This window comes from Imperialibacter sp., from assembly GCF_040222815.1.
GTDB lineage: Bacteria > Bacteroidota > Bacteroidia > Cytophagales > Cyclobacteriaceae > Imperialibacter.
This window is the reverse complement of the sequence record NZ_JAVKCH010000022.1, coordinates 1-57,671: the sequence shown is the minus strand read 5'-3', so window position 1 is coordinate 57,671 and position 57,671 is coordinate 1. Positions and strand designations below refer to the sequence as shown.

The following is a 57,671-nucleotide window of genomic DNA, read 5'->3' as shown; positions in this document are numbered from 1 at the left end:
TTTGTGCCAACGAAGAAAAACCTGATGATGAATTTCTGGGCACACTGGTGGCGCCAGCCAGGCGTGCGCTACAGGGAAAAGGCATCACTACAGTGCAAGAGCTCGCCACGCACACAGAAGCAGAAATAATGCGGCTCCACGGCATGGGACCCTCCACCCTGCCGAAGTTGCAACAAGCCCTTGCATCTGCCGGGCTGTCTTTCAAACCCTGATGATACAATGAACATACCTTTCCAAACCATAGACTGGGCTTCAGTGCCCAAAACCGAGCATCCTGGTGAAACCGGCACCTCCTTTTGGCAAACACTCCAATTTCCAGGATTGAGGGTACGCATCGTAGAATACGGCGCTGGCTACCTCGCAGACCATTGGTGTCAGAAAGGGCATATTGTTTACTGCATTGAGGGGGAGTTTATCACCGAGATGGAGGACGGAAGCACCTTTAAATTGGGGAAAAACATGAGCTATGTGGTATCCGACGAACTAAGCTCTCATCGGTCTGTATCAGAAAAGGGCGTGAAGCTACTGATTGTAGATGGCGATTTCCTGAAAACTGAAAGTCTTTCCTAACTTCCCGAAAATAATTTCTACTACGTGTCCAATTGATCGATACTCATTTGATATGAGGGTATAAATCAATTATCTGAAACACTAAAAGATGACTATTATGGATGAGTATGTATTGATCATGAGGCATGAAGACGGAGCCAAAGTAGCCTCGGCCGAGCAAATGCAGGAGTGGATGAAGCAAACCATGGACTGGATCGGTGGCATTGCGGCGCAAAACAAATTCGTGAGTGGCACCGGACTTCCCTTCGACAACGCACGAGTGGTAAATTCAAAAAAGGTCGTAACCAACGGGCCCTTCGGCGACATCAAAGAAACCATCGGTGGCTTTATAACGGTTAGGGCAGAGTCAGTTGAGGAAGCCGTGAAATTTGCCAAAGGATGCCCTGTGCTGCAAGGCGAGGGAAATACGATGGAAGTAAGACGAATTGCCAAAAACGACGGGGTTCATTAGTTCGTCGTGCCACCAGCTAGGGCTGTGGGCACGACTGTGGTGCCCACAGCCTTAGCTGGTGGCACCACATAGTAGATACACCATGCTCTACACTCCACTTATTGATCAATGACCCACCAGGAGCTAATTCCCCACCTGTTTCGGACTGAGTTCAGCAAAATCACCGCTGTGCTTTGCAGGCGCTTCGGAGTCGGCCATATCGAAGTGGCCGAAGACATTGCCAGCGAAACGTTCATGCTGGCCATTGAAACCTGGACTTACAACAAGATTCCTGAAAATCCCACCGCCTGGTTGTATGCAGTGGCCAAAAACAAAGCAAAAAACCACCTCACCCGTCAGCATATTTTCACGGATAAGGTCAAGCCTAATTTGACACCCCAGGAGGTGACAACAGCAGAAATCGATATCGACCTATCGGAGCAAAACATTGCCGACAGCCAGCTGCAAATGTTGTTCGCTATCTGCCATCCGGCTATTCCCCTGGAGTCACAAATTGGTTTGGCGCTCCGAATCCTTTGTGGGTTTGGCATCGATGAAATCGCCAATGCCTTTTTAACCAGTAAAGAAACCACCAACAAGCGGTTGTTCAGGGCAAGGGAGAAGCTGAGAATAGAGAAGATACCGATAGCATTCCCCGGAGAAAACGAGATCAACAACCGGATAGATGCAGTACTCACCACTTTGTATCTCCTGTTTAATGAGGGCTACTACTCGGAAAGCAAGGAAGCTGTGGTGCAGGAAGAGCTCTGCCAGGAAGCGATGAGGCTCTGTCGATTGCTCATAGCAAACCCTCGAACCAATACACCGCCCGTCAATGCACTGATGGCGCTCATGTGTTTCCACGCCTCCAGACTAAAGGCCCGGAAAGGGCAAAATGGAGAGCTGGTATTATATGACAATCAGGACGAAACACTTTGGAACCAGGAGCTGATCACCAGCGGCGCTATCTATCTGAAAGAAGCTTCCCAAGGAACCCGGATTTCTAAATACCATTTTGAAGCAAGCATTGCCTACTGGCATACAATCAAAGAAGACACAAAAGAGAAGTGGGGAAATATCCTTCAGTTGTACAACCAGCTAATGCAACTGGAATACTCGCCCATAGCGGCATTGAACAGAACCTACGCCCTGGCCAAAGCCAATGGGAAGGAGGCAGCGATCATTGAAGCAGAGAAACTGAAACTAACCGACAACCACTTCTACTTCGTATTGCTTGGAGAGCTTTATAAAGGAATCGATCATACGAAAGCGAAGTCTCACCTGGAGCAGGCACTTGCTTTGGCAAAAACATCGACTGATAAGCGAACGATTCAGAGGAGTATCGACTTACTCTAGTAACTGGCCATTTACTGAGAGCACCACCGTACATTTTTTGTACATATTTGAACAAAAACCGCATCTCTCAACCTGATCAATCTGCTCTCATGTGGCTTATTCATACATTCTTTTGCATGGCACGTCATTTGTCGTAAAAGGCTCTTTACCTACTATTTGCCATAATGATTAAGAACTTTCTCCTTATTTCTGTAAGGAACATTTTGCGCAATAAGGGTGCGGCTTACCTGAACATTCTGGGGCTAACACTTGGCATGGCGGCCTGTATTTTTCTTTTTAATTATATCCAGTCACACCTCTTCTATGACCGGCTTCCCCAAGCCCAAAGCGTCTTTCGAGTTGAAACCACTACGTCTACAAGAGGCGAGATTACAGTCAGAGATGCCTTCACCGCTCCGGTTGTCGGGCCTCGTTTGGCAAATAACCACGGCGAAATAGCTGGATATGCCCGGTTGCTTCCCTTTTCTGAGTACGGCAGTGCCTTCTTCAAATACCAAAAACATGATTCCCTTGCCCTCAGTGTATTTGTTGAAAAGGCCCACTACGCCGACCGCTCCATACTGGATGTACTTTCACTGACGCTGCTCCAGGGCAATTGGGATTCAGCGCTCGCAGCCCCCAACACCTTGCTGCTCTCGGCCACACTGGCAAAAAGAATCTTTCCCCAACAAATGGAAAACAACATTTCTATTGTCGGCCAGGAGTTTGTTTCGGCTGCGGCGGGGTTTTTCGAACAAACGTATGTTATAGGAGGTGTATTCGACGACAGGCCTGAGAAAACCCACCTCAAATTTGATCTACTGGCCTCTTTAAGCTCTCCGGCCGCCGGCATGGACAATCCCGGCATGCAGCAATCGGAGGTGGTTTATACTTACATTCTCGTGTCGCCAGATTTTGATGTTTCATCTATTGAAAAAGCGGCCACTTCCCGGGTGTCTTCCGCAGAAATGGAAACTTACGAAAAAGGGATTTTCCTCCGCCCGATTGAGGACATTCATCTGTCAACAGAAATCTCCAATGAGCCCGAAGACGGCATCAGTCCCACCTTACTCGTCTTTCTGGCCGTGATTGCGGTCATCATCGTTGTGCTTGCCTGCACCAACTATGTCAACAACGCCATCATCAATAGCATAGAAAGAGCCAAAGAAATCGGCGTAAGAAAGCTTCTTGGTATCACACCCACACAACTCACCCTCACCTTTGTGGGTGAGGCATTACTCACTAACACCCTTGCAGGGCTGCTCAGCATCTTTTTCTTTCTATTTGGCACTAAGCTGATTGTGATGTATACCAACATCAGCTACCCGCCAATGGGATATTCCAACATGGCAGTGTTTGTTCTCTTTCTTATTCTGCTTATCCTGGTGAGCACCCTGTTATCCAGCGCCTATCCGGCCTTTCACTTGTCGTCACTCAATCCAATCGACTCTCTCAGAGGCAAGACTAGCGTGATCAACTCAGGCAACCTTAGCAAAGGAAGCAGCATTATCCGCTCCCTGCTGATCTTCCAGCTAACCTCCTCTATCATCTTCCTTTCGGCCGTTTATATTGTCTATCTGCAGCTGGATTATATAGAAAGAAGCGGTGGCACCTCACGTGAGATCAAAATGAGTGGCGTGTTTCCCGGCCTGCCAGGCGCCAATGCGGAGTTCACCAACCAGGTCGACCGTTTTATACTTCACAACAGAGGCGAGGGCATCAGGGGCATACATATTTCAAATCTCTACCAGGGCAAAATCAAAACAATGCAGGCCATTTCGGGCCTGGCGCCGGTAGAAAAACAAGAAGACGGTATTTATGCAAAGCTCTTTCCCGGCCTAAAAGACACCACCTTTAATTTATATGTGATTGACCATCAGTACTGGAAAGACTCCTCATCAGTTTTCCGGGCTGGGCGTAACTTCAGAAATATGGGTGACGACTTCAACTCTTTGGTGGTGAATGAATCTGCCGTCAAAGCACTAGGCTTCGGCGACCCGGAAATGGCAATAGGGCAAACCATTGACTCCCGGGGTGGCTACCATATGGTAGTGGGCGTGGTCAAAAACCAACAGGCTACTGCACCTCCCTCAATTTACGTTACAGGCTTCCGACACAGAACGTACATGGATTTTGTCTTGTTCTACCAGCCCAACCAAAGTGAGAACATATCAACCTTCTTGCAGGAAATGAAATTTCAAATCGGGGCATATTTTCCCAATTTCTTCTTCCTGAGCAGGGGCTTTGAAAACCGATTGGCGCTGGAGGAAGGCATGCTGAAAATGTTCTTCTTTTTCGCCATTATCGCTATAGTCATCGCTAATATGGGCATGTTTGGGCTGGCTTCTTATGTGACACAGAAACGAACAAAGGAAATTGGTATCAGAAAAATTCTTGGTGCTCCCACCCACAACATTATGCTGCTTCTGCTCTACGATTTTCTGAAACTTGTTCTCATCGCCTACCTCATTTCCAATCCCATCGTATGGTTCAGTGCCAAAGCGTGGCTGGACGACTATCCTTTCAGGATCGGGCTCGACCCCACGCTAATTCTCTTCCCCGTTCTGTTTATTCTTTTTATTTCCACGCTGGTCATTGCTGAGAAATGCTGGCAAACGGCGATAAAGAGTCCTCTGGACTCCCTGGATGCTAATTAAACTGTTGCCCTTGCCACAAATAATGCCGTCTCACACATCAAATCCGCCTAAATTATAACAGAAAGGCCATTTCTCTCGTTAACTATAATACAGCCTGACCATTTTAATGAATTATTTGTAACAAAACCGTAAAATTATGAACTCTGGAAAAGTATTAGCAGCTGTATTGATTAGTGCATCAGTCGGAGCCGTTTTGGGTGTTTTATTTGCCCCGGGAAAAGGAGCAGCCACTCGAAAGAAAATCACTAAAAAAGGGGATAAGTATTTCGACGAAGTTGAAACCAGGTTCAACAAACTCATTGATAATGTCTCTTCCAAAATAGAATCAGTTGGGAAAGACGCCATGGCGTTGGCAAAGAATGGGGCCTCCAAAATAGAAGACGCTAAGCTGGTCGGCAAGAACAGCTAAGTCAAGATCATAAACCATGAATTCAGCTTCCCGAAAGTTACCAACAGCGGCAAAACTTTCGGGAAGTTTTGTTTTGGAAGGTTCCAAGCTTTCACATTCATTAATTGTCGCTACTGCCGACATAGCCCTACCCTGGCATTACTAATCCTGGCCGTTCACAGCACCGCCCTTCCAACGTTCCACTTTTTTTCCTTAATTGACTTCCGAACGTCCATTTTACTCTTCTATTTCCAACATTAAACTCCTCGTCTATGACCAAAAGATTACTATTACTTTTCGCCTGTGCTACAATGCTAAATGCCCAGGCACAAAAAATCAGTGCAAGTAAAACCGCCGCCATCAAAGACATTGAGGGCCGCACCTCAGAGCTCACCACCATCAGCGACAAAATATGGGCGGCAGAGGAAATCGCCTTTCAGGAAACGATATCCGCCGACCTGCTGGCCAACTATGCGGAAGCCAACGGCTTCACAGTCGAGCGTGGAGTAGCCGGCATTCCCACAGCATTTATTGCTACCTACGGCAGCGGCAGCCCTGTTATTGGCATCCTTGGTGAATTCGATGCACTGCCAGGACTTTCGCAAAATACCGTACCCTATAAAAGCCCTTTGCATGACGGCAAGCCAGGCCATGGCTGTGGGCACAACTTGTTTGGCACCGCCAGCCTCGGAGCCGCCGTTGCGGTAAAGGATTTGATGGCGCAAGGCAAGCTCAAAGGCACCATCAAATTTTTTGGCACCCCCGCAGAAGAGAAATTTTTCGGTAAGATATGGATGGCCAAGGCTGGCCTTTTCGATGACCTCGACGCCTGCCTCGACTGGCACCCGGGTGCCGAAACCCAAACCGCTGTACAGAGCGGACTGGCTCTGGTCGACTTTACTGTTGAATTCTTTGGTCAGGCTGCTCACGCTTCCGGCGATCCCTGGAATGGCCGCAGTGCTTCGGATGCTCTGGAACTGTATGCCCACGGTATCAACGCCTACAGAGAGCACATCAAGCCGACAGTGCGGATCCATTACCACATTCAGGACGGTGGCCAGGTGGTGAACGTGGTACCTGACTACTCACGCATTTGGGTGCGGGTGCGTGACGACAAAAGGGAAGGAATGAACGAAGTATACCAACGGGTAAGGGCCATGGCTGAGGGTGCAGCTATTCTGGCCAATGTTGATTACAAGATCAACCTGGTGTCGGGTATTTACGAAGTGCTTGTCAACCGAAGTGGTGGGTCAGTTATTCAAAAGAACCTTGAGTTGCTGGGCCCGATCACATACACAGCTGAAGAGACAGACTATGCCAAAAAGATTCAGGAGGCTACAGGAAAGCCACAAATTGGACTGAATAGCAAAATAGAGCCCATGGAGGAAACCCTCGAACACCCAGGTGGCGGATCTACCGATGTAGGTGACGTAAGCTGGGTGGTGCCTGTTGCCCGCCTCACCGTAGCCACGGCACCTGACGGCACGCCGTGGCACTCATGGGCTGTGGTGGCTTGCGGCGGAATGTCTATTGGCCACAAAGGAATGATTCATGCAGCCAAGGCCCTTTCTATGTCTGCCATTGACCTGTTTGAAGACCCCAAGAAAGTAGAAGCGATGAAAAAAGAATTCAAAGAAAGAAAAGGCGATCATGTGTACACGCCGATGATCGAGGGGCCTCCGCCAATTGGGAAAGAGTAATACAAAAAAGGCTGCCAAAAAAGACGTCATTTCGACCGTGAGGGAGAAATCCCCCTGACTTACTGCCAGGTTTGGGAGATTTCTCCCTCCTTTGTCGCTCGAAATGACGTTGCATTCCATTTTTTGAGACATCCATTTTTGTTTGTGCCTTTTGCTCTCATAGGTAAAATCCGTCGTGACATGTTCAAAACATTTGTTTAAATTGTATCAAACAACACTACCTATGAAAACTTCCCTCACTCGCCGGCAAGCACTAAAAGCCGGCACGCTGGCTGCTTCCGCCGCTTTCATCAATATTCCTTCTCTTTTTGCTAAGTCTCCCTCTTACAGTGCCGAGTTCCTTTCGATGACGGATGAAGAAAGGGCATTCTATTATTTCGAGGGGCAAGAAGGCGTAAAAGCCAGGCTTTTTGCCAACGAAAACCCATTTGGCCCATCAGAAAAAGCTATGCAGGCCATTAGAGACTCTCTGAAAGACAGCTACATGTATCCTTTCGACGAAAGAGCAGAACTACAAAGAAAAATCGCTGCGTACGAGGGTGTTTCAGAAGATCATATTTTGCTTGGCGCCGGCTCCACTCAACTGCTAATGGCCGCTGGTGTTGCTTTCGGCATGAAAGGCGGTGAGATCGTGATTTCTCATCCTACTTTCGACAGTCTGCCAAAATACGCAGAAGGTGTGGGGGGCAAGCTGGTGAAGGTTGACGTCGACAGCGGTCTGAAACAACAACTCGGTAAAATGGCAGACGCCGTAAATGCGAAAACATCACTGGTGTACACAGTGAACCCAATGAATCCTACTGGCACCCAGGTATCGGGACAGGAGATGAGGGATTTCTGTAATTCCATTAGCAGCAAAGCTCCTATTTTTGTTGACGAAGCTTATATCGACTATCACCCTGAAGGGCTGAAGGCAAGTACCATCTCCTGCGTGCAGCAAGGCAAGAATGTGATTGTTTGCAAAACCTTCTCCAAGGTGCATGGTTTCGCTGGTTTACGGGTGGGCTATTGTGTAGCCAAACCAGACCTGCTGGCCAAAATGAAACCGTTTTCCACCGGCGGGTTTGACCTATCCAGACCAGCCGTTCTGGCAGCGACAGCTTCTGTGGATGATAAAGCGTTCCTAAGCATGAGTGTCCAGCAAACAGAAGAATCCAAACAGCTCTTGTACAAAGGTCTGAAGGCCGTTGGTGCCAGCGTCATCCCTTCTTTCACCAACTTTGCTATGTTTCCCATTGACATGAATGGCAGCACTTTCCTCAGTCGCATGAAAGAAAAAGGCGTGCTGGTAAGATCCTGGAATTTTAAAAATCAGGACTGGTGTCGGGTGAGCATAGGCCGTAAAGACGAAATGGAAGCTTTCAACAAGGCCCTGGCTCAGGTAGTTTAGCTGAAAATTTGCATATAACTGTGTGGCAGGCAATCTGCCCTGCCACATTCAATCTTTTTTCAGTTTTTTTTAAGTCATTTCAAACGTTTTCGATGACACGTAAAGGCACTTTGCACTATATACGATTTCGTCGGCAGTTGAAAATCACTGGAATTATCGCAATGTTTGCCTCTGTTTTTTTGACTATTGACAAAAGATGCTCCCTAAAATAAACCCCACCACCACTGATGCCTGGAAGAAACTTCAGGCTCACTTTGGTCAGATGGAAACAGTACAGATGAAGGATCTTTTCAAAAAGGATTCTTCCCGTTTCGATAAATTCCATCTAAAGTTCGAAGACCTTCTTTTTGATTTCTCCAAGAACATCATCACCGAAGAAACGCTTAACCTGCTGCTGGAACTTGCAGAACAGGTGAAACTGCAGGATGCCAAGAAGCAGATGTATTCAGGTGAGTGCATCAATGTAACTGAAAGTCGCTCAGTACTTCACGTAGCCCTGCGCAACCGAAGCAATACGCCCATTATTGTTGACGAGCACAACGTGATGGAAGACGTAAATACAGAGCTGGCAAAGATGAAGGCTTTCACGGAAAAACTGCATGCGGGTGAATTGAAAGGGTTTTCTGGCAAGGCTATCAGGCATGTTGTCAATATTGGCATAGGAGGCTCTGACCTGGGGCCATACATGGTCACCGAATCGCTCAAGCCCTATCAGGTAGAGGGCATCGAAAGTCACTACGTGTCGAATGTGGATGGCACTCATTTGCTGCAGACGCTCAAAAAGGTAGATCCGGAAACTACCTTGTTTATTATCGCTTCCAAAACCTTTACCACGCAGGAGACCATGACCAACGCTGAGTCGGCGAGAGATTGGTTGTTGGCCGCTTGTAAAGACGAAAAATATGTACGCAACCACTTCATCGCCCTTTCTACCAACACGGAGAAGGTGGTGCAGTTTGGCATTGCCGAAGAGAACATGTTCAAGTTCTGGGACTGGGTAGGTGGCCGTTATTCGCTTTGGTCAGCCATTGGTATGTCCATTGCCTGTGCCATAGGATTCGACAACTTTATGGAGCTGCACGACGGGGCGCATGCCATGGACAACCACTTCCTGAATGCACCGCACGGCGAAAACCTCCCGACGATACTTGCCTTGGTAGGTGTGTGGTACAATAACTTCTTTGAAGCGGAAAGCCAGGCCATTCTGTGCTACGACCAGTATATGCACCGCTTTGCACAATTCCTACAGCAAGGTGAAATGGAAAGCAACGGCAAGTCGGTAGGCCGTGATGAAAAAGATGTGAACTACGAAACTGGCACCATTGTGTGGGGAGAGCCCGGCACTAACGGCCAGCATGCTTTTTATCAGCTTTACCACCAGGGCACGAAGCTGATTCCTTGCGACTTCATTGCTTCTGCCAATAGCCAAAACCCTCTGGGCGACCATCAGGAAAAGTTACTTTCCAACTTCTTTGCGCAAACAGAGGCTTTGATGATTGGAAAAACCAGAGAAGAGGTCATTGCTGAATTGAAAAAGGCCGGCAAATCGGATGAAGATATTGAAGCGCTGACACCATACAAGATTTTCAGAGGCAACAGGCCTACCAACAGCTTCCTGATGAAGAAGCTAACACCGAGGGCACTGGGATCGCTGATTGCCCTTTATGAGCACAAAATCTTTGTGCAGGGCATTATCTGGAACGTATACAGCTTCGATCAGTGGGGCGTAGAACTGGGTAAGCAGCTGGCCAATCAGATTCTGCCGGAGCTGCTCAACAGCAGCGCTGTTACCAGTCACGACTCGTCCACCAACGGGCTGATCAATGCTTACAAAGGGCTGAAAGAATAGCCATACTCAATTTCGCTATTTTCGGGCAATGTTTGCATTGCAGGGGGTAAGATAAATCCCTAAATTGTCGTTCACTTTTTCATAGCTATGAACAGAATAGACCGGCTTTTTGGGGTAGTTACTTATATCCAATCCAGAAAATACACCTCACTTCAGCAGCTGGCCGAGAAGTTCGACAAAAGCGAACGGACGGTCTTCCGTGACTTGCGGGCAATTTCCGATATGGGCCTGCCTCTGGGCTTTGAACCCAACAAGGGATACTTTATCACCGACGGCTATTTCCTCCCTCCCGTTTCCTTTACCAATGAAGAAGCCAATGCGTTGATACTTATGGCGTCGCTGGCCGATCAGTTTACCGACAAATCCATCATCAGCCACAGCAAAACGGCCGTCGAGAAAGTAAAGGCCGTACTTAAGGGAAGCCAGAAGGAGGGTGTGGATCACCTGCATGAGCAAACCCGGGTGCTTAAGTGGCACCATGACATGCTTGATGCGCAGTATCTAACTATCATTCAAACTGCCATCAGCAACAGGCAAATACTTAAAATGACTTATGAAAACAAAGGACTAGAAACCAGCACCAGAGAGGTGGAGCCGGTGGGTCTTCTGTTTTACCTGTTCGACTGGCACATGATTGCCTGGTGTTGGAAAAGAAACGACTACCGGGACTTTAGGGTGGTGCGGATAAAGAAGCTCGAATGCACAGCTCAACCCTTTAAAAAGCAGGACCACATCAACCTGGATGACTACATAAAAAATCTTCCTGAAAACTTTTCAAATTCGATGACATAGGGTTGTCAGTAGCAGGTATTTCTTTGAATATAAATAGCAAAGAAATGAACCACAGCCTTACCATTAAAAGAACCTACCGCATCCCGAACACTGTTTCAAATGTTTGGCAGTCGCTCGTCTGCCCTGTCATGATCGAGCAGTATGCTCACAATAGTGAAATGTCTAAACTGAGTACGGATGAAGCGGCTGATTCACTCGAAAGATGCGCAACCTTTAGATCCGGAGATATCCTCGAATATGAGCGAGGCGTCAGGGTTAAGTTTTCTACTTTTGATCCAAACGTCGGTCTGGCCAACCTGCCACAGAACTACATTCACGTCACTTATGAGCTGTCCGAGATCGGTAACGAAACTGAACTCACGATCACAATTGAAAACTTCATGGAGGAAAGCGAACGCTTTAAGCACTCTCAGTCAAAGTGGAAGAATATATTGTCTCCAAGAGTTGAGAGCTTGCTGGCCAGTTAACATCACTTTTTTTTAGCCTGGTAATGAAAAACGATAAGCCACCTGGGGCGACACCCTCGACAAAATTGGTGCAGTCATAGCTTCCCGGCAGTTATTATTCACACCAAGGACCATTCCATATCCTCACCCGACCACTGGCGTATTGTAGGCCAATTCATTTCGAGGGAAGCCCTATCTTCGCAAAAACAATATCTTCTCGCTATGCGGTTAATGTCATTTGTCTTGCTTCTACAGTTCTTGCTCCTCAGCACCTTTGTAAGTGCTCAGGACGAGTTCAGAGTAGTTGGCTACTACTCGCTGAACGCCGCCCAGACCGAAGAAGTGAAGAACGTTCCCTTCAAGCAGCTTACGCATGTGAACTTATGGTTCCTTAATCCGGACACGGAAGGCAATTTTGTGAATGATCTACCGGGTTTGGCACCCTTTGTCAAGGCAGCGCATAAATCCGATGTGAAAGTACTCTTTTCCATCGGCGGCGGTAGTCACCAGCCCCAGTACCAGGCATTGCTGGAGGCGGGTCAGCGAAGTAGGTTCATTGAGTCGCTCGTTAATCAAGTGACCAAATATGGGCTGGACGGACTGGATGTTGACCTCGAAAGCGCCAATATAGATGAAAACTATGAAGCGTTCGTGACTGAGTTGGGGCAGGCGCTCAGGGCAAAAAACAAACTGATGACAGCGGCCATTGCCGTGTACTACAAAGACCAGCTTACCGACAAAGCGATTGCGCAGTTTGACTTTGTCAATGTGATGAGCTACGACCGCACTGGCCCCTGGCGGCCGGAGAAACCCGGCCCTCATGCCTTGTATGAGCACGCTGTGGATGACCTCATTTATTTTGGAGAAGATCGCCAGGTGTCAAAAGGTAAAATGACACTTGGTGTTCCGTTTTATGGTTACGGCTATGGCCCGGAGCTAACTTCCAAAGCAATCAGCATGAGCTACGGCAAGATTGTGGAGACCTTCAAAGGCTCAGAGCTGAAAGATGAGTGGACAATGCCTGATGGGAAGATTCTCTATTACAATGGCATCCCCACCATCAAAAAGAAGGTCGCCCTGGCCAAAGAAAAGGCGTCGGGCATCATGATCTGGCAAATCCAGGGCGATGCCAAAGGATCGAAGTCATTGTTGAGAGCGATTAATAGGGCGGCTAAATAGATCACGTACCAGAATTTCAGGATGGGGCTTCACCTAACCCTACAGATATTTCACTCCGCCCGGGCCCTTTCAGGGCTTGGATAAGGTTGCATCAGAGCCCTAATAGACACAGGATACTACTATACACCCCACACCCCCAACTCAATAATTTCTTAACAATTTCTTCAAAATAAAGACGGCGGGCTGGCGGTGCTTTTCTCTAACATTGCTGTTTGTCATTTGTTTTCTCTAACAGCGTAATGAACAACTCACAGCCATTGTTGGCGTTGGTAGTTCCCTGCTACAATGAGCAGGAGGTCATTCTAGAGTCTCTTTCGGCGCTGCGGGCTCTTTTGAAGACTATGATGTCGCAGAAGCAAATTTCGTCAAATAGCTATATTGTTTTGGTAGACGACGGCAGCACCGACAACACTTACAGCCTCCTACAAACCCGGCGAGACAAGAATACCCGCATCATCAAACTGGCCCACAATGTTGGCCATCAAGCAGCCTTGCTGGCTGGCCTGCACTACGTGACCGACAAGGTGGATTGCTGCATCAGCATCGACGCAGATCTTCAGGACGATATAGAGGTGATGCCAGAAATGGTCCGTCATTTCTGCAATGGGAAGCAAATTGTGTATGGGGTACGAAGTAACCGGGACAGCGATACTCTTTTCAAAAAGGGTACCGCCTCACTTTTCTATCAACTGATGCAGCAAATGGGCGTCCCCATTATAGACAATCATGCAGATTTCAGGCTGGTTTCCAACACGGTTCTAAAAGAGTTTAGCAAATACAAAGAGGTCAATCTGTTCTTAAGAGGTGTTTTTCCGCAGATGGGCTACCCTTCCAGTTCCGTTACTTATAGCCGAAAAAAGAGAAATGGAGGAGAGTCAAAATACCCGCTTTGGAAAATGATGAAGCTGGCGGCAAATGGCATCACGTCATTCACCAACTATCCTTTAAAAATCATCACCAATGTTGGGATGATCGTATTTGCTGGCAGCTTACTGGCAGCTTTATGGGTAGTCTACGTGGTCATCGCCGATAAAAACGTTCCTGGTTGGGCTTCAATCACACTCCCCATCTATTTTTTGGGAGGAATACAACTGCTTTCTTTAGGCATCATCGGAGAGTATATCTCAAGAATATACCTTGAAACCAAGCAACGTCCCTTTTACCACATTGAGGAAATTGTAGAGTAACCCAGCTATTCTTTGATCATTACAATGACTTTTGGCGGCTCGAAAAGGTACCTTCCTTCAAATACTTGCTTCATATCTGTCCTTTTCACGGCCCTCCACTCCTTCTCGGCAGAGATTACAATAACTGAACCGTGTTCTCTAATGAAATCATCAAGCTCCTCCTCATTGTGCAGATCGGGAACAATCCGGTGAAGATTGAATACATAAGCGGGATTGATCCGTCGATAGTGCACTATTGGCTTGTTATAGCTTTCGATTAAGGCCAGGCTGTTCGTCACAGGGTTTAGCCGATCCAGCGCAGGCATAGGAAACTGAAAAACAAGCATCAGTAGAACAACAAATGAAGCGGTATAGCTATAGAAGGCGCTAGACATCTTCTTCTGATGTATAAACCAGAGACCGAGCACACCACCCAGGGAAGCAATCACAAATACCAGCGAATAGCCAGGAGACAGCTGCTTGAGCTCTGGCACCTTGTGAAAAGCTATCCATGCCGCAACGGGCAATGCGATGGAAATAATGAGGTAAACAAACGCATTAAGAATTGGTCTAAATCTATGCCAGCTCTTCTCTTCTTCCAGCTTTGCCAGAAAGTATCCCAGCAGAACAGCCACAAACGGCATACATGGTGCTGGGTAGCTTGGTAGCACTGTTTGCGAAAAAAAGAAAAAGCCGATGACTGCTATGAAAACACTGATAGAAAATAGCAGAAACGGCTGTTGCTTCCTTTCCTTCCAGCCAACAAAAAAAGCCTGGGGCAAAAACACCGACAACGGAAGCAGTGCTGCGATCACTATCACGACGCCGTCGAAAGGAAACCCATGATGACCTTCGAAGGTGTTTGTGTACCTGGAAATGTTGTGCGTAATGAAAAAGTACTCAGGCCATTCCCAATTGGTAGCCAGGCCCGTGCCAACATACCACGGAAGGCCAAGAGCCAGCGACAGTACAATACCTTCGAAAGCCCTGAGTGACACAATCCTTTGCCAGCTGAAGTCTCTATTGAGCAACAAAAAAACAACAACAGACAGACCCGGTAAGGCATAGGCAATTGGTCCTTTGGTCACAAACCCGAGACCTATGCAGAGGTAGAACACGTAGAGATATGTGCTCTTGTGAGTTTGGTAGCCATAGAAAAACGACAACATGCCAAGGGTAAGAAGGAACAGCAAATAAGGATCCGGGGCAGCCATGCGAAACTGCCACGACATCTGAAGCGAGGCTGCAAGAATGAGAGCAGCGTAGAAAGCTACTTTTTCATTGAGCAGCTTTTTAACAAACTGAAAAACAACCACCAGCATCAACACGCCGAAAAGAACAGAAAACAACCGGGCTGAAAAAGAATTGATGCCGAATACCTGGTAAGCACCCATCATAAAAACGTACTGGAGCACGGGCTTGTCATGAAACTGGCCGTTAAATCTGGGCACGAAAAAATCACCTGTTTCCAACATTTCAGCCGCACACTGCGCATTCTTGGCTTCGTCGAGAAAGTAAATAGAGGTTCCCCAGAAATTCCAGCCATAGCTCAGCAATCCCGCCATCACAATTACCCAAAGTCTGTTCTTCATAGTGCTAAAGATAGGCTACAGAGCAGCTATGTTGGTGAGGCACAGGCCGGGTTACCAACAAACTTCACAAGAGCTTAACACGCCGATTCTCAAATTAATTTTTTCATATTCTTTTGTTCGTACTCTGGAAACAAACCATGCGGAACTTCGCAGAATGAAGGTTCTTCGAAACACGCTTCTCGTACTCCTGACATTTTTTTTCACGCTGTCTGTCCAGCAATTTTTATTCTGTCCACGATTCAACTTTCAGGAACCCACATCATTTTCTGGCCCCAATATTTACAATCCGTATGCAAAGGCTGACTCATTGCATTGGCAAAAAGCCAATTTGCATGCTCACTCAAATGCCTGGCACGGCTTCACTAATGGTAATGGAACAGCTGAGGATATATGGAAAGCCTATGACTCGCTGGGTTACGCCTTCCATTCCGTGTCAGAGTATCATGCCATCGACAAGATCCAAGCAGGCAGCTCCAACTACATCCCAGCCTATGAGCATGGTTACAATGTAAAAAAAACGCATTATCAAGTACTCGGCGACGAAAAAGTAACGTGGCTCGACTATATCATGCCGCAGACGCTCTGGAACAAGCAATGGCTGCTCAATAAACTATCGCAGAATCCGGAAACGCTGGTTGTTCTCAATCACCCTGCCATCCGCAGCGGTTTCACCACAAGCGACCTCCAATACCTGGAAGGCTATAGGTGTATGGAGGTGCTCAATCCGGCTGCCCAATCGTTCGATCATTGGGATGCCGCTTTGTCGGCAGGCAAACCGGTTTTTATCGTTGGTAACGACGATATACACAACGTTTTCAAAACCTCCAGCCTGGGGCGATTTTGTACTGTGGTGAATGTAGCGGAGGCAACCAAAGACAATTTGTTTACTGCCTTAAGAACTGGTAACAGCTATGGCATGAGTTTGATGAAAATGGAGAATGAAACGCTAGCTCAAAAAGCGCATAGGATTGGAAACGCTCCTCAGTTGATCAGTCTCCAGGTTGTTCATGACACCATCTCTCTTCAAGTGAGTGAAATAGCTGATGAAATTACTTTCATTGGCAAAAATGGCTCTGAATTATCAAAAACATCCGGCAGTTCAGTAGCCAGTTATACCCTGGCACCGGGTGACGAATATGTAAGAGTAGTTGTGAGTTACGCAGACGGCACATCTCTCTACCTCAACCCTGTGTTCCGCTATAGTGATATGCCATTCAAATTATCCGAAACAACCATCAATGCATCAGCCACGTTGCTGTTTCGCTTTTTGGGTGTTGTTCTTTTGACTGGCTGGGCCTATGTCATTTATCTTATCCTCCCCTACCGGCTCACCCGAAGGAGAATGGCTTACTCAGGTTGGGATGGGAACAGCTTCCCATCAGAAGCATACTAGCTGTCTGAAAAAAACCTACACTACAATTCTCATCAGCTCTGGAATAAAAAGGAGCAACCCAAAGCAGTTGCCCCATCCCATTCGGGTACTCCACTAATAGAATCCGGCGAGAAAAGCGGATTTCAACGGCTATATTATATCTATATCATGAGGCAATCAAAAACAATTTATTTGTTTGACAACCAGATTGTTACGCATTTAAAGGGTTAAATATTTCTATATTCGGCAATCACTTTTTTCCCTTTCCTTCCCCTATAGGTAATTTCATAATATTCAACAGCTGTATGGTAAAATACGAGGATTAAATTTCGAAGCTCGCAATCTCAGTCGCTTTACCATTCATCCCTGTACCTACAAACTGATACATTATGATACAACCCTACTCAAACAGCAGAACAATGAAGTTCGAAGGCGACAGCAAAAGCAGCGACCTTCTTATAGGAAATTTTGGCGACGTAGAATTCATAGCCAACGGTCAGTTCGATTTGGCTGGCATGATTTACAATCCAAAGGGCGCCGTCGAATTTGATATAGCAGGCACCGGTGCCGTTTCATTTAACGGCATCTGCCGGAAACTCACAGTAAAAAATGCATCCGGCAACTGTCGCCTGGACTTCAGTAAGCTCAATTGCAAAGAAGTGAAGTTTATTTCGGTAGAAGGAGGCTCTCAGGTAATTATTGGGGCAACCAGATTCATCAGCGAAGCAATTTTAAAAGACGATGCCATTCTCCAGTGTTCAGACAAAACAATATTGATTAACTATACGGTTTCAGATAAATCTCAAATAGAAAGAATGCCGAAATTGGCCAGCTAGGCCGCCAAGCATTTTTCTGTTGCTTCGGCGCAACGACAAATTATATAATATCATTCCACATCATTTCGGGAAAGCACCCGGAAGGTTTGTAGGGTTGACCGGGGGTTTTATGTCTCCGGTCTTTTTTTGTCCTGAAAAAAGCTTAAAATGAGTTAATTTTCTAAAAGAGGAGAAAAACCTTGTCAGGTGCCGACGCTGTTATGGCTTCAACCCCAAAAAAGGCATCTCACTGACCGGGAAATTCAACTATCTTTTATGATGGGTTAACTCAATGAAAAAGTATCTCGCATTTGTATTTTTAATTCCCTATTTCGCTTTCTCACAAGAGGTTGTCCTTTTGAATACCGATAGTATTTTAACAGTACTTGACGAGGAAATTACGAAAAAGGAAACCTACATAGAAAAGAAGTTAGCCACCCTAGATGCATACAAATCCTCACTCAGCACATCAACCAACCTCGAAGACAAATACAGGGCGTGCTGGAACATCGTGGATCAGTATAAGTCGTTCCAGTACGATTCAGCATTTTTCTATTCACTCAAACTCTCTGATCTTGCCTTTCAAATCGGATCTTTTGAATACATTCAAACTGCCCGCATCAAAACAGCTTTTGTGCTGGAATCGGGCGGACTGCTGAAGGAGGCTTCCGACACCCTGGAAGCGGTAGACCTCACCAACGTCCCCGATAGCGTCCGAAGTGAGTTTTACTCCGTCACCACAAGGCTCTATGATTTCATGGCCTACTTCGTAAAGGACTTCTATTACGCCAAAATCTATCAGCAAAGAAGCAGAGACTATTTGAACAGAGAATTAGTGCTTCATTCGCCCTCCTCCCTTCGGTCGCATTTTATTCGCATCCAGATCAGTCAGGCCGAGGGCGACTTCGAAGAGACAGAAAGAGTTTACCTCTCAATGGTCAAAAACTTTAATTTGACTCACCATCAGCTGGCCATGAGGTCGTATGATATGGGAGTTGTCTTTGATGAAAAATTCCCGGAAAAAGCCATCTACTACAAAGCACTCTCAGCCATAAATGATATAAGAGGTGCTGTAAAGGAGAACGTTTCTATGAGGGAGTTGGCAGAAAGCCTTTTCAGGAAGGGTGACTTGCGTCGATCCTCTCTGTTTATCAAACAAGCCCTAGATGATGCCAACTTCTACTCGTCCCGGCTTCGGAAAGTGGAGGTGTCAGACATACTTCCAATTATCGAGGGAAAACAGTACCAGGAGCTGGAAAGCAGAAACACAAGGGTCATCAACTACTCCTACATTATCACCCTATTGGTGATTGTGCTGGGGCTTTTCTTGTTTATCATTTTCAGGCAGCTTAGCAAGCTTCGGGTTTCAAAGCGAAACCTCGATACCGCCAACGAATCACTTTTCAATACCAATCACAAGCTGGAGGAATCCAACAAAATCAAAGAGGCCTATATTGGACAGTTTTTCAACCTGATTTCAGAGCATCTGTTCAAGACAGAGAAGCTCGTAACCTCCATCAATCGAAAACTAAGTCAACGAAAGTTTGACGACCTTTCAGAAATCACGGACAACATTAATTCCTTCAAAGAGCGGGAGCTGCTTTACAAGAACTTCGATGATATGTTTCTCAACCTCTTTCCTGACTTTATAGAGAAGCTCAATGGCTTGCTGAAAAAAGATGAGCAACTAGATTCGAACATGAAATTACTTACGCCTGAAATCCGGATATACGCCCTTTTGAGACTCGGCATCAACGACAATAATCAGATAGCCAGGCTATTGAACTACTCGATCAATACCATTTACACTTACAAAACACGGCTTAAGAACAAGGCTATCGACCCCGAAACTTTTGAAGAATCCATCATTGAGATATAGTATCATCAGCAGAGTAGGCCAGCCTGCTGGCCCTGGCTCTGAATTTTATTACATTTAATATATGAAAACTCGCCACTGCCTGATTCTTGCCCTTATGGGGTTTATTTCCTGCTCAACGCCGCAGCAAACCGACAACAAAGTTTACACAGCCTTTACCGGAGCCACCATTATTGATGGAACTGGCGCTGCGCCTATCCAAAATGGTGTGCTGCTGGTAGCAGATGGTCGCATTGTGGCGATGGGGGCAAAGAATGAGGTGACTTTGCCCGACAACATCACAGTGAATGACCTTTCGGGCAAGACCATCATCCCCGGCCTTATAAATGCACATGGCCACGTTGGCGATGTAAAAGGCATAGAAGGTGGACACTACTCAAGGCAGAATGTGATCGACAACCTGAGCCTTTTTGCCAGATACGGCGTCACCACAGTGGTAAGTCTGGGGGCTGACAAAGAAGAAGCGGTATCGTTAAGAGCAGCCGTAGATACAGCGGCCAGGCAAAGAGCCCGTTTGTACATCGCTGGGGAGGTGATTTCCGGTAATACCCCGGAAGAAGCTGTTGCCGTAGTAGATCAAAATGATGCCATGGGGGTTGACTTTATGAAGATAAGGGTCGACGATAACCTTGGCAGCAGCCCCAAAATGACGGAAGACGTTTATAAGGCAGTGATCAACCGCTCTCATGAGCTGGGCTACAAAATAGCCACTCATATGTACTATCTGGACGACGCCAAAAAACTATTGGCAGCTGGCTCTGACTTCCTCGCCCACAGTGTCCGTGACCTCCCGGTGGACGATGAGCTTACCGGCCTGCTCAAAGAAAAGAAAGTTTGCTACTGCCCTACCCTCACCAGAGAGCTTTCCACTTATGTTTATGAGGACACGGCTTTCTTCTTTTCAGACCCTTTCTTTCAGAAGGAATTTAGTGAGGCCACAGTGCAGCCGCTGCTTGACCCGGCCAGACAAGAGCAGATTAAAAACAGCAAAAGCGCCCAAACCTACAAGCAGCAGCTACCAACTGCCATGGCCAATTTGAAGACGCTTGCTGACAACGGTGTCACCATTGCCTTTGGTACCGACAGTGGCATCCCCACCCGTTTTATGGGCTACTTCGAGCACCTGGAAATGGCTATGATGGCCGATGCCGGAATGAGTCCGATGCAAATCATTGTATCAGCTACCAGCGACGCTGCCAGGTGTCTTGATCTCAAAGATGTCGGCAAAATTGCGTCAGGCTATTGGGCAGACTTTGTGGTGCTGGATGCCAATCCACTAGATGATATTAAAAACAGCAGGAGTATATCTGGCGTTTGGATTGGGGGTGAAAAGGTGAAGTAGTCTTTGATCAATCCTGGCTCGCTGTTTTTTTCAAGTCACGCTCTATTATTCCTACTGCTTGATTATCTTATACACTTCACCATCTACGTTAAAAAAGTAGAGTCCTTGTTTCCATGCGCCAGTGGCAACATCAAAGGTGGATTCAGTGAGTTTTTGCTGTAGGTAAATCCTACCTGAGATATCGTAAATTGTTATTTCCTCTACCGGCTCACCCAGCTCTATATGCAATTTCTCCCTGAATGGGTTGGGTCCATAGCTGGTTTTCTTTTTTGCTTCTGCACCAGACAAATCTATGGCAATATTGGCAGAGGCAACAAGTTCATCGTATATCGAATACTGATAGATTCTGTAGATATTTCTCTCAAGCGCCGGGTTTTTGTGAATGAATTCATAGCTAACCGGTTCATTTTCTTTACCAATCGCAGGAATTGTGTCAAGAACTCCTGTGCTCTCTAAAAAAAGAACGTAGTAACTAACTTGATATTCGTAGCTTGTTTCCCAATTCAAAACCACGTTTTCTTCTATCCTGTCAGCTGAAAAAACCAGTCTTGGGCATTGTTGAAAATGAGCCAATACCTCAGGGCCCGACATATATTCATTGATCTCATCCTTGCTTTTTCTACTCCAGGAGCCGCCACTTATATTGGCTGACATCAGATAACCATCCGTTGGGTCATGTCCCGAACCAAACGCATGTCCAATCTCGTGCACTATAGTGGCGACAGTAGTTGTAAGTGAATTTTGGCGTTCAATTAGCATCATCCCAAGAGATGTCTCGGGCGCAGCAAACAGATGACCTATGTAATTTCCAGTGTTATAGTTGAATTGAGTTATTCCAATTGTGTAATCAAACAAACCAGCTGATATTTCTTTATTTTCCAGCCAGTTTCTTAGGTAGAAATTCACATCGCCGAAACTTTTTACTGAAGGATCGGCCACAGGCGGAAATGGGCTTTCTTCTATAGGCATTACGAGTTGCTTAACTCTGAGGTTGAAGTCAATATCGAAGCTGATGAAGAAAGTTTGTACAATTGAAAAGAGCTCTAAAATCTCAGCTTCTGCTTGTACAAATTGCTGTGTTGTCTTTCCTAAGCCCATATCACTCACGATTTGGAACTCGATCAATTGGCAACTTGTGTAAGCGAGCCGACTTCCAACACTGCCAACTTTGGTTTCCGGATCCCTGTGCAGATCAAAATCACAATTGATGTTGAGGTTTAGATCACTACTGTTGTTAGCAGAAAATTGGTACATGGAAGAATCAAGACGGATCAACTGAAAATACTCTTCCTTTTCAGACCACCTCATTGAGTTTATCTTCCCGTCAATTGTTGTTGCAATAAAACGATCTTGACCATCCGAGCCATAACCTTCCCACAAATGGACGCTACTAGGAATCAAGCCATCATCTGTGAAAATTCTGTCATACTGCTTAATTTCACTTCTTCTCCAGTGAACCAGGTATTCACCTGTCGGCAAAAACAACTGACTCGCCTGGCTTTTGGTGATTTGCCCTCCTTTGATGTGGCCTGTTTGAGACGTAGACCGGCTGTCAGTCTGCCCTGGGTCTGGTACAAATCTTAATTCATTTTGCGCACTGACGCAAATGCTTATCGCTAGACAGAAAACAAACAAGATGCTTCTCATGAAGAAATCTCTCTGAAAGTGGATGTTTACTTTATAAATATATGAAAAACAGCATTATGTTTTCCCCCAATCTTTACAAAAGACTCAGGTTTCTTTAACAAACTTAACTGTCTCGAAATCGGAAGATGGCTGCTTACTTAGTCCCTGCCAATGCTTGATGGCTCGCTCGCATGTCGTTTCAGCAGAAAAAGACCTCTTGTGTCCATCGGATCTGCCGGTATGGCATTAATTTTTTAGGGGAGGCCACCAACCCGACATTTACTTCGTATTTCATATAAGTAAGTCGTGTGAATATTACTTATTTGTAGATAAACCGTCAGTCAACCCTTCAACCAAAAAGCGTTATATGCGAAAACTGTTTTTACCAGTGCTTCTTTGTTTCGCCCTGGCCTCGTGCCAGTGGGACAATGAACAAGACCTCTATCCCGAGGAAACAGGAGGTGGCACCAACTGCGATGGATCAACTGCCATTACTTATTCGGCTTCCATCCAACCGATACTATCGGCTCGATGCCTTTCTTGCCACTCGGCAAGTGCATCCTCAAATCTAGGCGGGGGAGTCAGGCTCGATTCCTATCAAAATGTGAAAGTAAGGGCCGACAATGGCAGTCTGCTGGGCACCATCAAGCACCAATCCGGCTACCCCCAAATGCCTCGGGGGAGCGGCAAGCTTTCCTCCTGCCAAATAAGCCTGATAGAGCAATGGATTGCTGCAGGAACCCTCAATAATTAACGAAGCCTCATGATGAGACATTTAATACTAACACTTTTTGTTGCTTTTGTCTGTGCACCGCTGGTTGCACAAGACCTCGACGATTTACTGAGCTCAATGGAGAGTGAAACAGTGGACTACACCACAGCCACTTTCAAATCCTCCAGAGTCATCAATCTTCATTCGCCCGAAAGAGTAGCCCCCGGCGCAATGGAGTTCAGGATCTCGCATCGTTTCGGGCCACTCAATGGGGGTGCCTACAACCTGTGGGGCCTCGACCAGTCGTCGGTTCGTTTCGGGTTCGACTTTGGACTGACCAAATGGCTCATGGTTGGTGTGGGGCGCTCAACCTATGAGAAGACTTACGATGGCTTTGCAAAGGCGGCCATCCTCCGCCAGTCGACTGGTAAAAAGGTAATGCCCCTTAGCGCCGTTTGGGTGAGCAATATGTCGGTAAATGGCTTGAGGTGGGAGTTTCCCGACCGCACCAACTACTTTAGCTCACGCATAGCCTTTGTGCATCAGCTTGTGCTTGCCCGCAAATTCAGCGACAGGTTTTCGGCAGAGGTTGTCCCTACCTGGGTGCATTTCAATCTGGTGGAGGGTACCACCGACGTCAATGATATCCCTGCTGTTGGCTTCGGAGGCCGGATCAAACTCTCCCGCAGAACAGCTTTAAATGGTGAATACATTCTGAGGGTCGCCGATAAAAATGCCCCTAACGTAGCTAACTACAACGATTCATTCTCTATCGGTTTCGACATCGAAACAGGTGGACACGTCTTCCAACTGCACCTCACCAACTCTCTGGCCATGATGGAAAAAGGATTCATTGCCGAAAACACCGACGCCTGGGGCAATGGTGGCATACATTTTGGATTTAATGTCACAAGAGAGTTTACACTGTCCAAAAAATCGAGAATGGAATGAAAAAAACTTCGAAATTAACCTTTGCAGTGCTCCTCGCTCTTTTCGTATATGCAGGAACTGCCAGAGCTCAAATCTACATGCTGGAAAGCTCCAACGTCCGCTTCTTCTCCGACGCATTGATAGAAGACATCACAGCGACCACCACTTCAGCTCAGGGCTTGGTCAATGTGGCCGACAAAACCTTTTCCTTCAGAGTGCCTATCAAAACGTTCGAGTTTGCCAAAGACCTGATGAAAGAGCACTTCAACGAAAATTATATGGAGAGTGAAAAGCATCCCTATGGCACGTTCAAAGGATCGATCGTTGGCAATTTTGATTTTACCAAAAATGGGGTTTATGAGGTGACTGCCAGGGGCGTACTAGACATACATGGTGTGCCGCAAGAAAGATCATTACCAGCAAAACTCTTCGTCGAAGGAAGGGTCGTTCGTCTTGAGTCAATTTTCATGGTGAAATTAGTGGATCATGACATCGAAATTCCTCAGATTGTGTTTCAGAACATAGCCGAGGAAATTGAAGTGACCATTAAATCGGACCTGGTACCTTACAAAAAATAGATCACCAAACTTATTAGCCAATTGAGGGTTATAACAAGATGGCTGGTAACAAAACAATTATTATCAGGGTCGCAGCTTCAGTCATCGTTTGTTTGGCGGTAGGCGCCCTCTCCGGTATTGCAACCTCATCATCGGTATCTACCTGGTACACCACCTTAAACAAGCCGCCTTTTAATCCGCCCAATTGGTTGTTTGCCCCTGTGTGGACCCTGCTTTACGCAATGATGGGCGTGGCCGCAGGTATTGTTTGGTTCAGGGCAAAAGAGTCAATGGGAGTAAAATTGGCATTGGGCCTTTTCGTGGGTCAGTTGCTTCTAAATAGTCTCTGGTCTGTTTTGTTTTTTGGTCTGAGAAACCCTACTGCGGCCTTAGTCGAAATTGTAGTGCTTTGGGTTGCCATCCTGCTTTCTATCAATCGATTTTATCTCATTAGTAAAGCTGCCGCCTGGCTACTGGTTCCTTATCTTGTTTGGGTATCCTTTGCAGCCTTGCTAAATGCATCCATCGTTATATTGAATTAGCCCTTTCAGTATATTTGCCGCTTAATCTTCACGTATGAAAGCGGTTTACACCATCCTTCTGCTCATTACTTCCAACGTGTTCATGACACTTGCCTGGTATGGCCACCTCAAATTCAGGGAACTGAAGTGGTTCGAAAGCCTTGGCCTTGTGGCTATCGTACTGATTAGCTGGGGCATTGCCCTATTTGAATACATGTTTCAGGTGCCTGCCAACCGAATCGGCTTCCGGGAGAACGGAGGCCCTTTTTCGCTCGTACAGCTCAAAGTCATTCAGGAGGTGATCACACTTATAGTATTTACCGTCTTCACTCTTCTGGTGTTCAAAACAGAGACACTTCGATGGAATCACCTGGCTGGGTTTGCCTGCCTGGTAGCAGCAGTATATTTTTTGTTTAAGAAATAGCCCAGGATAGAAACGCTTTGCTTATAGCAAAATCGATTATTTTATCTGCCAATATTTTTAGAAGTTTATACTGGCATTTTAGTGACATGCCATGGGTAAATATATTGGCTTGGAAGCAATGCCCTGTCTGCCTTCTTCATTGAGTTAAAAAGCATGCGATGAAAAACCACCTAGTCCTACCTCTCCTGTTGATAATTTCGATTTTAACTGGTTGCTCTCAGCTGGAAAAGCTTAAGCTGGAGGCCGACAATCAGCAAATCAACTACACCGGCCGAATCGATTTTGGAAACACCAAAGCACCTGTTCTATTCTGGTCGGGCTCGGAGGCAACATTGACTATTAACGGCACGGGCCTGAGGGTCGAGCTTGCGGACGAGCGGGGCGACAACTACTTCAATATTGTTATCGACAAAGACAGTATCAGGTATATCAGGCTAGACAGCGCAACAAAGTGGTACACACTCGCCAAAGACCTGGAAGAGGGAGAGCATACCATTTCGCTCATCAAAAGAAATGAATGGGACAAAGGAAGCACCACCATTCACGGGTTTGAAGTTACAGGCGAGTTGCTGCCAACGCCTGAAAATTCGAGAACGATAGAGTTCATAGGCAACTCCATCACTGCTGGTTATGCCATCGAGGATCTGACAGGTGGCGATTCTCCTGACAGCATTTACACGAACAACTACCCAACGTACGGAGCGGTTACTTCTCGAAATTTCAATGCGGACTACCTTTGCACTTGCCGCAGCGGCATTGGCATCATGATCAGCTGGGATCCCACTATTATCATGCCCGAGGTTTTTCCCAGGCTAAACCCAAAAGACTCGGCAAGCAGATGGGACTTTTCAAGAATAACGCCCGACCTTGTTGTGGTGAACCTCTTTCAAAATGACTCCTGGTTGGTCAATATGCCTGAGCAGCCATCGTTCAGCCCCCGGCTGGGAGAAACAGCACCAGGCGAAGAAAAAATCATTGCCTCTTATCAGGAGTTTATCAGTTTGGTGCGAAACGTATACCCTGAAACACCGATCATCTGTGCGCTGGGCAGCATGGATGCCACCAAAGAGGGCTCAGCATGGCCAGGCTATGTGCAGGAGGCTGTCGACGGGCTGGGCGACTCATTGATCTATACTCATTTCTTCCCCTTCATCGAAAAAGGAGGTCACCCAAGGGTGGCTGACAACAAAAAGATGGCAGAGAGTCTGACGTCATTTATAAGAGAAAAACTTAAGTGGTAATGGATGTAAAGCGGGACACTTTCAAGGTTATTTGGATGAAAATGATTCTCCTGATAGCGCCACTGGTGATCATAGCGATGAGCTTTATGGTGTCACTGGCAAAAGATTATACTTCGACTGGCACGACACTTGCCGTTCTTCTCATCATGCTGCTGGCCAACTATCAGGTTTTCTCATCCCTCTATCCGATTCTGGCAAAAATCACTCTTGACGAGGAAAAGGTCACCATAAAGTATCCGTTCTGGGGCAAAGAGAAAACGTTCAAGTACAGTCAGCTTAAGGGATTCAAAAAGCAAGTAGTTCCATTAAACTTCCTGGCTAAGTTCGGCCTTTTGCTCTACACAGAAGATAGGAGAGTCGTTGAATTGTCGCCACTTTTCATCACCAACATACCGGAAATTGAGGATTTCCTTCAAACGAAAACCAACAACCTCGGTAAAGAACCATTTCGACTGTTCAAGACAGTCTGGGATCGGCTATTTTGGAGGTATTAACTTCATCCCTTCCAACTAAGTCCGCCCTAGTGATGTCTTTTAAAAAAAGACAAACTTATGCGAGCTTCTGGAGTATTAGCCATTTTCTATGTTTTCATTTTCTTAAGCTGCGGACAAGATGAAGGTATCAATCCGGCAGAAGAGAGCCTTGACTTCTTCGTTGACGCCAAACTCACTGGTGAATTTCCCTTTGCCTTTTCAGGCGATAATGTTGTTTTCCATCGTCATTACACCAGGGAAGATGACAAAGCCATAGCAGACGATGAGTACTCAGAAGATTTTTTCGTGGAGTTGGAAAATCCGGGAGAAAGCTTTGAATATACTGGTGAGGAGCTAAAGAAATTGAAAACGCTCTTTCTTTACTATTGTTACTGCGGATACACGTCGGATGTTGCTTTGAAAGAGGGCTCTATCAAAGGCACGAAAAAGTCCGAAAGGAAATACGAGTTGGACGTGGACGTCACCTATGAGTACTATCACATCGATCAGACCACAAAAGACACTATTGATACCTACACCAGGCAGGTGAAATACAAGGGCGTGCATCAGCAGGATGCAGTACCTTCCAACACGAGCGGCTAAATCCAGCGCTACTCCTCCTTGCTCGAAAAGTATGTCGACCCTTTGAATATTTTATCCTTCAAGCCGGCGTCTTTAAAGTACTCCTCTGCATTGAAGTCAGAATGAACCACCAGTTCTCCATTTGGCACATAACCCTCCATTTTCAAAGGATTTCCACTTTTAACGAGGTAAGTCACACTATACAGCGGGCTTCCAATGGGATTAAAATCATCAGCAAAGTTTCTATTGGACAGGTAGGCAATGCCCTGCAGGTATTTGGCTGTATTGGCTGAGTCAGCAGGTTGCCCGTCTAGCAGCCATTTACCATCTGTCTTATTGAGTGTAAAGGCGGAATCCGGATACTCAAAGGTCACCTGATAGACGCTGTCTCTGGTAAACCTGGCCAGCTGCTGGTTGCGGTACGATGCAGAATTGGTCGTAAGGCTGGCTCCCATAAAGTTTGCCGCAGAGTAAACTTCCGGCTCGTCGAACAACCTTACGTAGGTGCTGAACTGTCGCTGCCCTTCCATATTAAACCTCCCCACCACAAGGTCGAGCGTTTTCTCACCTCCTTCAAAAACTTCTACCCTCGTGCCTGCGCTATCCACCTGGTAGTCCTTCCATTTTGAGTCATCCTTAGCCACAAGCCTGCTTGGCTTTACCGACATCAGGCTATTCAAGGCACCTTTGACGCTGGATGAGGTTGCCGCCACTTTCTTGCCTGTGGCAGTATTTACCTTCCACTTGCCAGCCTCCTTCTCCATCACAAGTTGCTCACCACCGGCGTTGATCTGAACCTTTGTGACCGTAGCAGTATCAATCTTCACCAGTTCCGACCTAAACGACTTGCTCCTGCCCCTGTCTGTTGTGAACTGAACCACAAAGTAAAGAGCAATAAGTATCCCAAGAACACCCAATAGTTTCAATGTACTTTTCATAATTCGTGTGATTTTTCCGCTTTACGAACAAATACTACTCAATGAATCTAATAATTGCCTGCTGCCCACTGTTGCCGCTTGCGGTTGTTTCTTTGCTTCCGCACAAACGCATAGATAAGCAGCAGCAGTATTGGAAGCAGCACATTGCCATATTTTAAAAGTTCCTTTGTGCCGTCCTCCAGTTGAACAAGCGGCCTGGCCGTTACCCCCTTGGTTCGAAGGTCAATCAAACCCGTGTCGTCCGACAGCCAGTCGATGGCATTGGAAGCAAAGCTCACATTGTCGGCATTGAGCTGTTGCTGCTGCCCTTGTGGCCCATTGATAATAAATTGACCATTCGACACCACCACTATCTTCGAAGATGCGGTACCACTCAGGGGGCCTTCAACAGCCATTGCCACTGGCAGCGAGCTGTTTTGAAAATCATTCTCCGTCCACTGCCGCTGAATATCGACCGTCGTTGGCGGACTGACAAGGCCGGAAAGCTCCGAAGTCATGAGCAGGCTGGTTGAATGAAAGGTGGTGTCAGCCTTGGTGAAGTTAACCGTGCTGGCAAAAGGCAGAAAGACCGATTCAAGTCCTTTAGAAGCAGGGTGCTCGGAGAAGTTTTTAATGATAGGAAAGTAAGGAAAGGCAATTTGCCGGTTCATTGTAAACTGACCCATTTGCTGCCGCACCGAAACCGGTGCATTTTCTGCATCCACCACAAACTCTCTTCCCATTTGGATGCCCAGCCTTGAAAGCCAGCTGTTTACGCCTATGTCGTTAGCAGTCGACAAATATGCCTGGCTTAGGTCACCGTTCAGGTTGCTGTAGGCAACGAACATGGCACCACCATTGGCCAGGTACTTATCGAGCTTGGCGAAATCTGCCTGCGGAATGGTGTCCTTCGGGTTGATCCATGCCAGCGACCTGTAGTACTGCGGTACTGAGGCCGAATCAGAAAGACCAAATGGCTCAATCTGATAAAGCACCGACAACTGTTGGTACAGTTCAATCATCTCCTCCAGTGGTGCCTCCCCATGCCCCTGTATCAAGCCGATCTTAGGTTTATCCGCAATGGCGATTTTCTTAATAGCAGTAGTAAGGGCATATTCCATGGCTGCTCCCGGCTGTATCAGCGGAATAATCTCCTTGCGGTCGCCCATTTGAATGATGGCCCCAAGGTAAGCCCTCATTTGCTTCATCTGGTCTTTTTCCCGCACATTCACCATCACCGGGTTAACCCCAGCCTGCTGGGCTTCCTGCTCTTTTTGCTCATTTTCGTTTGGGTTCAAAAATTCGTAGACCAGATAGCCGTTCGACCTGTTCTCGTATTCCAACAACAAATCTTCAAAGTCCTGGCGGGTGCTCACCAACTGCGTGGGCAAGTCTTCCGAAAAATAGGCTTTGATAGTAACCACCTCAGGCAAGTCTTCTAATATGTCTTTGGTGGCCGTGCTTAGTGTGTATCGCTGATCTTCTGTAAAATCGCCCCTGAAATACAGTTTACTTGACAACAAGTTGACTACCACAAGAATGGCAGCCAGTATAATCAATTGAATAATTACATTTCTTCCCTTCATGTCAGTAGTAGTTTAAGATTGCCAATTGCGACGTGAAAGCATAGCTTGAGAAAACATTAATGAGATGACTATGAGCGAGCCAAAATAGATCAAATCACGAGAGTCGATCACCCCCCTGCTCATAGAGTCGAAGTGGGTTTGCATGCTGAGGTAATAGAAAACACCACCAGCAATACCCCTGAAACTTGAGCCCAGCACATCGAATAAAATCTGAAAGAAAATTCCGATAAAAAGTGCCATTAGAAAGGCGACGATCTGATTGCTCGTGGTGCTGCTGGCGAATAGGCCGATACCGATATAGGCGGCGGACAGCAACATGAGCCCAAGGTAGCCTCCGATAATGCCACCATGATCCACATTACCCAGCTGCGATACCGTTATGTAGTAAGGCAGCGTGCACAGCAGGGCTATGGCCACCAGCAGAAGGCAGCCGAGAAATTTACCTACTACAATCTGAAAATCGGACACGGCCTTGGTCGACAGGAGCTCAATGGTTCCACTCTTATTTTCCTCTGCCAGGGTTCTCATAGTGATGGCCGGAATAAAGAAAAATAACGTCCAGAATGAAATTCCGAAGAACACCTGCAAGCTGGCCTGGTTGATCATGAATATATTGCTTCCGAAAAGCCAGGTAAAAAACCCGCTCATTCCCAGAAAAATAATGATCATTACATAGGCGATCAACGAATCGAAATAGGAGGCCAACTCCCTTCTGGCAATGATCCAAATCTTGTTCATATCAGTCGTTGTTGCTAGTTAATAAATCGATATTTGGTTTCAGAGATGTAAAGTCAATTGTGTTTGTCGGTCTTGCCGCTATTTCGTATTGTGGTGTATCGGCTTAGTTGGTTAATTCTCTAAACACATCTTCCAGTTTGGTTTCGTGGCCAGTCATTTCCAGCAAGTACCATTTTTTCGATACACACAGGTCAAACACCTCTTTTCTGGACGAAACTTCCGGCTTACTCCGAACTGAGAAGAAACCAGCTTTCCCGTCCAAAGGCTCAACAGTTTCTACCGAAGCCAACCCAAGCAGCGCCTTTTTCACATCCGCATCGGCGGCTTCAATTTTAACGGTAAGCAATTCCTTGCCCTCTGCCTGGCTTCTTAATGTATCTGAGGTGCCGTCGGCCACAATCCTCCCCCTGTTGATAATCAGGATACGGTCACAGGTAGCTTCTACTTCCGAAAGGATATGAGAGCTAAGGATCACCGTTTTCTCCTTCCCCAGTTTTTTAATCAGCTTTCTGATCTCTATGATTTGGTTAGGGTCAAGGCCGGTAGTTGGCTCATCCAGTATCAAAATCTCAGGGTCGTGAATCATGGCCTGCGCAAGCCCAACCCGCTGCCGGTATCCCTTAGAAAGTTCGTTGATTTTCTTGTGGCGTTCCCTTTCCAGGCCGCACATGTCAATCATGTCGCCTATTCTGGACGGTATTTTTTCTTTGCTCACTCCCTGTATTTCTGCACAAAACCGCAGATAGTCCACAATCGCCATATCAGTGTAGAGTGGATTGTTTTCAGGCAAATAACCGATCTTCTTTTTTATGTCCTCCTGCTGATTAAGGATGCTCAACTCGTCCAGCCTGACATCCCCACTCGTTGGTGCCATGTAGCAGGTAATCATTTTCATGGTGGTGCTTTTTCCTGCTCCATTTGGCCCCAGAAAGCCAACTACCTCGCCGGTGTTAATTTTGAAGGAGATATCATTAACTGCCTTCTGTTCTCCATATTTCTTGGTCAGGTTCTCAACAACTATTGACATGATTTTTCTATCTTAAAAAAACAATTAAGAAGTTTTCAACAACTACCAGCTTTTGAGTACAGTTCCGAAGAATTCCCGGAAACGGTGGCAATTTTATAAAAGCCTAAAGTTTTTGTCAAGTTTAGATGAAATGCCAATTGTTAAAAAATATTAAAAAAACATGGCGCAATTAAAAGACCCATCGCTGATATTGCGTCGTTAATTCAGACGACAGCGGGAGTTGAAAATAATCCCGCTTTCTTTTTCGCCAGCTATTATTTGATAAGTTATTAACGCTCATAGTTGACTTTAGTGGATTTCACTAAAGTTGTCCTTTTTGTAAATTCAGCTTGCATGAAAAGAAGCAGGGAAGCTGCCACCAACGCTGGCAAAAAAACGGAAGCTAATGAAAGCATCAAGGCTTCCATGTCCAACGCCTATCATGGAGTAGCGCTGATCGACAAGGAGTATGTAATTCAGCAGTTTAATTCCCGCTTTGAGGGCTACTTTTCATACATCACCGGAATAACACCGAGACGAGGTCTTTCGGTTATCAACTCCCTTTTTCCTAAAGGTGAAGAAAGTGCTTGGTCTCTTTTGGAAAAGACACTTGAAAAGCGTGATTCGACAAATGAAGTAAGTATCAAAGAAGGTGACTTCAGCATTCGCCTTGAACCAGCACTTAATAGAAAAAATAATTTGATCGGTGCCTTCCTCTATTTAATCAATCAAAAAGAAACTGACAATAATGAGCCTCCTCAGACCCAAATGAACTTCCAGGCCCTTCTGGAGACCAGTGGAGACGCAGTCATTGTTTTTTCTCCCGAAGGCAAACCAATTTATGTGTCGCCATCCGTTGAAACCGTTCTGGGCTACACGCCGGAAGAGACGATGCTACTTGATATGTATTCAAGCCTTCATCCTGACGATGTGCCTGGCAATCAAAAAGTGATGGAAAAAGCGATCCTTAACCCGGGCATCCCGATAAAAGGACATCGCTCAAGAATTATTCACAAAGACGGCAGCTACCATCTGTATGATTCGACGGTCGTCAATTTGCTCAATGACCCTTCAATTGGAGGCATCGTGGATAATATTAAAGAGGTTTCCGAACCAACATCGTTCGGTGGATCAGAGGGGCAATTCTCGAACCTTTACATGAAAGCCGTTGAAGACTCGAAGATAGGTGTATGGGAAATTGACCTTACATCTGGCAAGTCGATAAGGAATCGAATTCATGATCAGATTTTTGGATACAATGAGCAACCTGCTCAGTGGGATTTGGCGACTTTGCTTCACCACATCCACGTGGCAGATCGGTCGGCTGTCAAAGAAATTTTCGAAGCAGCCAGAGCAGATGGCTCCTTTGATTTCGAAGTAAGGGCAATTTGGCCCGACCAATCCGTTCATTGGATTACGCTAAAAGGAACTTATGTGAAGAGCCCCGAGACCAAAACAGAAAAGCTTAGCGGGTCGGTAGTTGATATTACTCTGCGTCGGAACAGTTTTCAAGCACTTCTGAATAACGAAAGTCGCCTAAAAAGCATAATCGACAATATATCGGAAGGCTTGGTAGTAGCCGACAAAGCTGGCAGGCTTCTCTACTGGAACACAGCAGCATCAAAAATGCATGACTTTAGTTCTCTGCAAAGCCCTCCCAACAGCTTTACAGAATTGCTTAAGTACTTTAAGCTTGAGCAGTTAAATGGAAAGTATTTGCCCGTCAGCAAATGGCCACTACCGAGGCTGTTGAACAATGAAAATGTGGATGGACTGGAAGTTAGAGTGCGAAGCATTAAAAATCGCTGGGCTAAAATTTTCAGGTACAATGGTGGTTCGTTTGCCGACAATCATGGCAGCCTGGTTTACTTTCTCACGATCAGCGACAGGACTGAACTAAGCAATATCAAAAAGCACTTGCGTGACAGTGAAGAAAGGTTTTTAGACGCCTTCCATGCAAGCCCCGTGGCACTGTGCATCACAAGCAGCAAAGATGCCGTCTGTCTTGAAATCAACAAGAGTGCGGAAGAATTGCTTGGCTACAGCTACGAAGAATATACAGGCAAGCCAATTTTGGCACTCAATGGTGTGCCCCTTGACGAAAGGAAAAGAATTTTTAGCCGAAAGAGTGAGCCCTCAAAGTCCTGGGAAAGCAAACTCTCGATCAGCACAAAACAAGGACAAAAAAGACTGATACTTTTTTCAGTTGAACAGGTTACGCTCAACGGTGAGGAATGCAGGTTGACAATTTTTGTGGATATTACCAGAGCCAGATAAGTACAAATAGTGACCCTAACCTGTCCACGCTATGATTGCTGCATGGAAACCGATAAAGGTTCCTTCGGACTGGATTTAACAACTATTTAGCCGCAGTCTTACCGAGCATCTTCCTTATCAGGCTTACTTGCCCAATGTGATATGCCTCATGGCTTAGGTATTTTACTATCACATCACCCTTTTCTCTATCGAGCCGTCCCTGGCTATCCCACTCCAAAACCCAGGCGGAGATATCATTGAACTGTTCTTTCAAAATATCAAGACATTTCAGCCAGTCAATAGTCTTAGGCATTTTCCTTGGATCCCCGGTCTTGCCATAATACTGCTTCAGCTCCTGCGGAAAAGTCATTTCCCCCGTCAAGTCTTCAAGCAAAGTATCTCTTTGCGATGCAATATGGCCCACGATCCAATGAATATTGTTGATGTTGTCGTGTGTGAACGCCAGGGTTTCATCAATTGTGAGATCCGCCAGCAACGATTCTATTTTTTTCTGATTGAATTCGAGACTGGAGATAAGAATATGAGACGACATAAAAAGCTTTTTGCGTGCACTAAGATAGTAAGATGCGCCCAATAACTGCCAACCATCAGCCTGAAATAGCCAAAATAACCTGAAAACGGGTGTAATTACTTGATCTCCGGCTAAAAAAAGTGTCGTCAGGTAAATGCATCAACTAAATTGTTAGGTATATTTGTAACTAATATTTTTTTTCAAAGTATACCAACCGTACCGCATTTTGAGTTATAAAAGAAGTTAATTACCTCTTTTAATTTTTTAAGTATGATTATTGTGCAAATTCATACTTCTGTTAAATGTGTATGCTAATCGAACTTAACCATCATGAAAAAAAGATACATTTTACCTGCTTCTATTCTCATACTACTCGTTGCTGTTTTGTATTTCAGTCAAAGCAAGAGCAGCGAGGAGAACGACATTATCGTAAATGTGAGCAAAGGAAAATTTGTGGTTGACGTAACCACCACCGGCGAGCTAAGTGCCCTGCGTTCGGTAAGAATTTTGGGTCCCACAAGAGCTCAAAATTATAGAATTTACAACTTAAAGATAGAAAGCCTGGTTGATGAAGGAACCGTGGTTAAGAAGGGGGACTTTGTAGCATCTATTGACAAATCTGAGCTTCATACGAGGCTTTCGGATGCAGCAAACAATCTGGAAAAAGCCCAATCGCAGTATGAACAGACAAGGCTTGACACAGCCATCAACCTGAGAGCTGAAAGAGAAAAAATAATTAACTTGAGATATGCGCTACAGGAAAAACAATTAGTGCTTGATCAGTCTCAGTTCGAGCCGCCTGCAACGGTAAAGCAAAACCAAATAGCCATGGAGAAGGCCCAAAGAGAGTTGGATCAGACGGTTGAGAATTATCAATTAAAGATTCAGCAGTCGGTGGCCAAAATGCAGGAGGTAGGTGCTACTCTGAGAAAAGAACAGTCTGACTATAATTCTATGAAGTCTCTGCTTGAAGACTTCAACATACTCGCCCCTCAGGATGGAATGGTTATTTACACAAAAAACTGGGATGGCAACAAAATCGCAGCGGGTTCGCAAATAGGTGCCTGGAATCCAGTTGTGGCTACACTTCCCGATTTGACGCAGATGATGTCGGTCACTTATGTCAACGAAGTAGATATCCGGCGAGTGGCCCCAGGGCAAAAAGTCAAAATTGGCCTTGATGCCTACCCCGACAAGGAGTTGAGCGGTGAGGTAATGAAAGTCGCCAATATTGGTCAACAAAACCCAAATTCGGATGCCAAAGTTTTTGAAGTAACCATCAACGTCAACGAACGGGATCCTTCACTAAGGCCTTCCATGACAACCAGCAACAATATAGTTGTTAGCGAGCTCGATTCGGTAGTTTTTGTCCCCCTTGAGGCCATCCATTCACGCAACGACTCCATTCAATATGTAATACTGAGCGACGGCACCAAGCAGGAGGTCGAAATGGGGTTATCCAATGCCAATGAAGCCATTATCAAGCAGGGGCTTTCCGGTACCGAAAAGGTATACCTTTCTCTTCCTGCCAATATTGATGAAGGCGAAATTAAACTCCTCGAATCGTTAAATGGCAAGCGAAACCAGGGCGAGAAAAACGAAGTAGCTGAAATGACTGAATCGTCAGCCACACAATCCGCCCCTGGAAAATCTCTAGCTAACAACCCAAATCACTAAGATGAACAAGAAGCTGCTGGCCAACTTCCAAATTGCCCTGGAGGCAGTTTTGGCCAATCAATTGCGTTCACTGCTAACTGCACTGGGGATCATTTTCGGTGTAGCCGCTGTCATTGCCATGCTGGCCATAGGAAACGGCGCAGAAAAAGAGATTCTTGAGCAAATAAAAATGGTGGGAGTTAACAACATCATCATTGAGCCGGTAGTAGAGCAGGAAGAAAAGAAGATAGACGCCGCCAATACCAAGGGGGAAGAAAAGAAGAAATTCTCCCCGGGTCTTAGAATGGCTGATGCGCAAAGCATTTTTGAGACGATACCAGACATCCAGGCTGTGAGTCCCGAATGCGTGATGGAAACTGTTATCATCAAAGACGGTTTTCGAAGATCAGCCAAACTCGTCGGCGTAATGCCCTCCTATTTTGATATTGGGGCTTTTGCCCTGAATCAAGGCAGTATGTTCAGTGAAAGTCAGATTGAGGGAGGTCTTCCGGTGTGCATCATTGGCAAAAGCATCAAGGGAAGGTTTTTCAGCAAAGAAGACCCAATTGGAAAGACCATCAAGGTTGGCAACCAGTGGCTGGAGGTAGTTGGGGTGCTGGACGAGCGCCTTATCTCTGAAAAAAATATAGCCAAGCTCGGTATTCGTGACTACAACATGGATGTGTACGTCCCTATTAAGACGTTCCTGATCAGGTACAGAAACAGAGAGTTGATAACCGAAGCTATTCTAAAAGCCGCTAACCGAAACAACAATGACGATGGCAGTAGCTCCAATCAGCAGCCAAGTAATTATCATCAAATCGACAAACTCGTCATTCAGGTGAAAGATGCTTCAAAAATGCAAAGTACGGCAGAAATCATCTCCAGAATGATAGAAAGGAGACACTTTGGAGTGATCGACTACGAGATCACCATTCCAGAGCTATTGCTTAAACAACAACAGCGAACACAAAACATCTTCAATATTGTGCTTGGAGCCATTGCAGGAATTTCGCTGCTGGTTGGAGGCATTGGCATTATGAACATCATGCTGGCGTCCGTTATGGAGAGAATCAAAGAAATTGGCCTGCGCCTTTCCATAGGAGCACAGAAAACTGACATCGTTACTCAATTTTTGTTCGAGGCCATGATGATCAGTGTAAGCGGGGGAATAGTTGGGGTTGTCCTCGGCATTAGCCTTGCACTGGGCATATCCAGCTTTGGAGACTTCCCCACTATTATCACTTTTTCATCAGTCATCGTTTCGTTCGGCGTTGCTGCTACAGTAGGTCTTGTGTTTGGAATAGCCCCGGCACAGAAAGCTGCCAGCCAAGACCCGATAACATCCCTCAGGTATGAATAATAGAAGCTATCTACTCTTTTTTGTTTTTCTGTTTTTTTCTCTCGCCGTTGATGCACAAAAGTTGCAACTGACGCTACGAGACATTATTCAACGGTCGCAGGATCAATCTCCCTCGGCGAAACAAGCGGAAACAGTCAAAGAAAATCGATACTGGCAATACAGGTACTTTAAAACCAACTACAACCCCCAGCTTGGACTTAGCGGAGATGTACCCAGTTTTAGCAAAGATATTCTGGCAACCCGTCAAAATGACGGTAGTTTGATCTTCCAACCCAGAACACAGACCAATTCGAATATTTCGTTTGGTCTGACACAGCCTCTTGGCTTAACTGGCGGCACAGTTTACCTGCTTTCCGATGTTTATCAGTTTCAGGACTACGAGCGAACTACCACCCAGTGGACAAGCAATATCCTAAGACTGTCGGTGTTCCAACCCATTTTTGCGTTCAATTCGCTGAAATGGCAGAAGCGAACTGAACCCATCCGTTTTGAAGAAAGTAAAAGAGAGTACGTGGAGCAAATGGAGTTCATCTCCAGAACGGCTGTGGACAGGTTTTTTAGCGTACTCGATGCTCAGATCAACCTTCAGATTGCGCAGTTTAATCTTGCCAACAACGACACGATTTATCAGATTGAAAAAGGCCGCTTCAATATAGGCACTACATCAGAAGACAAACTGCTGCAGGTGGAGCTTCAATTGCTGCGTTCAAGGCAGGACGTGGCGCAGGCCAGCCTCGATTTTGAGAATGCAATACTGAGACTAAAAACCTTCATTGGACTCAACGACAACCAGCAAGTGGAACTGGCAATGCCAGAAGTAATTCCGCAGTTCGAAATCGCAGTAGAGCAGGCATTGGCCTACGCAAAGCAAAACAGAGCAGATTTTATTGCCTTTGAGCGGCGACGGCTGGAGGCAGAGCGTGATGTGGAACAGGCAAGAAAGCAACGGTTTCAGGTGAACCTGTCGGCTTCCTACGGATTAAATAACCGTGGTGATTACCTCAGTGATGTCTACGCCAATCCTAACTCACTTCAACGGGTCAATATCAATTTTGACATGCCTATTTTGGACTGGGGAAGAAATAAGTCAAGGCTGCAAACCGCCCTGGCAAATCAACGGCTAACTGATTACGTCATTGCCCAGGACGAAGTGAATTTCGAGCAGGAAATCATCACGCAAACAAAGCAGTTTGATATGCTGCTGAGCTCACTGGAAATAACAAAGACAGCTGATCAGGTGGCACAAAAGCGGTACGAAGTTGCCCAAAACAGGTACCTGATAGGCAAAATAGACATCACCAATCTCAATATTGCACTGACAGAAAAAGACAATGCCAAGCGTGCCTACATCGGTGCACTTGAGAGCTACTGGCAAGCTTATTACGACCTTAGAAGGCTTACACTGTATGATTTTCAGGAGAATAGGTTGCTATACACTTCTGACGCAAAATAAAAAAACCGGAGGCATCCGCCTCCGGTCATACTTTCAGATTAAAAAGTCCTTTTTGCTTTTGAGTGGCTAAAGTAAGCTGGCTGTCACCAGCAGCGAAAAAATATTATAAACTCCTCACTGTCGTTTTATCTCCCATCGTGACTTCCATCTTCACGTCGCTGGCAACTATATTGCTCAGGTCGAATGTCTTGCTGAAGCTACCCATTTCGTCGATGGCACCATTAAAGAAGATGACCCCATTCTTGTCGGTAATCTTAACTTTTACTGCCTGGTGACCAGTCTTCTTCACCACCAACTGATATTTGCCGCTTGATACCTCCTCAACATCCACATCGTAAATTGCCCTTACTGCCGACCTGTTCTTCACATGCTGAATGGTTTCTTCAATCACCTTGCCGTCCCGCTCAACCGTCATACGGTAAGTTCCGTCGGGTAGATCCTGCAAGTTGTAAGGGCGTTCAAATGAAGTAGTGTAAGCAATCTTTTCTTTCATCAGGGTATTGCCTTTTTCGTTGGCAATTTTGATTGTTACCTGACCTGGGCTGTCGGCGTCAAAACGCAGATTATAAATACCCATCGCCGTGCTTTGAGTGATTTTTACTTGTGACGATTTAGTAGCTTCATTGGTATTTTTGGAAGCTAAAGCCATACTGGTAACCATTACCAGCATTGCTGCTGTTGACATAACTTTTTTCATAATATTCGAGTTTTAAACCTTGTGATGTTGTACGGGCAAGGTTTCGGCCAAGTTCTCAGAAAAGGTGAAAGAAATTTTGAAAATAAAACTGGCAAAGGAGTAAAGAAGGTAGCTGGATTAGTTTTTTATCAATAGAACCAATGGTTTATTAACGCATTTTCAAAAAAACAATCGTTAGGCCGCAGGCGCTGACGATAAACCACCACCCTCAGGGTTACAAAAAAAGAACCAAAAAAATCCTCTGCCGCTTAAAAAAGAAATATCCCGTTCATTCCAATTCCTGACCTTTTTCAAATCCGTACACTCCTGTGGTCACAAACGAACACCGCTGGTAAACTTTTAGCTCTGTTTTACCCAACCTAAAGCTAAAGGGTGCAAGAAACCCGATACAATAATTGGCATTCATAGCACCCACGACACATGAGGTGAGTGGCTGTGTTTCGTGCTTATCATCAATAACTTGTATAATTCTAAGTTGTCTCCTATCCAGCTTCTGGCAAATCCCAGTACCTATTTAAACTAAAGTTACTTTGCGATAAGCCCGCAAATGCGTATTATGCTGCCCAATTAGTGAAAATCCAGCCACTTAAACCACATTGCCGTTATGAGCTTTTCGTCAATTGACATTGTTGTATTTTGTATTTATGCTCTTATCATCATAGGCATTGCCTGGTGGGTCTCCAGAAAAAAGGAAGGCGTTGAGCAGGATTCAACCGACTACTTCCTGGCAGGGAAATCACTTCCCTGGTATGCCATTGGTGCTTCTTTAATTGCCTCAAACATCTCAGCAGAGCAAATCATTGGCATGTCTGGTTCAGGGTTCGCCATAGGAATGGCCATTGCAGCTTACGAGTTAATGGCAGCCGTAACGCTGCTACTGGTGGCCAAATACCTTTTACCCATCTACTTAAATAAGAAAATTTTCACTATGCCTCAGTTTCTTTTACTGAGATATGACGGCAGGGTAAGAACAAGTTTGGCTGTATTCTGGCTCCTTCTCTACGTTTTCGTCAACCTGACTACGGTGATGTTCCTGGGGGCGCTGGCTCTTAATACCGTTATCGGCATTCCATTCATGTATGGCATTCTTGGTCTTGGCACATTTGCTCTCCTTTATTCAATTTACGGGGGATTAAAAGCAGTAGCCTACACTGACATTATACAGGTGATATTCCTTGTCATCGGTGGTATTCTTGTATCGGGAGTGGCCCTGAATTTAGTAAGTGGTGGTGAAGGTGCTTTTAGTGGGTTTCTCACCCTCATCAGGGAGGTACCTGGTAAGTTTGATATGGTTTTTGATGTGGACTCCACCTATGTAATTAATGGTGAGGCCAAGTCGTCCTACATGGATTTGCCCGGAATTTCAGTACTTATTGGGGGCATGTGGATTGCTAACCTGGCCTATTGGGGATGCAACCAGTATATCACGCAAAGAGCCCTTGCAGCCAAGAACCTTACTGAAGCACGTAAAGGCGTTGCATTCGCAGCCTTCCTGAAAGTGATCATGCCCATCTTTGTGGTGATCCCGGGTGTTGCAGCATTTTACCTTGTCGACAAAACAGGAGATGCCAACATCATTAATGCTATGATGAGTGACGGGCTCATGAAGCCTGACAAGTCTTATCCGGCTATGCTGTCGCTTGTGCCAGCCGGGCTCAAGGGGGTAACATTTGCCGCTTTAATTGGTGCCATTATTTCATCATTGGCTTCTATGATGAACTCAACAGCCACGATTTTCACGATGGACATTTACCATAAGTTCATCAATAAGGAATCTACTGAAACCAATCTGGTGAAAGTCGGTCGTATGACCAGCTTCGTCGCTTTAGCAATTGCGTGCCTTGTAACGCCCGCACTGGAAGGCTTTGATCAGATGTTTCAGTACATCCAGGAGTTTTCCGGCTTTGTGACCCCTGCTGTCACTGTTATCTTCCTATTTGGTATGTTCTGGAGCAAGTCAACGTCCAACGCAGCCTTGTGGGTAGCAGTGCTTTCCATACCTATCAATGCCTTTTTCTACTTCTTTGTGCCTGAGGTGCCATTTATTGACCGAATGGGCTTTGTGTTCATTGTCCTTTGTTTTGCAATGATCATCATCTCATGGATTGACAAGGAAGGATTCAAATGGAAGGATCAGAATTTCCTTATCATTGTTGGCTGTCTTTTCCTCTTTATAATTATGGAGGGCGGTAACCACGAAATGTTTGATGGAACCGTCTTGAGCATGGATACCCATATTGGAAAAACGCTTATTCATCTAATGAGCCTGATGTTTGTGGCCGTGGCGCTGTTCCTGTCTCAAGGCATTGACTACGACAAAAAAGCCATTGATATATCCAAAAGGGTTTACAAGTCTTCGAAGCAGTTTAATACCATGGCGCTCATCATCGTTGTGCTGGTTACCCTCATCTACATTGTATGGTGGTAACGCCTACTCAATAAGATTTGAAGGCTCGGAGATATCCGGGCCTTTTTTGTTAATTTCGCTGGTATTCAAAGGCACAGCACTATGAGCAGCACCACTACTCTTACAGGAAAGCAGGAAAAGTTCAGGCAGAGGATGTTGAACCCATTTCTTTTCTGGATGTACACCTTTGGCAATGTACCTGCGGGATGGATAGCCGGAATGAGACTAAAGGTACTGAACAACGAAAGAGCTGTTACTACCATCCCTTTCAAATGGCTTAACAAAAACCCTTTCAAATCGATATATTTCGCTGTTCAAAGCATGGCGGCAGAGCTTTCTACAGCTTCCATTGCCCTTTTGGCGATAACGGACAGGAGCCCCAGTGTGGCTACTATCATTGTTGATTTGAAAGCAGAATTCCCAAAAAGAGCGACTGGAAAAACCACTTTTACCTGTGAGGATGGACAGAGAATATTTGATGCAGTTGAGCTAGCCATAAGCTCGGGGCAGCCTCAAACTGTGACCGCCAAAACCACCGGCACTTTGCAGGACGGCACAATCGTTTCTGTCTTTCACTTCACATGGTCTTTTAAACAACGTTCTAAGTGATTTTATGAGGTTAGTCAGCATAATGCGCCATTCTTTTCCGCTCGTTCTATTTCCACTATTATTTTCCTGTGGCGGGCTCTCCACTCAGGGTGATGAGACGGTTGATCCCAGGCTTTCTCCCGAGAAAAAAGAATTACTCAAGTATCAAAGAGAAATAGCCTCGCTCGATATTCGAAAAATCACCACCTACCTTTACGACTGTGAGGCGACTGCGCCAAGGAGTAGCAGTACGGTGCTGGAAGAAAGAGAGTTTGACGAAGAAGGAAGGCTGCTGAAACAAGCAGCCTATGAATATTCAGGTGAGCTAAGAAGCAGAACCCACTACTTCTATGGACCGGAAGGCGACAAAACCTATCAAAACCTGTATAACCTAAACAATATTGTCATTCAGACTAAGTATTACGACAAGTTGGGATATGATACCCTCACAACAGACTTCCTTGAAAACGGACAGGTGAGAAGTGAAATGCGCAAGATTGTCACCCTGAACCCTGACGGTTTCCCGATTAAAATAGAGGAAAGAGATAATCTGGACAGAACCCACGCAGTGGCCACCTACTCCTACAAAGACGAAACACTACTGGAAGAAACATTCACAAGGTTCAATGTGGTGTCGGGCGATGAGGTGGCTACCCAAGTGATCCAGTACAATGAGTTTGGTGATCGCATCTACATGTCAAGCTCCACTGCAAGCATTATTGAGGACGAGGTATCGATGGAGTACGAATATAATAAGCACAACAAAATTTCGCATGCTCGCCTGCTGAACAAAGATCGGCTTGTTATCAGAGAGAAGATTAACTCCTTCTATGGCGACGGTACCCCCAGTCATATTTCAGATTACCATATCGATGAAACTACGGGCGACACCACCCGGGTCTATGAAGAGAATTTCAATGATAGCGGAAAATTGATTTCGTACTATATGAAGGCATCAGCTAGTAACATCACCCAAAGTGGAGAATTCACCTATGACAAAAAAAAGCTTCTTGATGCGATCGAATTCAATCAGGAGCAAAACCCCAACTACATCTGTACCTATCTGGAATATGAATACTATAAATGAAGCTCGCCAAGGGGCCTGTTCACCATTGACTTGTCCATGTCAGCTTCCATGGTGTCAATCGTTTGTAGCATAAGTGTCGCCTCATCATCATTGAGAATACAGATATTGTCCAGACCTCTGTTCTCAAGGCGGTCAATCACAAGATAGGCAGTAATTAAATCAATGTCCATTGCCGGCTGGTAGGTGCTTTCTTCTCGTTCTCCCATATTGATCTCCGAAAGAATTTTCACCTCTACGAGCTCCCTCACAATCACATTGGCAAACCTGAAGGGAACCAGCAACCGGTCAGTAATTTCGCCGACAGTCAAGCCCGGTTCTCCTTTTTTGAACCTGAGTATAAGCAGCCTTACGATAAGCAGAGCGATGAACTCCTTGTGCCTGGTGCTGGGCTGGAGAGTCTCATTTGAGAATTCATACCGGGCTGCATTTTGATGGGCAAATGAAAGCTCAGCCCCAAACAACACGATCATCCAGCTGGCCTGGGCCCAAATCAGAAACAACGGAAGAGCGGCCAAACCACCATAGATGTCGTTGTACTTTGAAACACCAACCTGAAACTCAATATAACCCCACTGAAGTAGCTGAAAAGCAGTTCCTGCAACCACGCCGGCGATAACGGCCGACTTCACTTTTACACCTGTATTAGGCATAATCAGGTAAAGCAATATGAGCAACAACCAAATGAGGGTGTATGGCAAAAATTTAAGCAGAAACAAGATAAGAGGGGCGAACAAATCCAAAAGCTCAATCTGTTGGGTGAGGGTTTGCACCTCAGAACTGGCTAACACTGTGAGAGAACTGGAAAAGAAAACCAGGATTGGCGAAATAAGCAATATCGCTGTGTACTCGGATATCTTTCGCTGTAAAGACCGCTGTTTTTTGATCTCCCAAATATCGTTAAACGTTTCCTCTACGCTGTTGAGCAGCCGTAAAACCGTGTAGAGCAGCACAATCAAACCTACTCCCGCCACCACTCCTCCTTTGGCGTTTTTCAGCATATTTTCTGCTGCTTCAAAGGCAAATTCCGTTGCCTGTTCTTGCCCCGCCAGCAGCGTGCTGATGGAATTCTGGATATCAAACCCAAAGCCCTTACTAATACCAAAAGCGAGCGCAATTACAGGGACAATCGACAGCAAAGTGAAATAGGTCAACGCCGAGGACTTGACACCAACCTCGTCTCTCACAAAGCCTTTCCCTGCCAATACCAACACCCTTATTTGTCTGTAAAGAAAGCTTCTGCCCCTGGGAATCGAATCCAGCTTAATTCTCCATATGTCAACCTCAATAAACTGAGCAATTTTATCAATTCTCTCTTTCAACGACGCCATAAAAGGACTTTAGTGGTTAGGCTATGCTGCGCAAAGATAAAAATACTCAATTAAGGAAATAAAAAAAGGAGCCGAAGCTCCTTAGTACCTGAACCCAAGTATAAATTCATACCTGGGCAAACAAGATTTGACTTTCTTTACGTCGATTCTTACTCTTTACAATACTAAAACACCCCTTGCCTGAGAACCCCCTACAAAAAGGTTAAAAGCTCCATTTAACACGAGTATAGGCTACTTTGGCCAGTAGTGTATACCCCTCTCCTATGTCGCCAAGAAAGAATTGACCGAGCAGGTCGAGGTCAAGGTTGGGGACAACCGAGTAGGTGACAAAAGGGCTGGTGAAACATCCCATATCGGAAGGGAAAACCATCAAAGAAAGGCCCCCACTCACCAGCGGATGGAACGGGTAGCTGGCCTGGCCGAACACCGACCACCGGTAAGGAGACAGGCTCCTCACATCCAGCTTATTGAGTGAAAAGGCACCCAGGGCGCTTTGATCAGGTTTGCTGGTCCCCGATGAATTGAATAAAAAAGAACCGTTGACGTAGAATGAGTTGGCAAAAGAGTAATCGACTGAGCTTGAAGTAATGAACTGAGCCTTGCGCCCGGCTGCCTCACTGAACCACGTCATTTCACCTTTGAATCCAGCGTTTTTAATACTGCCAGCCCAGCCCCCTCCCAGCACAGCATGCTCGTTCATTTTCCCGGCAAAGCCCTGGAAGTCGTAGTTCCATTTATTGGTTTGCCAGATACCAGCCGCCACTACCTTGTCCCATGAATCAGCAGCTTTGACTGTTGCCTCCACGCTAGATGCTACACCTGTGTAGTATTGTACCCTGAGAGCATCGCTGCCAGGCCTTTCCTCATAGTCGAAGTCGAAAAACGAATACGCATTAAAAATGTCGTTGGGGTTCCACACCAGGTTTTGTCCCCAGTTGATGCGCTGTCGCCCAACTGTCACCTCCAGGTTGTTCTTATTCCACTGCAAATAGGCCCGGTCGATCATCATGTGCAGCACCGCCTTGTCATTATTAATTGGCAACACCGACAGGTCCACGTAATCGTTGTTGACATCCACGTAGGAGCCGTAGTTGGGAATTAGCCCCAGGCTATTGCCAATAAAAAAGCGATTTCGCACCTCCAAAGCTCCTGTTAAATGCTCATTCGGATACCATTTTAGGTTCAGCCTATTGTGAATCAGGTTATCAAAGCTGGCATCGTTGGGCGTGGAGAAATTAGCCGTGAATAAGTCTTTCACATAGCCCTTGAGAGTTAACTTGGGTGCTTCGTCCTGGGCTTGAGAGCTAAACCCACCTGCCAGCAGGATAACCAGCCCTGCATACTTAGCGAACTTCATCCGAAACTATTTTTCCATCCTCTAGCGTAATCACTCTTCTGGCTTTGTCAATTACTCGCTGGTCGTGAGTAGAAAAAACGAAAGTGGCCCCCTCTTTCTCATTCATATTGGCCATCATTTCGAGCAAGGTAGCGGTTGAGTGCGAATCAAGGTTGGCCGTGGGTTCATCAGCCAGAATGAACTCCGGCTTCGACGCCAAAGCCCTGGCCACAGCCACCCGCTGTTGCTGTCCGCCCGAAAGCTCCGAGGGTCTGCGGTTCATTTGGTCTTTCAACCCGACCTTGGTGAGAAGCTCGACCTTTCTTGCCTTTCTGTCCTTCTCGCTCTGCTTTTGCAGCAGCATAATAAATTCCACGTTTTCCTCAGCAGTAAGCACCGGAATAAGGTTGTAGGCCTGAAACACAAAGCCAATGTGTTGCAACCTGAAATCAATGAGCTCATTGTCGCTGAATTTGGAAATATCCTCTCCGCCCAGCTCTATGGTGCCTTCGGAGGGCACATCGAGCCCCCCAATGATGTTAAGAAGAGTGGATTTGCCCGAACCCGACGGGCCGACGATGGCGGTAAATTCACCTTTCTTTATTTCAAGGTTTACATGGTTCAGCGCATGAACCGGCACCTTGTCAGGATTGTATGTTTTGCTGATGTTTTTAGCGTTGATAACTATCATTTCTAAAAAATTGAATGTTAAAGTTTTCTTAATGCTTCTACTGGTTTCAGTTTGGTGGCTTTGCGGGCCGGGTAAACTGCCCCAAGCACCGCCGTAACCACCACCGTGAAAGCCAGCATGAAATAATTACTGGCGTCCAGAGAAAGGTAAATAATTGAGTCGATGCCGTACTGCTCCAGAGAAGCGGCGTAGGCCGAGAAATCAAACCCATGAGAACTGAAATAGAGAATGGTGAAATACCCCATGAGCATTCCCAGCGGCGCACCCGCCAGTGAAATCAATATTGTTTCTATCATGATCATAGTGAACACACGTATCCGTTTCATGCCAATGGCCATGAGCATGCCTATTTCCTTGGTTCGCTCGAGCACTGCCATCAGCATGGTGTTGATGATGCCGAAAACCAATGCCAGCATAATGATAACCATCAGCACCGTTTTGGAAATTTTTGTTTGCTGGGTCATCACCTCCAGGTCGGGCGCCAGGTCTTTGTACGACGAAACCTCAAGAGCTGGCAGCGACGTTTGCAAAGCCGCCTTCACCGTCTCAACTTCCTGAATATCCTGAAGCACCATCCCTATTTCTTGCGGCTGCACCCAGTCTGTTAGCTTTTCGAGGTCTCCCTTTCTCACAAACACCACTCCTTCATTGATTCGTGGCGACTTGGCTTTGATAATGCCCTCGATCCTGAAGGAGCCGGCCGTAATATTGTTGTGACTGTCCTGAAAGGTAAGCACCACTTTGGATCCTAACCTGACTTTTAACTTCTCAGCCATATGCTGGCTCAATACAATTGGGTTCCGCTTTATTTCTGTGAAGTAAGTACCCTCAGCAAGTTGCTCATCCAGGTAAGTGACACTCGCTTCGGCCTCTGGGTCAATCCCATAAATCATAGCTCCCTGTGTAGAGTTAGCCGAACCAACCATGCCCGAAACGATCAGTCTTTCGGAGTACGAGGCCACTTGAGTCATTCCGGCAAGCGCAGTTTCTACTTCATTTAGCCCATTTATGCTGTTATTGAAAGTAGGATCATTCTTGTACGCTTTGTTGTGCAGCTGTATATGACTATAGTCGTACTTGATAGAGTTGCCTACCATATTGTTGGTGATGCTATCGGAAAAGGCAAACAAAAAAAGTAGTGCCCACACGCCCAGGATCATAGCACCGATGACCACTCCGCTGCGGAGTTTGTTGCGCCAGATGTTTTTCCATGAAATATTAAAAATCATACTTCTTCCATTTAAGTTAACTGCGAAGTGCCTTGATTACCTTAAGCTTACCCACAATCCAAAGAGGATATACAGCCATCAATATGGTCATGATAAAGACCACTTGCGCCTGGTTCACGAAAACCTCAGGAGCAAGCGAAAACGGCAGGATAGGCTCCATGCCCAGTTTTTCATAGGCCTGAGCCATCTCTCCCCCCACGTGAATCGGATTGAGATAGAAATAGGCCAAAATGGGACTGGCGGCCACTATACCCATAACGACCCCTAAAACCGCCAGCATAATGATCTCCAAAAACAACATTCCCTGCATCAGCCGTCGCTTCATACCAATCGACAGCATCACACCGAACTCATACTGCCGTTCGTTGGTCATCATAATGAAGGTGCCGAAGATGCCAAAAGCTATAATGGCATACAGCACATACAACATGATCCGCCCACTAGCATAGTCAACTTCAATGCTCTGGACTAGCTCGGGCATAAGCTCCTTCCAGTCCATCACCTCGTAGACAGTTGTATCAAGCTTCGAGGTCAAGTCAGCTTTCACCAACGGCACTGCTTCGGAATTGTCGAGCAGCAAAGCCAGTGACGTTGCTCTGTTGGGCATGTTGAAAAAGTACTGGGCGTCGCTTAGCATTATATAAGCCGCTTGTGCGCTCATTTCCTGCGTCGGAAATTTCAACGTGCCTACTATCCGGTATTTGCCAGCGGCATTTGCGCCATGATAGCCCTGGCTAATCAGCACAAGGGTGTCGCCGGGGGCTGCCTTCAGGTAGGCAGAAAGCCCTTCACCTATCATGATATCTCCAGGAGTGGAAAGGTATTGTCCCTCCACAATTTTTCCCTGCAGATCGGTCAGCCCTGTTTCTTTTACAGGATCGATACCGTTCACGAGCACTCCTTTGGTAAGCGTTCCATGAGATGCCAGGGCAAAAGACTCAACTCTGGGTACGTAAGCGCTCAAGTCGGTCTCCCCAGAGAGTTTGGTTTGAAGACCTTCTGTCACTTCCAGGCTATTGTCAAGGGTTTTGTCGTCCCAATAACCTTTTTCATGCACCTGGATATGACCGGTGTAGAAACGGACGGCATTTTCAATCATTCGCTCATAAGACCCCAGCTGCATGCTCTGCATGATGCAGGCAAAAAAGACAGCAAATCCTATGGAAGCAAGAGTAATCAGCGTTCGGCGCTTGTTGCGCCAGATATTACGCCAGGCTATTAATAGCAGCATAATCGATAGGTTATCTGATTCGTTTTAAATTCTGGATCGAAAAAAAGTCGTCAGGCTGATCGGTATCAAAAGTCCTGGCCACATAATCGATCACCGTTTTCTGATCTGGGTTTTCCGCAGGGATCATCTCCATGTGCGTGGGCAATGTTCGCCCTCCTATTTCCTTAATATCAGAAAGGGCCATCGTGTTCACCAAGTATTCATCTTCATCATAGTATTTGATCAATAGCTGGAGGTAGTCTTTCTGATCGATGTAAGCCTCTATTTTGCCCCACACTACCGGCGCATCCTCCTTAGGAGTCAGTTCCATTTTCCAACACTTTCTACTTAACATGGTTGTGTCGCCCAGCAACTTGTGCGTATAGTCGGTAACAATAGAAGACTGACGCACCAGGTCGTCGTTGGTGAAATCTGAGCCCATCCACGACTGCATCATCATGGATGGCGGCATTTTTATTACCCTGTCAATAGAAGGCTGCCAGTTCCACATCTCCTTGCCTCTTTTCAAAAAGGCCGTGCCCTTGTCTCTTGCCGGCCCTGTAATCAGTATCAGCGAATAATCCTGGTTCTTGTTCCAGCTTTTCATTGTGATTTCCCGAGTCCAATCGGGCCGGACAATCTTCATCACCATTTCGGCGTAACCATTCTCCCCCTGCATTTTCTCATCCGCCTTTTTAATGATTTCAAGAGCCGTTTGGGCGTTTGCCTGATATGCTAACAGACAAAAAATAAATCCTGTAGTCAAAAAGTGTTTCATAGCTATCAATTATTGATTTTGTATGTAGTCAATGAATTTTCGTTTTACGTCTTCAAATGGGTACTCACGCCCTAGCACGAGGTAGCCAAAGCCAATGCCGTCCATAATAGCACCGAAGAAAAAGTACTCGACCTCAGCTCGTCCGGGAAATATCTCTTCGAACATGGGCATCAGCATGTCTTTTTTTGCTTTACCTACAGTATCAAACCACGGTTTCATGCTTTTCACCACATCAGGCTGCATCATCAGTGTCAGAAACAAGCGCATATACTCCTGATTATTGTACATGAAATCAGCCGATGCTTTTGCCATACCTATCAGCCTTTGCTTGGCGGTTGCCTTCGGATCCAGGGTCAGAATATCCTCGGAGTTTTTCATTGCCTCAGTAAAAATGGCCTGAAGCAGATCTTCCTTGCTCTGGAAATAATTGTAGATAAGACCTTTGGAAATACCAGCTTTGGCAGCTACCTGAGCAATAGATGTACTATGGAAACCACTGTGAGCGAACAAGTCCAATGCGGCAGCAATAATCTTCTCCCTGCTCTGCTCTCTTATCTCCTCTATCTGTGCCTTGGTTCTTGGACTCATTTATAAGTTACTTTTATATTGACTAAACGGTCAGTCAAAAATATGGTTTCATTTTGACAGTTTAAAATTTTCATACTATTTTTTTGTATTTTTGAATACAGGCCTGGGCTTTCCTCAAAAATGTTTCCGCACACATTTTAATTTAAAGCCTATCTTCCGATATTGAAGCCTCAAACAAACCCGTTCGCTATGAGATCCTTCTTTCGACTTACTCTTGTATCATTGCCACTTATTGTCTTTTCCTGTAGCACCAGGGAAAACAAGCCGGTCGATGCCGATGATATTCAACTTAGCTGGGAACTGGTCGAAAATCAGGCGGGTGGAGAAAACCAGCACAAGGCAAAGTTTACTATCACCAACAATGGCCCCGCACTCTCAGGTACCGACTGGGCCATTTACTACAATCAAATCGCCAGTCACGATTTCGTCTTGCCCGAAGGAGCAAAGTTGGCTATAGAGTTTGAGCTGGGAACGCTTTTTAAACTAGTACCAAAAGAGGGGTTTGAATTGGCCCAGGGTGAAACGCTCACCTTCGAGTATGCGGCCGGGGGTGCTATCGTTAAAAACTCACAGCAACCGCTTGGCCCCTACCTTGCTCAGGGAAATGATAACGCCAAAACCATCAGCAACTACCAACCTGTCACGCTCACCATGGATAACCCGGAAGTGCTGAAGGTCGTAAAGACGCTGATTCCTACGGCTAAGAATCTCTTTGAGAAAAACCAATCGCTCAAGATGCTCCCTGCCTCCCAGCTAGGCAAAGTGACCCCGACGCCCATGAGCATAAAAGCAGGAAAGGGTTCATTCATGCTGCAAACTCCGCTCGTCATCTATCATGAAGCCGGTTTGGGCAGTGAGGCAGAGTTACTTAAGTCGGCTCTGAGCGAGGTGCTTGATGGTGAAGTGAGTACGCAGGAGGGCAAAGGCCAGTCGTTGCAGCTCAAGTTGGGTAAATCCGGAGGGCCTGAATCCTACACGCTGTCTATTAACACATCGGGAATTCAAATTACCGGAACTGACGCCGCCGGCGTATTCTACGGCATCCAGAGTTTAAGAGCGCTACTGCCTGTGGCTACTTATGAAACGCCCGCATCGGGTATTTCGCTGGATCAACTCACTATTGACGATGCTCCACGTTATCCCTACCGGGGCATGCATCTGGACATGGCCAGAAACTTTGAATCGAAGGAAACGGTTTTCAAGCTACTCAACCTGATGGCCTACTACAAGCTCAACTACTTCCATACGCACCTGAGCGAAGATGAAGCCTGGAGACTTGAGATACCCGGCCTTCCTGAGCTGACTGACATAGGCAGCCGCAGGGGGCATACCACCACCGAAGAAGAGTTTCTTCACCCGGAATACGGCTCCGGCCCTGACCCCAACGATCCTAACTCTCCCGGCAATGGTTTTTACAGCAAGGCTGACTATATAGACATACTTCAACACGCATACAAAAGACATATCAGGGTGATCCCTGAAATTGATATTCCAGGGCACTCAAGAGCCGCAATCGTCTCAATGAAGAATCGGTACAATCGCCTCATGAAAGAAGGCAAAACAGAAGAGGCCAACCAGTATGCGCTTCACGACCCCGAAGATGCATCCGAGTACATGTCGGTGCAGAACTTCCCCGACAACGTGATCTGCGTGTGTCGCCCTTCCGCTCTTACATTCATGGAGAAAGTGTTTGACGAAATCATTGCCATGCACAAAGAGGCCGGTGTCCCTCTGGAGTCTATCCATATCGGCGGCGATGAAGTACCAAAGGGCGTCTGGGAGAAGTCGCCAATTTGTGAGGAGTTCAAGAAATCACACCCCGAAATCAAAAAGGCACACGACCTGATGCCCTATTTCATCGGAGAGCTGATCAAAATATTGGAGAAAAAAGGCATGCCAACATCTGGGTGGCAGGAAGTGGCCATGCGTGAAGGGGCCGATGGAAAAGAAGAGGTGAACCCGGCGTTCGCCAATTCAGGTATGCGCCCATACGTATGGATACCCGACCCCAACCTACCTGGGTTACTTGCCAACGCAGGATACACACCCATCATTGCCAATGCCACCAAGCTGTACTTTGACCTGGCCTACAACAACGATCCTGAAGAGCCTGGCCAAACATGGGCCGGGTTGGTAAATACGCAGTCGGCGTGGGAAATTGTGCCTCAAAATATCTTCTATTCTTCAGAAAAAGACAGTCGGGGTAACTCAATAGATGTGGAGGCCGAAATGAAGAAGATGGTGAAGCTGACACCAGAAGGAGAAAAAAACATCCTTGGGATACAGGGACAGCTTTGGGCAGAAGTGGCTAAAACACCTGAGTTGCTGGAATACGTTGTTTTCCCAAAGCTAGTTGGACTCGCTGAAAGGGCCTGGGCTGGTAATCCTAAATGGGCAACCATCGACAATCTGGAGCAACGAATAAAAGCAAGGGACGCAGCCTGGAATGGCTTTGCTAACACCATGGGACAGAAGGAAATGCCAAGGCTAAGCTACCTTGAAGGAGGCGTAGGCTACAGAATCCCACGGCCAGGGGCAAAAATAGAAGGAGGACTGCTGCTAGCCAATAGCGAGTATCCAGGCTTGATTATTCGCTACACGACCGACGGATCAGAGCCCACTGCCAACTCCCAGGAATACACCGAGCCTGTAGCCGTGAGCAGCACGGTAAAGCTAAAGTGTTTTGATATCAGGGGAAGGTCGGGGATGAGTTCCACCGTCTCTCCTCAATAAGATGGCTATAAAACTTCCTGAAAGCGTTCATCTTTCAGGAAGTTGAGTTATTATTGGTTAATAAAACTCCAACAAAATGAAAAACCTGCTTATTTGCTTTGCCGTTGCTTTTGTCGCAATCGCTTTCACTTCATCTAACACTATGGCTCAGGGAAAAGGAAATTCACTTCGTCACGTCGTACTATTCAAGTTCAAAGACACTTCCTCCGCAGAAGATGTGAAGAAAGTGGTAGAAGCCTTTGAGGCGCTCCCTAAAAAGATCAAACAAATTAAAGCTTTCGAATGGGGCACCAACAATAGTCCTGAAGGATTGAATCAGGGACTTACCCATGCTTTCATCCTTACCTTCAACAGCGAAAAAGACAGGGATGATTACCTTGTTCACCCCGACCACAAAGTATTTGGTGGTATTGTAGGGCCGCATCTGGACGGTGTAACAGTAGTTGATTTCTGGGTGGAGAAGTAAAGATCAACGAAGCGATCCAATTTTCGTTAATGGGTTAGAAAATACCATCCCATGAACCGCAAAGACTTTTTAAGGAGCTCACTGCTTATCGGAGGGCTACTGGCCACCAGTAGCCCTCATGCTTTTGCCAACAAAAGAAGAACGACTGTTCGCCTCCTCAGACATGCCACTCTCTGGGTAGAGATGGGCGGAGTCAAACTACTCGTCGACCCGATGCTTTCAGCGAAAGACACCATGCCCCCGGTGCAAAATGCAGGCAACGACCTCCGCATTCCCATGGTCGATCTTCCCTTATCATCAGACGAAGTAAAGTCGCTTGTCAGCCAATGTGATGCTGTGCTGGTCACACATATCCACCGAGACCATTGGGACAGTGAAGCCCATGCTTTAATCCCTAAAAACAAGTCCATATTCTGTCAGCCCTTTGATCTTGAGAAAATCAGGGAACTGGGTTTTGAGAATGCCGTAGCAATTGCCTCCGACTACCCTTTCCAGGGGCTTTCCATTACCAGAACTGGAGGGCAGCATGGAACAGGCGAAATTGGCCAGCTAATGGGGATGGTTTCAGGTTTTGTTATTAAAGCAGGTGCCGACAAACTGTACATCGCAGGGGATACTATTTGGTGCGATGAAGTGGAAACTGCCTTAGCAAAATACACACCCAACGTCATTGTGGTGAACGCCGGAGCGGCGCAGTTTCTTAAAGGAGACCCGATCACTATGAGCCTCGCTGACATTGAGAAAGTGCTGCAATCATCAGGCAAAGCCAAGGTCATTGCTGTGCATATGGACACGGTCAATCACTGTCACCTGCACAAGACTGACGTCACCAAATACGCCGCCGAAAACAACCATGCAAAACGGCTCCTGGTACCTGCCGATGGCGAGGTGATTTCAATTTAACTGCTTACCTTTCCATAGCAGGTAAAGTAAATCGCAAAGTCAAACGTCAGCATGTTTATGGGAACAAAAATCAACGTTATCGTTACTGGTGCCAGTGGCATGGTAGGCGAAGGAGTCATGCACGAATGTCTCAACCACCCCGACGTGGAAAAGGTGCTGGTGATAGGCAGGAAACCCTGTGGCACCACGCACCCTAAGCTTACGGAGATCATTCATAGTGACTTTTTTGACCTCACTCCTATTTCTGACAAGCTCAAGGGCTACAATGCTTGCTATTTTTGTCTGGGTGTATCATCGGTAGGCATGAAAGAACCTGAGTACAAGAAGCTCACCTACGACCTCACCATGCATGCAGGCGATCTGCTTGCAAAACTGAACCCTGACATGACCTTCTGTTATGTCTCCGGCGCCGCAACTGATAGCACCGAGAAGGGTAGAGTGATGTGGGCTCGGGTGAAAGGAAAAACAGAGAACGACGTAATGAAGCTCCCTTTCAAAGCGGCTTATGTGTTTCGCCCAGGCTACATGCAGCCTACACCAGGCCTCAATAACACGCTGAAATACTACAAGTACTTCAGCTGGATGTACCCGTTTTTAAAAACCGTATTCCCTGGTAGCGTAAGCACACTGGCCGACCTCGGCCAGGCCATGTTGGGCGTGACGTTGAAGGGATATGATAAAAAGGTGCTGGAGGTGAAGGATATTAAGGCGGTGGCAAAGAGGTAAGAGGTGAAAGGTAAGCAGTAAGCTGGCTTCCCGCTTCCTGTATGGCGCACTTTTTATTACAAAATATTGTACATAAATTTGTACATAAAAAGAAACCTCATGATCACTGCTACAATCTCGGCTTTTCGAAAAGACATGAAATCGTACCTGAACAAGGTGACGCAGAATTTCGAAACGCTGATTATCAATCGGGGCGAAGACTCTGGCGTTGTGGTGATTTCGCTGGAAGAATACAATGCCTTGCAGGCGACCCAGCATGAGTTATCCTCCCAGGTCAATGAGAAGCGCTTGGATGCAGCAATTACCAAGTTTCGCAATGGCCAGTCCTTCAGCAAAGACCTTATCGAAGAATGAAGCTTTGCTTTGTGGATGAGTCGTGGGAGGACTATCTCTACTGGCAGAAGACTGATAAAAAGATGCTCAGTCGTATTAATATGCTCATTAAGGAAATTTCCAGAACACCTTACGAAGGTTTAGGGAAACCAGAACCGTTAAAACACAAGTACAGAGGCTTTTGGTCAAGAAGGATCAATGAGGAGCACCGCCTCATCTATAGGGTAGTGGAAGGTGAAATCTGGGTTGTAAAGTGCAGGTTTCATTATGATTAGCAGCCCACTCCGTCTAATGCTTTTGGGTAGCATTTGTCTGAGAATTTGGAATAAATAAATTCGTATTTTTAAGTATGGATAACATAAAATCCCTTATTTCAATTGTTTCTGACGTCCAAAATGGGCAGCCGGTTTTTGCTGGCACAAGAGTACCAGTGCAAACATTGTTTTGGCACCTGGAAAAGGGAATTACACGTGAGGAGTTTTTCGAAGATTTCCCAAGCGTATCAAAAGAGAAAGCAATTGGGGTGCTTGAAATAGGGCTTCTTTAAAGATTTAGCTCCCTTTTCATTTTTTCGATAATCATTCCCATATCACTAACATCTCCAAATAACCATGTAACAGCTCCATACGAGGAAAAATAGATATGAGGCTTCTCCCTTATTTTTAGTTTATAGATACCAAAGAACCTATCCAGCGATATCTCCTCCACATCGAGCCAAGTATATTCGTATTCCTTTCTGTGATCCGCAATGAGTATCTTACTTTTTCCGATACACACAATTTTAAATTTTCGCCAGATAACGAGGGTAATCGTTATAAAGAGCACAGAAGAAAACAATCCCAGACAGAGTTGCGTAATGGACAAAGAAAAGTCAGGAATTACTGACCTTAACGTCTGAATAAGGATAGAAAGACCTATCAACATCGGGAAAAATTGCAGGAAGCCAGTCTTTATTTTATTAGAGACTGTTCAGAAAAGTGTGTCATAAGTATAAGTAAAAATAAAGTGAGAACTTATGACAGAAATGGAATCAAAGAAACCACCTCGGAGTGAGTTGGAGCAACTTTTCGAGGAAGCATTACAGACACTTAAGTCAGGT

General features: G+C 46.1%; 55 protein-coding genes (1 of these 55 running past the window's edge). 39 read left to right on the top strand and 16 right to left on the bottom strand.

The window, feature by feature from the left end:
• From RIF36_RS10085 to RIF36_RS10025, 13 genes are all read left to right on the top strand, one after another.
• A protein-coding gene (locus RIF36_RS10085) for an RNA polymerase alpha subunit C-terminal domain-containing protein (RefSeq protein WP_350129012.1) crosses the window boundary here: on the top strand, positions 1–212 show its 3' portion. Its footprint begins 82 nt before the window's first position; the window shows 212 of its 294 coding nt (coding positions 83–294); the start codon falls outside the window, past its left edge; it ends in the stop codon at positions 210–212.
• Between the two features lie 7 nt (positions 213–219).
• The gene (locus tag RIF36_RS10080) at positions 220–570 is read left to right on the top strand and encodes a DHCW motif cupin fold protein (protein ID WP_350129015.1); all 351 of its coding nucleotides are present in this window, start codon (positions 220–222) and stop codon (positions 568–570) included.
• Positions 571–667: 97 nt separating this feature from the next.
• A complete protein-coding gene (locus RIF36_RS10075) occupies positions 668–1,021 on the top strand; it encodes a YciI family protein (protein ID WP_350129018.1) in 354 nt (117 codons plus the stop codon).
• Positions 1,022–1,129: 108 nt separating this feature from the next.
• Positions 1,130–2,356 carry an RNA polymerase sigma factor gene (locus RIF36_RS10070; protein ID WP_350121807.1) on the top strand — a complete coding sequence of 409 codons (1,227 nt, stop codon included), beginning with the start codon at positions 1,130–1,132 and terminating at the stop codon, positions 2,354–2,356.
• A 164-nt stretch (positions 2,357–2,520) separates the two neighbouring features.
• Complete coding sequence (locus tag RIF36_RS10065) at positions 2,521–4,992, top strand: ABC transporter permease (RefSeq protein WP_350121805.1); 2,472 nt, start codon at positions 2,521–2,523, stop codon at positions 4,990–4,992.
• A 136-nt stretch (positions 4,993–5,128) separates the two neighbouring features.
• Positions 5,129–5,401, top strand: a complete 273-nt coding sequence (locus RIF36_RS10060) for a YtxH domain-containing protein (RefSeq protein ID WP_339793492.1) — start codon at positions 5,129–5,131, stop codon at positions 5,399–5,401.
• A gap of 251 nt (positions 5,402–5,652) precedes the next feature.
• Positions 5,653–7,080 carry an amidohydrolase gene (locus tag RIF36_RS10055; protein ID WP_350121803.1) on the top strand — a complete coding sequence of 476 codons (1,428 nt, stop codon included), beginning with the start codon at positions 5,653–5,655 and terminating at the stop codon, positions 7,078–7,080.
• Between the two features lie 223 nt (positions 7,081–7,303).
• Complete coding sequence (locus RIF36_RS10050; protein WP_350121801.1) at positions 7,304–8,470, top strand: pyridoxal phosphate-dependent aminotransferase; 1,167 nt, start codon at positions 7,304–7,306, stop codon at positions 8,468–8,470.
• Between the two features lie 196 nt (positions 8,471–8,666).
• On the top strand, positions 8,667–10,319 hold the full coding sequence (gene pgi, locus RIF36_RS10045; protein ID WP_350121799.1) for a glucose-6-phosphate isomerase: 1,653 nt from the start codon (positions 8,667–8,669) through the stop codon (positions 10,317–10,319).
• An 87-nt stretch (positions 10,320–10,406) separates the two neighbouring features.
• Positions 10,407–11,111 carry a helix-turn-helix transcriptional regulator gene (locus RIF36_RS10040; protein WP_350121797.1) on the top strand — a complete coding sequence of 235 codons (705 nt, stop codon included), beginning with the start codon at positions 10,407–10,409 and terminating at the stop codon, positions 11,109–11,111.
• Between the two features lie 44 nt (positions 11,112–11,155).
• The gene (locus RIF36_RS10035) at positions 11,156–11,578 is read left to right on the top strand and encodes an SRPBCC family protein (RefSeq protein WP_350121795.1); all 423 of its coding nucleotides are present in this window, start codon (positions 11,156–11,158) and stop codon (positions 11,576–11,578) included.
• A 201-nt stretch (positions 11,579–11,779) separates the two neighbouring features.
• Positions 11,780–12,736 (top strand): glycosyl hydrolase family 18 protein, encoded by a 957-nt coding sequence (locus RIF36_RS10030; RefSeq protein ID WP_350121793.1) that lies wholly within the window; start codon positions 11,780–11,782, stop codon positions 12,734–12,736.
• 239 nt (positions 12,737–12,975) lie between these two features.
• Positions 12,976–13,923, top strand: a complete 948-nt coding sequence (locus tag RIF36_RS10025) for a glycosyltransferase family 2 protein (RefSeq protein ID WP_350121791.1) — start codon at positions 12,976–12,978, stop codon at positions 13,921–13,923.
• 5 nt (positions 13,924–13,928) lie between these two features.
• On the opposite strand, the gene RIF36_RS10020 is transcribed toward RIF36_RS10025, so the two are convergent.
• Complete coding sequence (locus RIF36_RS10020; protein WP_350121789.1) at positions 13,929–15,494, bottom strand: ArnT family glycosyltransferase; 1,566 nt, start codon at positions 15,492–15,494, stop codon at positions 13,929–13,931.
• A gap of 154 nt (positions 15,495–15,648) precedes the next feature.
• Between RIF36_RS10020 and RIF36_RS10015 the strand changes: the two genes are divergently transcribed.
• The 4 genes from RIF36_RS10015 to RIF36_RS10000 all read left to right on the top strand — a co-directional run bounded on the left by RIF36_RS10015 (position 15,649) and on the right by RIF36_RS10000 (position 20,899).
• A complete protein-coding gene (locus RIF36_RS10015) occupies positions 15,649–16,887 on the top strand; it encodes a CehA/McbA family metallohydrolase domain-containing protein (protein WP_350121787.1) in 1,239 nt (412 codons plus the stop codon).
• 368 nt (positions 16,888–17,255) lie between these two features.
• On the top strand, positions 17,256–17,702 hold the full coding sequence (locus RIF36_RS10010) for a hypothetical protein (protein ID WP_350070484.1): 447 nt from the start codon (positions 17,256–17,258) through the stop codon (positions 17,700–17,702).
• 271 nt (positions 17,703–17,973) lie between these two features.
• A complete protein-coding gene (gene susR / locus RIF36_RS10005) occupies positions 17,974–19,560 on the top strand; it encodes a SusR family glycan utilization regulator (protein WP_350121785.1) in 1,587 nt (528 codons plus the stop codon).
• Between the two features lie 61 nt (positions 19,561–19,621).
• On the top strand, positions 19,622–20,899 hold the full coding sequence (locus tag RIF36_RS10000) for an amidohydrolase family protein (RefSeq protein ID WP_350121783.1): 1,278 nt from the start codon (positions 19,622–19,624) through the stop codon (positions 20,897–20,899).
• A gap of 51 nt (positions 20,900–20,950) precedes the next feature.
• Here the strand turns inward: RIF36_RS10000 and RIF36_RS09995 are convergent, their stop codons facing one another.
• A complete protein-coding gene (locus tag RIF36_RS09995; protein WP_350121781.1) occupies positions 20,951–22,546 on the bottom strand; it encodes a zinc-dependent metalloprotease in 1,596 nt (531 codons plus the stop codon).
• A 346-nt stretch (positions 22,547–22,892) separates the two neighbouring features.
• On the opposite strand from RIF36_RS09995, the gene RIF36_RS09990 reads away from it, so the two are divergent.
• The 8 genes from RIF36_RS09990 (at position 22,893) to RIF36_RS09955 (ending at position 27,986) form a co-directional block, all read left to right on the top strand.
• Positions 22,893–23,279, top strand: a complete 387-nt coding sequence (locus RIF36_RS09990) for a hypothetical protein (RefSeq protein WP_350121779.1) — start codon at positions 22,893–22,895, stop codon at positions 23,277–23,279.
• 9 nt (positions 23,280–23,288) lie between these two features.
• On the top strand, positions 23,289–24,188 hold the full coding sequence (locus RIF36_RS09985; protein ID WP_350121777.1) for a DUF5777 family beta-barrel protein: 900 nt from the start codon (positions 23,289–23,291) through the stop codon (positions 24,186–24,188).
• A complete protein-coding gene (locus RIF36_RS09980; RefSeq protein ID WP_350121776.1) occupies positions 24,185–24,745 on the top strand; it encodes a YceI family protein in 561 nt (186 codons plus the stop codon). Before RIF36_RS09985 ends, RIF36_RS09980 begins: the two co-directional genes overlap by 4 nt.
• 38 nt (positions 24,746–24,783) lie before the next feature.
• Complete coding sequence (locus RIF36_RS09975; RefSeq protein WP_350121774.1) at positions 24,784–25,266, top strand: TspO/MBR family protein; 483 nt, start codon at positions 24,784–24,786, stop codon at positions 25,264–25,266.
• 34 nt (positions 25,267–25,300) lie between these two features.
• Entirely contained in the window at positions 25,301–25,669 is a 369-nt protein-coding gene (locus RIF36_RS09970; protein ID WP_350121772.1) for a DMT family protein, read from the top strand.
• A 158-nt stretch (positions 25,670–25,827) separates the two neighbouring features.
• Positions 25,828–26,910, top strand: coding sequence for an SGNH/GDSL hydrolase family protein (locus tag RIF36_RS09965; RefSeq protein WP_350121770.1), 1,083 nt, complete (start codon positions 25,828–25,830; stop codon positions 26,908–26,910).
• Positions 26,910–27,404, top strand: a complete 495-nt coding sequence (locus RIF36_RS09960) for a hypothetical protein (RefSeq protein ID WP_350121768.1) — start codon at positions 26,910–26,912, stop codon at positions 27,402–27,404. Before RIF36_RS09965 ends, RIF36_RS09960 begins: the two co-directional genes overlap by 1 nt.
• 57 nt (positions 27,405–27,461) lie before the next feature.
• The gene (locus tag RIF36_RS09955) at positions 27,462–27,986 is read left to right on the top strand and encodes a hypothetical protein (protein WP_350121766.1); all 525 of its coding nucleotides are present in this window, start codon (positions 27,462–27,464) and stop codon (positions 27,984–27,986) included.
• Positions 27,987–27,994: 8 nt separating this feature from the next.
• On the opposite strand, the gene RIF36_RS09950 is transcribed toward RIF36_RS09955, so the two are convergent.
• The 4 genes from RIF36_RS09950 to RIF36_RS09935 form a co-directional block, all read right to left on the bottom strand.
• Positions 27,995–28,903 (bottom strand): DUF4340 domain-containing protein, encoded by a 909-nt coding sequence (locus tag RIF36_RS09950; protein ID WP_350121764.1) that lies wholly within the window; start codon positions 28,901–28,903, stop codon positions 27,995–27,997.
• Positions 28,904–28,950: 47 nt separating this feature from the next.
• On the bottom strand, positions 28,951–30,468 hold the full coding sequence (locus tag RIF36_RS09945; protein ID WP_350121762.1) for a GldG family protein: 1,518 nt from the start codon (positions 30,466–30,468) through the stop codon (positions 28,951–28,953).
• Positions 30,469–30,480: 12 nt separating this feature from the next.
• A complete protein-coding gene (locus tag RIF36_RS09940) occupies positions 30,481–31,206 on the bottom strand; it encodes an ABC transporter permease subunit (RefSeq protein ID WP_350089486.1) in 726 nt (241 codons plus the stop codon).
• A 103-nt stretch (positions 31,207–31,309) separates the two neighbouring features.
• Positions 31,310–32,233, bottom strand: a complete 924-nt coding sequence (locus tag RIF36_RS09935; protein ID WP_350089483.1) for an ATP-binding cassette domain-containing protein — start codon at positions 32,231–32,233, stop codon at positions 31,310–31,312.
• A 333-nt stretch (positions 32,234–32,566) separates the two neighbouring features.
• On the opposite strand from RIF36_RS09935, the gene RIF36_RS09930 reads away from it, so the two are divergent.
• The gene (locus RIF36_RS09930) at positions 32,567–34,489 is read left to right on the top strand and encodes a PAS domain S-box protein (protein WP_350121760.1); all 1,923 of its coding nucleotides are present in this window, start codon (positions 32,567–32,569) and stop codon (positions 34,487–34,489) included.
• An 82-nt stretch (positions 34,490–34,571) separates the two neighbouring features.
• On the opposite strand, the gene RIF36_RS09925 is transcribed toward RIF36_RS09930, so the two are convergent.
• Entirely contained in the window at positions 34,572–35,021 is a 450-nt protein-coding gene (locus RIF36_RS09925) for a DinB family protein (protein ID WP_350089477.1), read from the bottom strand.
• 309 nt (positions 35,022–35,330) lie between these two features.
• Here RIF36_RS09925 and RIF36_RS09920 point away from each other — a divergent pair, with 309 nt between their 5' ends.
• Genes RIF36_RS09920 through RIF36_RS09910 form a run of 3 tightly spaced genes read left to right on the top strand, consistent with a single transcriptional unit; the run spans position 35,331 to position 39,472 of the window.
• Complete coding sequence (locus RIF36_RS09920; protein WP_350121758.1) at positions 35,331–36,677, top strand: efflux RND transporter periplasmic adaptor subunit; 1,347 nt, start codon at positions 35,331–35,333, stop codon at positions 36,675–36,677.
• Position 36,678: 1 nt separating this feature from the next.
• A complete protein-coding gene (locus RIF36_RS09915) occupies positions 36,679–38,019 on the top strand; it encodes an ABC transporter permease (RefSeq protein WP_350121756.1) in 1,341 nt (446 codons plus the stop codon).
• Positions 38,012–39,472 carry a TolC family protein gene (locus tag RIF36_RS09910; protein ID WP_350121754.1) on the top strand — a complete coding sequence of 487 codons (1,461 nt, stop codon included), beginning with the start codon at positions 38,012–38,014 and terminating at the stop codon, positions 39,470–39,472. The genes RIF36_RS09915 and RIF36_RS09910 overlap by 8 nt, the downstream gene beginning before the upstream one ends.
• Positions 39,473–39,575: 103 nt before the next feature.
• On the opposite strand, the gene RIF36_RS09905 is transcribed toward RIF36_RS09910, so the two are convergent.
• Positions 39,576–40,169 (bottom strand): T9SS type A sorting domain-containing protein, encoded by a 594-nt coding sequence (locus RIF36_RS09905; RefSeq protein ID WP_350121752.1) that lies wholly within the window; start codon positions 40,167–40,169, stop codon positions 39,576–39,578.
• Between the two features lie 604 nt (positions 40,170–40,773).
• Here RIF36_RS09905 and RIF36_RS09900 point away from each other — a divergent pair.
• The 3 genes from RIF36_RS09900 (at position 40,774) to RIF36_RS09890 (ending at position 44,251) form a co-directional block, all read left to right on the top strand.
• Positions 40,774–42,597: a sodium/sugar symporter gene (locus tag RIF36_RS09900; protein WP_350121750.1), complete on the top strand. Its 1,824-nt coding sequence runs from the start codon at positions 40,774–40,776 to the stop codon at positions 42,595–42,597.
• Between the two features lie 81 nt (positions 42,598–42,678).
• Positions 42,679–43,185, top strand: coding sequence for a hotdog fold domain-containing protein (locus tag RIF36_RS09895; protein WP_350089462.1), 507 nt, complete (start codon positions 42,679–42,681; stop codon positions 43,183–43,185).
• 4 nt (positions 43,186–43,189) lie between these two features.
• Positions 43,190–44,251 carry a hypothetical protein gene (locus tag RIF36_RS09890; RefSeq protein WP_350121748.1) on the top strand — a complete coding sequence of 354 codons (1,062 nt, stop codon included), beginning with the start codon at positions 43,190–43,192 and terminating at the stop codon, positions 44,249–44,251.
• Here the strand turns inward: RIF36_RS09890 and RIF36_RS09885 are convergent.
• From RIF36_RS09885 to RIF36_RS09855, 7 genes are all read right to left on the bottom strand, one after another.
• Entirely contained in the window at positions 44,242–45,579 is a 1,338-nt protein-coding gene (locus RIF36_RS09885; protein WP_350121746.1) for a YihY/virulence factor BrkB family protein, read from the bottom strand. The genes RIF36_RS09890 and RIF36_RS09885 overlap by 10 nt on opposite strands.
• Before the next feature lie 202 nt (positions 45,580–45,781).
• Positions 45,782–46,936 (bottom strand): hypothetical protein, encoded by a 1,155-nt coding sequence (locus tag RIF36_RS09880; RefSeq protein WP_350121744.1) that lies wholly within the window; start codon positions 46,934–46,936, stop codon positions 45,782–45,784.
• Entirely contained in the window at positions 46,923–47,606 is a 684-nt protein-coding gene (locus RIF36_RS09875) for an ABC transporter ATP-binding protein (RefSeq protein WP_350121742.1), read from the bottom strand. The genes RIF36_RS09880 and RIF36_RS09875 overlap by 14 nt, the downstream gene beginning before the upstream one ends.
• Positions 47,607–47,623: 17 nt before the next feature.
• Complete coding sequence (locus tag RIF36_RS09870) at positions 47,624–48,835, bottom strand: ABC transporter permease (protein WP_350121740.1); 1,212 nt, start codon at positions 48,833–48,835, stop codon at positions 47,624–47,626.
• A gap of 16 nt (positions 48,836–48,851) precedes the next feature.
• A complete protein-coding gene (locus RIF36_RS09865) occupies positions 48,852–50,066 on the bottom strand; it encodes an ABC transporter permease (RefSeq protein WP_350121738.1) in 1,215 nt (404 codons plus the stop codon).
• 10 nt (positions 50,067–50,076) lie between these two features.
• Entirely contained in the window at positions 50,077–50,823 is a 747-nt protein-coding gene (locus tag RIF36_RS09860) for an outer membrane lipoprotein-sorting protein (protein ID WP_350077059.1), read from the bottom strand.
• Between the two features lie 9 nt (positions 50,824–50,832).
• Complete coding sequence (locus RIF36_RS09855; RefSeq protein ID WP_350121736.1) at positions 50,833–51,411, bottom strand: TetR/AcrR family transcriptional regulator; 579 nt, start codon at positions 51,409–51,411, stop codon at positions 50,833–50,835.
• Between the two features lie 189 nt (positions 51,412–51,600).
• On the opposite strand from RIF36_RS09855, the gene RIF36_RS09850 reads away from it, so the two are divergent.
• The 7 genes from RIF36_RS09850 (at position 51,601) to RIF36_RS09820 (ending at position 57,119) form a co-directional block, all read left to right on the top strand.
• Positions 51,601–54,144, top strand: coding sequence for a beta-N-acetylhexosaminidase (locus tag RIF36_RS09850; RefSeq protein ID WP_350121734.1), 2,544 nt, complete (start codon positions 51,601–51,603; stop codon positions 54,142–54,144).
• Positions 54,145–54,220: 76 nt separating this feature from the next.
• A complete protein-coding gene (locus tag RIF36_RS09845) occupies positions 54,221–54,610 on the top strand; it encodes a Dabb family protein (protein ID WP_350077053.1) in 390 nt (129 codons plus the stop codon).
• A gap of 51 nt (positions 54,611–54,661) precedes the next feature.
• Positions 54,662–55,513, top strand: coding sequence for an MBL fold metallo-hydrolase (locus RIF36_RS09840; protein ID WP_350121732.1), 852 nt, complete (start codon positions 54,662–54,664; stop codon positions 55,511–55,513).
• Between the two features lie 51 nt (positions 55,514–55,564).
• Positions 55,565–56,239 (top strand): NAD-dependent epimerase/dehydratase family protein, encoded by a 675-nt coding sequence (locus RIF36_RS09835; RefSeq protein WP_502880849.1) that lies wholly within the window; start codon positions 55,565–55,567, stop codon positions 56,237–56,239.
• A gap of 99 nt (positions 56,240–56,338) precedes the next feature.
• On the top strand, positions 56,339–56,593 hold the full coding sequence (locus RIF36_RS09830) for a type II toxin-antitoxin system Phd/YefM family antitoxin (protein WP_350121728.1): 255 nt from the start codon (positions 56,339–56,341) through the stop codon (positions 56,591–56,593).
• Positions 56,590–56,847 (top strand): Txe/YoeB family addiction module toxin, encoded by a 258-nt coding sequence (locus RIF36_RS09825; protein ID WP_350121726.1) that lies wholly within the window; start codon positions 56,590–56,592, stop codon positions 56,845–56,847. The genes RIF36_RS09830 and RIF36_RS09825 overlap by 4 nt, the downstream gene beginning before the upstream one ends.
• A 74-nt stretch (positions 56,848–56,921) precedes the next feature.
• Positions 56,922–57,119 carry a DUF433 domain-containing protein gene (locus tag RIF36_RS09820; RefSeq protein WP_350121724.1) on the top strand — a complete coding sequence of 66 codons (198 nt, stop codon included), beginning with the start codon at positions 56,922–56,924 and terminating at the stop codon, positions 57,117–57,119.
• On the opposite strand, the gene RIF36_RS09815 is transcribed toward RIF36_RS09820, so the two are convergent.
• Positions 57,116–57,349 (bottom strand): hypothetical protein, encoded by a 234-nt coding sequence (locus RIF36_RS09815; RefSeq protein ID WP_350121722.1) that lies wholly within the window; start codon positions 57,347–57,349, stop codon positions 57,116–57,118. The two genes, RIF36_RS09820 and RIF36_RS09815, sit on opposite strands and share 4 nt — an antisense overlap.
• Positions 57,350–57,671: the final 322 nt, after the last annotated feature.

Bases quoted from the DNA above. Each gene is read 5' to 3' on its own strand.
- RIF36_RS09915 (WP_350121756.1), top strand. From the start codon at position 36,679: ATGAACAAGAAGCTGCTGGCCAACTTCCAAATTGCCCTGGAGGCAGTT.
- RIF36_RS09845 (WP_350077053.1), top strand. From the start codon at position 54,221: ATGAAAAACCTGCTTATTTGCTTTGCCGTTGCTTTTGTCGCAATCGCT.
- RIF36_RS09860 (WP_350077059.1), bottom strand. From the start codon at position 50,823: ATGAAACACTTTTTGACTACAGGATTTATTTTTTGTCTGTTAGCATAT.
- RIF36_RS09985 (WP_350121777.1), top strand. From the start codon at position 23,289: ATGATGAGACATTTAATACTAACACTTTTTGTTGCTTTTGTCTGTGCA.
- RIF36_RS09850 (WP_350121734.1), top strand. From the start codon at position 51,601: ATGAGATCCTTCTTTCGACTTACTCTTGTATCATTGCCACTTATTGTC.
- RIF36_RS10065 (WP_350121805.1), top strand. From the start codon at position 2,521: ATGATTAAGAACTTTCTCCTTATTTCTGTAAGGAACATTTTGCGCAAT.
- RIF36_RS10025 (WP_350121791.1), top strand. From the start codon at position 12,976: ATGAACAACTCACAGCCATTGTTGGCGTTGGTAGTTCCCTGCTACAAT.
- RIF36_RS09820 (WP_350121724.1), top strand. From the start codon at position 56,922: ATGGATAACATAAAATCCCTTATTTCAATTGTTTCTGACGTCCAAAAT.
- RIF36_RS09955 (WP_350121766.1), top strand. From the start codon at position 27,462: ATGCGAGCTTCTGGAGTATTAGCCATTTTCTATGTTTTCATTTTCTTA.
- RIF36_RS09925 (WP_350089477.1), bottom strand. From the start codon at position 35,021: ATGTCGTCTCATATTCTTATCTCCAGTCTCGAATTCAATCAGAAAAAA.
- RIF36_RS10060 (WP_339793492.1), top strand. From the start codon at position 5,129: ATGAACTCTGGAAAAGTATTAGCAGCTGTATTGATTAGTGCATCAGTC.
- RIF36_RS10055 (WP_350121803.1), top strand. From the start codon at position 5,653: ATGACCAAAAGATTACTATTACTTTTCGCCTGTGCTACAATGCTAAAT.
- RIF36_RS09830 (WP_350121728.1), top strand. From the start codon at position 56,339: ATGATCACTGCTACAATCTCGGCTTTTCGAAAAGACATGAAATCGTAC.
- RIF36_RS09890 (WP_350121748.1), top strand. From the start codon at position 43,190: ATGAGGTTAGTCAGCATAATGCGCCATTCTTTTCCGCTCGTTCTATTT.
- RIF36_RS09945 (WP_350121762.1), bottom strand. From the start codon at position 30,468: ATGAAGGGAAGAAATGTAATTATTCAATTGATTATACTGGCTGCCATT.
- RIF36_RS10035 (WP_350121795.1), top strand. From the start codon at position 11,156: ATGAACCACAGCCTTACCATTAAAAGAACCTACCGCATCCCGAACACT.
- RIF36_RS10050 (WP_350121801.1), top strand. From the start codon at position 7,304: ATGAAAACTTCCCTCACTCGCCGGCAAGCACTAAAAGCCGGCACGCTG.
- RIF36_RS09930 (WP_350121760.1), top strand. From the start codon at position 32,567: ATGAAAAGAAGCAGGGAAGCTGCCACCAACGCTGGCAAAAAAACGGAA.
- RIF36_RS10015 (WP_350121787.1), top strand. From the start codon at position 15,649: ATGAAGGTTCTTCGAAACACGCTTCTCGTACTCCTGACATTTTTTTTC.
- RIF36_RS10030 (WP_350121793.1), top strand. From the start codon at position 11,780: ATGCGGTTAATGTCATTTGTCTTGCTTCTACAGTTCTTGCTCCTCAGC.
- RIF36_RS09895 (WP_350089462.1), top strand. From the start codon at position 42,679: ATGAGCAGCACCACTACTCTTACAGGAAAGCAGGAAAAGTTCAGGCAG.
- RIF36_RS09990 (WP_350121779.1), top strand. From the start codon at position 22,893: ATGCGAAAACTGTTTTTACCAGTGCTTCTTTGTTTCGCCCTGGCCTCG.
- RIF36_RS10040 (WP_350121797.1), top strand. From the start codon at position 10,407: ATGAACAGAATAGACCGGCTTTTTGGGGTAGTTACTTATATCCAATCC.
- RIF36_RS09910 (WP_350121754.1), top strand. From the start codon at position 38,012: ATGAATAATAGAAGCTATCTACTCTTTTTTGTTTTTCTGTTTTTTTCT.
- RIF36_RS09905 (WP_350121752.1), bottom strand. From the start codon at position 40,169: ATGAAAAAAGTTATGTCAACAGCAGCAATGCTGGTAATGGTTACCAGT.
- RIF36_RS09995 (WP_350121781.1), bottom strand. From the start codon at position 22,546: ATGAGAAGCATCTTGTTTGTTTTCTGTCTAGCGATAAGCATTTGCGTC.
- susR (WP_350121785.1), top strand. From the start codon at position 17,974: ATGAAAAAGTATCTCGCATTTGTATTTTTAATTCCCTATTTCGCTTTC.
- RIF36_RS09865 (WP_350121738.1), bottom strand. From the start codon at position 50,066: ATGCTGCTATTAATAGCCTGGCGTAATATCTGGCGCAACAAGCGCCGA.
- RIF36_RS09940 (WP_350089486.1), bottom strand. From the start codon at position 31,206: ATGAACAAGATTTGGATCATTGCCAGAAGGGAGTTGGCCTCCTATTTC.
- RIF36_RS10080 (WP_350129015.1), top strand. From the start codon at position 220: ATGAACATACCTTTCCAAACCATAGACTGGGCTTCAGTGCCCAAAACC.
- RIF36_RS09950 (WP_350121764.1), bottom strand. From the start codon at position 28,903: ATGAAAAGTACATTGAAACTATTGGGTGTTCTTGGGATACTTATTGCT.
- pgi (WP_350121799.1), top strand. From the start codon at position 8,667: ATGCTCCCTAAAATAAACCCCACCACCACTGATGCCTGGAAGAAACTT.
- RIF36_RS10075 (WP_350129018.1), top strand. From the start codon at position 668: ATGGATGAGTATGTATTGATCATGAGGCATGAAGACGGAGCCAAAGTA.
- RIF36_RS09870 (WP_350121740.1), bottom strand. From the start codon at position 48,835: ATGATTTTTAATATTTCATGGAAAAACATCTGGCGCAACAAACTCCGC.
- RIF36_RS10020 (WP_350121789.1), bottom strand. From the start codon at position 15,494: ATGAAGAACAGACTTTGGGTAATTGTGATGGCGGGATTGCTGAGCTAT.
- RIF36_RS09980 (WP_350121776.1), top strand. From the start codon at position 24,185: ATGAAAAAAACTTCGAAATTAACCTTTGCAGTGCTCCTCGCTCTTTTC.
- RIF36_RS09840 (WP_350121732.1), top strand. From the start codon at position 54,662: ATGAACCGCAAAGACTTTTTAAGGAGCTCACTGCTTATCGGAGGGCTA.
- RIF36_RS10070 (WP_350121807.1), top strand. From the start codon at position 1,130: ATGACCCACCAGGAGCTAATTCCCCACCTGTTTCGGACTGAGTTCAGC.
- RIF36_RS10000 (WP_350121783.1), top strand. From the start codon at position 19,622: ATGAAAACTCGCCACTGCCTGATTCTTGCCCTTATGGGGTTTATTTCC.
- RIF36_RS09855 (WP_350121736.1), bottom strand. From the start codon at position 51,411: ATGAGTCCAAGAACCAAGGCACAGATAGAGGAGATAAGAGAGCAGAGC.
- RIF36_RS09885 (WP_350121746.1), bottom strand. From the start codon at position 45,579: ATGGCGTCGTTGAAAGAGAGAATTGATAAAATTGCTCAGTTTATTGAG.
- RIF36_RS09935 (WP_350089483.1), bottom strand. From the start codon at position 32,233: ATGTCAATAGTTGTTGAGAACCTGACCAAGAAATATGGAGAACAGAAG.
- RIF36_RS09970 (WP_350121772.1), top strand. From the start codon at position 25,301: ATGAAAGCGGTTTACACCATCCTTCTGCTCATTACTTCCAACGTGTTC.
- RIF36_RS09880 (WP_350121744.1), bottom strand. From the start codon at position 46,936: ATGAAGTTCGCTAAGTATGCAGGGCTGGTTATCCTGCTGGCAGGTGGG.
- RIF36_RS09965 (WP_350121770.1), top strand. From the start codon at position 25,828: ATGAAAAACCACCTAGTCCTACCTCTCCTGTTGATAATTTCGATTTTA.
- RIF36_RS09960 (WP_350121768.1), top strand. From the start codon at position 26,910: ATGGATGTAAAGCGGGACACTTTCAAGGTTATTTGGATGAAAATGATT.
- RIF36_RS09920 (WP_350121758.1), top strand. From the start codon at position 35,331: ATGAAAAAAAGATACATTTTACCTGCTTCTATTCTCATACTACTCGTT.
- RIF36_RS09975 (WP_350121774.1), top strand. From the start codon at position 24,784: ATGGCTGGTAACAAAACAATTATTATCAGGGTCGCAGCTTCAGTCATC.
- RIF36_RS09835 (WP_502880849.1), top strand. From the start codon at position 55,565: ATGTTTATGGGAACAAAAATCAACGTTATCGTTACTGGTGCCAGTGGC.
- RIF36_RS09900 (WP_350121750.1), top strand. From the start codon at position 40,774: ATGAGCTTTTCGTCAATTGACATTGTTGTATTTTGTATTTATGCTCTT.
- RIF36_RS09825 (WP_350121726.1), top strand. From the start codon at position 56,590: ATGAAGCTTTGCTTTGTGGATGAGTCGTGGGAGGACTATCTCTACTGG.
- RIF36_RS10010 (WP_350070484.1), top strand. From the start codon at position 17,256: ATGATACAACCCTACTCAAACAGCAGAACAATGAAGTTCGAAGGCGAC.
- RIF36_RS09875 (WP_350121742.1), bottom strand. From the start codon at position 47,606: ATGATAGTTATCAACGCTAAAAACATCAGCAAAACATACAATCCTGAC.